The sequence below is a fragment of the Aquirufa rosea genome, assembly GCF_004118285.1.
GTDB classification, from domain to species: domain Bacteria; phylum Bacteroidota; class Bacteroidia; order Cytophagales; family Spirosomataceae; genus Aquirufa; species Aquirufa rosea.
In genome coordinates, this window is the sequence record NZ_SDHY01000007.1 from 57,672 (window position 1) to 115,342 (window position 57,671).

Consider the following 57,671-nt stretch of genomic DNA (forward strand, 5'->3'; position numbering starts at 1 on the left):
GCCCAAGGCAATAATCGTCCTTTATTAGATAAAAGTCAAAGCGAAGAAGCGGTGATTGCCACCATCAAAAAGACTTTTGAGGAAAGATTACCTTTTTACAAACAAGCCGATATTCAGGTGGATGGTGAAATAAGTGTCAACCAATTATTATGGTTGATTGAATCGTATGTTCCAGTTCAATAATTAGAATAAAATTCCCGCTCCTAACATTAGCTGCAGGTTATTTTTCGTCAACATGGCAGAAGAATAATCTGCAGCATTTTTTAAGCTATATGGGGTATATCCATCCTTAGCGCTACGTTGAACCACCGTCAAATCCAAATAGAAAGACGAACTACGGTACCCAATTCCTCCCGAAAGTTGTAAACTATTTCGATCCATGCTATCGTAGGTAGTGGAATAACCTCCTCCAAATTGAGCCACTCCAGCACGTACACTCCAATTTGTCGTTACACGCACCTCAGTACCTATCTTCACATTCAAGGCTGAATCAAAATCTCTCTTAATCTGTCCATTATGTTTATCCTGAAATTGGCGATTGGCTGAGGAAGATAATTCAGCTGATGAAACTCTCATTCCAGGATAATTAATATAGGCCACATCCATGCTCAAAAATGCCCTCTTTCCAAAGAAATAAGCCAAGCCGCCAGATAAGGTCATTGGGCTTGTCATTTGGTAGGTAAATTCATTGGGAGTTACATACACCGGTCTTACTCGGGTAATGATGATTGGAGTTCCATTGGAATCAAAAGATGGAATACCGTTCACATTGGGACTAATGCGTGCATCATAACGCTCATTCATTTGATCAAAATATGTAGGACTTTGGAAATTCAAGGCTACCCTAAGGTTGCTATTCCATTTATAAATCATACCCAATGACAAGGAAATACCCGAACCATTAGTTACTAATGTTTCTCGGTAATTCATACCAGCTACATATTTCCCTCCAATATATTCCTCGGTCCAATTGCTAGTAGTAGATGAAGAAATTTTAGAAAACTGCAAACCCGCTCCAATATACAATTTATCCAAGTAGGAGGCCCCGTAGCCAAAATTCCAACTGCTCATGGCTCCTGAATTGACCACCTCACCTACTTGTGAGGTAGGTAAATTAGACTCATACCTAGTAAATGGCACTCCACCAGTGCTGGGATTGGGATCAATTAAATAAGCTTGGTAAGCAGCTGCCTCAGGACTATCTGCATAATTACTGGCTGGACTGTATTCTTCATCCAAACTTGCTCCCGTAGCTTTTTTATCGTTGGCTTTTTCAATGAATGAATCTAACAAGGAACTCCGATTATTAACCCCAGAAACATAAACGGGTTGAGTAAAAACCACATGACGAACAAAACTAATGCCAAAGGCTCCATGCCATTTACTGCGAATATTAGGATCACCAGCCAGCACTAAACCTAGCGTAGGCAAATGAAATAATGCATCCGTTTGCTTGGCGTTTGAACCTAAGTAATTAGACGAGGTAGAAGAATTTTGTTGAGCCATACTCAAATGCACCTCCGAGCGATTGTAAAATCCTAGTCCCGCAGGATTAGAAGCTATGGAAGTGACATCCGCACCGAGGACACTGTAATTTCCTCCTAAGGCTTGCATACGAGCTGTTCCTGAGGAATAAGTGCTCGAAAAGTATTTAGCCAAATTGGAATAACTATAAATTTGCCCAAAGACAAAGCTAGGTAAGCACAATCCTACCGCGATTGTTAAAAAATACTTTTTCATACATTCAGATATTACCTAGGACCACGGGAACTTCCACCGCCACCACCGCCGCTGCTTCCACCACCACCGTAGGAACCTCCTCCACCTCCAGAATTATAAGATGGTCTTGAGAAAGATTCATATTGACGAGAAGAAGATGGCTCTGCATAACGATATTCTACGTTAGAATTTCTTCTTGGAGCAGCTGAACGCTCATAGCTTTGCGTGCCAACGGAACGGTTCGAATAATTACTTGGCTGATTAGATCCTTGATTATTGTAATAATTGTTTCCACTTCTTGGCGTATTGGAGAAAGAATCTCCGTATGCCGCACGATTCGAAGTACCTGTCTCCCTTGGACCATAATAAACTTTACGAGGTGGATCCACCGTCGTGTTATTGTAATTATAGCCATTAGAACCTAAAGAATTATAATAGTTGTAATTATTGTAGACTACCCCACCAAAATTGCGATAAGGGTTGTAGAAGGACCATGGATTATAAAAAGGATCATAATAACGATATGAATTAAACCCATATACAGAACCGAAACCAAAGGAGGATCCATAATAAAAAGGATCATACATCATACCATATGCAGAATAAAAAGGGTTCATCATCAAATTATAGGAACTCAATGGAGAGTACCAGCGAGATCCAAATCCATAACCAAAGGTGATAAATGGATTTACGTACCAATTGTTCCAGGTAGAAGCAGAACTAAAGCCATCCACATAACCGTTGCTGTAAGCTCGATTATATGTATTTGGGTTGACACTATTGTTATAATTGTATACACTGCGAGAATTTAAATATGTTGACTGCTGCGCTATCCCTTCCTCTTCCTCGATAACCACAGTATTATCATCAAAATTCAAATAATCTGATCTTACCTTTTTAGTAGATGCCACGGCACGCTGAGGTGTATCATACAAATCATCAGAAGCAAATTGACGCTTGGCAAGCTCACTGGATGGGCTCACCTGAATGGTTACACAGGCTTGAAAAAAAGCCGCTATACCCACTAAAGACAAGACAATAAGTTGATTTTTCATGGTCTTAGGTATAATTTATAAGCTTAACTAAGGACAATAACGTATCTTTGTCGCTAAATGTTCGTTGACTTAACAATTTAACACAAATAAAACGAATAAATATCTAATTAATTACGCGACAAGCTATTTTTATGAGTAAATCCTTACCCAGCAGAGCAGAAAATTATTCCGAGTGGTACAATGAGCTAGTTAAGCGGGCAGACCTAGCTGAAAACTCAGCCGTGAGAGGCTGTATGATTATCAAACCTTATGGATATTCCATTTGGGAAAAAATGCAAAGAGCCTTGGATGATATGTTCAAAGAAACAGGCCATGTCAATGCTTATTTCCCCCTATTAATACCCAAATCATTCCTTTCCAAAGAAGCTTCCCATGTGGAAGGATTTGCGAAAGAATGTGCGGTGGTTACACACTACCGACTAAAAAACGATCCGAATGGACATGGAGTCATCGTAGATCCAGAGGCTAAATTGGAGGAGGAATTAATCATTCGCCCTACTTCAGAAACGGTCATTTGGTCCACCTATAAAAACTGGGTCCAGTCCTATCGCGACCTACCCATATTAATGAATCAATGGGCCAACGTGATGCGTTGGGAAATGCGTACCCGTTTGTTTTTACGCACCGCGGAGTTTCTTTGGCAAGAGGGTCATACAGCTCATGCGACAAAAGAGGAAGCCGTAGAGGAAACGGAACAAATGTTGAACATTTATGCCGAATTTGCTGAGTCTTACATGGCTATGCCTGTGATCAAGGGCCGAAAAACTGCCAACGAGCGTTTTGCTGGGGCTGAAGATACGTATTGCATTGAGGCAATGATGCAGGACGGAAAAGCCTTGCAAGCAGGCACCTCGCACTTTTTAGGACAAAATTTTGCTAAGGCTTTTGATGTGAAATTTTTGAATAAGGCTAACCAACAAGAATACGTTTGGGGAACCTCTTGGGGTGTTTCTACCCGTTTGATGGGGGCGCTGATTATGGCACATTCGGATGACCAAGGTTTGGTATTGCCACCTAAATTAGCTCCTATTCAGGTGGTTATTGTTCCGATTTACAAGGGAGAAGAACAATTAGGCAATATAAAGGCAAAGATCGATCCTTTAGTTGCAAATTTGAAGAAGAGAGGTATCTCCGTTAAATTTGATTCTTCCGATAATCAAAGTCCGGGCTTCAAATTTGCTGAATATGAATTAAAAGGTGTGCCGGTTCGTCTAGCTATGGGAAATCGTGATATTGAAAACGGAACGATCGAATTGGCCCGTAGAGATACCCGAGTAAAAACCAGTTTGCCGTTTGAAGGCATTGAGCAGGTTATTGTAGACACCTTGGATGACATCCAACAAAACATCTACCAAAAGGCTTTAGCATTTAGAGCAGATAACACCTTTGAAGTTAATACTTGGGATGAATTTTTAGTGAAAATAGAAGAAGGTGGATTCCTTTCGGCTCATTGGGATGGAAGTCCAGAAACAGAAGAAAAAATCAAGGAATTAACCAAAGCCACCATTCGCTGCATTCCGTTGGATTCCCCAGAAGAAGCAGGAAAGTGCATTCTTACAGGGAATCCATCGAAACAACGTGTTATTTTTGCCCGCGCTTACTAAGCCGCAGGAATTAACTTCTTTAATACTTCCAATACCCGATCGATCTCCGATTGGGTATTGTTTTTTGAGAATGAAAAACGAATAGCCGCACCCGTAGCTTGTGGATTTAAGGCTGACAATACATGGGAACCTACTGAAGTACCACTAGAACAAGCACTGCCACCTGAGGCTGAAATTTTCTCAATATCCAATTGAAACAATAACATATCGCCATCAGCCACCTGAGGGAATCGAACATTTAATACGGTATAAAGGCTATTTTCCACATCTCCAGACTTCCCATTAAACTCTACGTTGGGAAAAGCCTTTTTTAATCCTTCAATAAAATAGGATTTCAAACCTTTGATATAGGCTTCATGTGCATCCATTTCCTCATAGGCAATGGATAAGGCCTTGGCTATACCAACAGCTCCATAAACATTTTCCGTTCCACCCCGCTGATTACGCTCCTGAGCACCTCCATGCAATAAAGGATGAAACCTAGAACCTGATTTGGCATATAAAAAACCAATACCTTTGGGTCCATGAAATTTATGGGCGGCTCCTACAATGAAATGTACGGGTAGTTTCGACATGTCATGGCGATAATGTCCCATAGTTTGAACCGTATCTGAGTGAAAAACAGCCCCATACTTTTCGCATAAAGCACCCGCAGCCTCTAAATCCAACAAATTACCAATTTCATTATTACCATGCATTAAGCTCACTAGCGCAGAAGGATTCTCCTGTAAGAGTCGCTCCAGATCGGCTAAATCAATACTTCCATCGGGAAGAATTTGCACTAATTTCAAATCTACCAACCCTAGTTTATGCCAAGCCTCCGCTGTATGAAGAACCGCATGGTGCTCCAAAGGAGACGTGATAATCGTTTTCACACCGTCATGTAAAACAGCCGATTGAATCACCGTATTATCTGCCTCAGTTCCACCAGAAGTAAAAAAAATCTCTGAAGGTGATGCATTCAACAAGGTAGCAATGGTTTTTCTGGCTTTTTCAATCGCTACTTTGGCCTGTCGACCATGAGAGTGAATGGAGGAAGGATTGGCCGTAAAATTCTCAAAATAGGGCTGCATTTCTTGCCATACCACAGGATCAATAGGCGTAGTTGCCGCATTATCCAAATAGATGGGCGTCACTGAATTAGACATAAGTTTTAAGACTGCGCGATTTTCTCAATCGCATTGATAATTTGTTGAGCAAAAGTGTTGGCTTGTTCTTCCGAGGAAGCTTCCGCATATATCCGAATAATAGGTTCAGTATTAGATTTCCGCAAATGCACCCATCCTTCAGGAAAATCAATTTTAACCCCATCTATCGTGTTAACCTGAAATTCCTGATAGTCCTTGGCAATGGTTTCAAGAATTAAATCCACATTTAAATTAGCCGAAAGCTCTATCTTATTTTTTGAAATGGTATAAGCGGGATAAGAGGCCCTTAATTCAGAAATCTTTTTGCCTGAGTTAGCTAAATGCGTCAAAAACAAACCGATACCCACTAAGGCATCACGACCATAGTGTGACTCCGGGAAAATCACGCCTCCGTTACCCTCTCCCCCAATAATGGCATTTTGTGCCTTCATTTGGTTCACTACATTGACTTCACCCACAGCTGCTGCAAAATACTTTCCACCTTTGGACTCCGTCACATCACGTAAAGCGCGTGTAGATGACAAATTGGAAACGGTATTACCCACTTGCTTAGACAAGACATAATCTGCCACCGCTACTAAGGTATATTCTTCTCCAAAAGGAGTTCCATCTTCATTGATAAAACATAATCGGTCCACATCCGGATCCACTACGATACCCAAATCATATTTTCCCGACTTCATTTGACCTATCATTTCTGTCAGATTTTCTGGAAGTGGTTCAGGGTTGTGGGCAAAATGGCCTGTTGGTTCACCAAAAATTACATCCACATGGGCAGCTCCCAAAGCTTTTAATAATTGAGGTACTACGATTCCTCCTGTGGAATTAACCGCATCCACCAAGATTCGAAATTTAGAAGAAACAATCGCATTAACATCTACCCAAGGTAGATCTAGCACATGTTGAATATGTTGGTCCAAAAAGGAATCATCCTGAGTAATTTTACCCAGTTTTCCTACTTCCGCAAAAAGAAAGTCTTGTTGATCTGCAATCTGCAACAACGCTTTTCCATCTGCATCTGATATAAATTCACCATCTGAGTTCAACAGTTTGAGTGCGTTCCATTGGGCTGGATTATGACTGGCCGTGATGATGATTCCTCCCGCTGCCTTTTTCCAAGGCACCGCTAGTTCGACAGTCGGGGTGGTCGATAAACCTATATCCAATACATCCCAACCTAAACCTACTAAAGTATTAGCCACCAAAGACGAAACCATCTCACCAGAAATACGAGCATCTCGTCCTAAAACAATGGAATTGGAAGGGTGATTTTTCATGCGAAGCCAAGCACCATAGGCTGCCGCAAAGGTCACTATATCGATTGGACTAAGCCCCTCTCCAGGTTTTCCGCCAATTGTACCACGAATTCCAGAGATAGATTTAATTAATGCCAAAATGCAAATATTTTAAAGGTGAATTGGATTTGTGAAATTACAAATTTGCTAGCAGAAAAGAAACCTGAAATTGGTCAGCAGTTCGTATATTGGACAGCACATTTTAATTTCATAAGCTCATGTCCATTTTCGCCAATAACCCAGATGAGTACCAAAATCAATTAAGCCCAGAGCGTCAAATTGTGATAGCTAAACTTCGTCAATGCCTATTGGAAAATATACCCAAAGGATTTGAGGAAACCATGAGCTATGGAATGATAGCTTACGTAGTTCCATTATCCATTTATCCTTCGGGTTACCATTGCAAGAAAAATGAACCACTCCCCTTTTTGAGTATTGCTTCTCAGAAAAACTTCATTGCTATTTACCACATGGGTCTTTATTCCGATGAAAGCTTACTCCAATGGTTTCAACATGAATATCCCAAATACACAAATACAAGATTAGATATGGGAAAAAGCTGCATTCGTTTTAAGAAATTAGATGATATCCCTTACCCATTAATTGAAGAACTTGTTCGTAAAATCAGTGTGGAGGATTGGATTCAATGTTATGAATCCCAAATGAAAAAATAATTAGTATTGAACAATTATCTTTAGTTCAACATACTCTTGCATAAGTAGGTCGAAAAGCGATCAAATATAAAGACCTGGACGTCCCTCTCAAGCAGTCTATCACAATTTAGCATTTAATCCCTCCGCTCTTTTCACTATTTTTATTTAGCTTTACAGGATATTAAACCTATTGATTCAATCTATACCCATTACGCATGTCCCCCGATATATTAAGGCACATCCTGACGCGCATTCAATCCTTGAAAATTGCCGTTATTGGTGATTTTGCTATTGATTTTTACTTTCAAAAGAAAGAACAAACTGGCGACTTCTCGGTGGAAACAAACAAAGAAGTTCATTGGGCCCAAGCGCCTCAAACTAGTCTAGGTGGCGCAGGAAATGTGGCTAAAAATTTAGCCACCCTAGGAGTTCCCACTTGCGCCTACGGGTTAATCGGTTCCGATATCTTTGGCAGAGACATGGATTATCACTGTCAAAACCTTGCCATCCAAGCAGAAAACCTTCGGAAAACGCCAGGCATGGACACTCCTACCTACTCCAAACCCATGGCTGGGCTAGTTGAACTTAATCGGATCGACTTTGGTACACAAGAAAAAGATATCGTTCAAGCCAGTCAAGATTTAGTTGAAACTCTCATCCAGCAACTAAGCACTTACGATTGGGTCATCATCAATGAGCAATTTCGTTATCCTCTATTGAATCAAAACCTCTTGGAAAAGCTTCAAAAAGCCATGGAGGAAAAACAAAAAACAGGATTAGCCGACCTAAGAAGCCTTGGTAAATGGGCCAACAATGTATTACTGAAAGTCAATGAGTCCGAATTGGCCCACGTACTAAATATCGATCCAAAGCTATTGGAAAAGAATGAACTCGTTCCGGGCATTGTACAAAACTGGGTCAATGAGCGTCAGCAAGGAGCCTTGGTAACACTAGGCGACAGAGGATTGATTTATGCAGATAAAACGCAATTCCATTGGCAGCCAGGTATCCCTGTTCGTGGGCCTATCGACACAGTAGGTGCCGGAGATATGGTAGTGGCAGGATTCTCTGCTGCTAGAGCTGCTGGCGCAAGTATAGAGGAAGCCTGTGAATTTGCTACCCTTTGTGCCCATATTTCCATCCATAAACTCGGCGAAACAGGTGCCGCCACTCCACAAGAAATTTTAGATCTAAACCAAAAATAACCATGAATGTTCAAGAAATTGAAGCCCTAAGAAAAGAAATCAAAGACTATACCGAAACGCATTTATTGCCTTTTTGGTCCAAAAGAACTGTCGATAAAGAATATGGAGGGTATTTAACCCATTTTGATGAATTTGGAAATGATTCAGGTACCGACGAAAAGTCACTAATTGCCCAAACTCGTTCCGTTTTTACTTATTCACAAGCCTATCGCCATGGTTTTGGAGGCCCTATCATGAAAGAAATGGCTGAACATGGAGTAAAATACCTCCTTGAGAAAATGTGGGATAAGAAAAATGGAGGCTTTTATTGGATGATGGACCGCCAAGGCAATCCTACCAATAAGCAAAAAATTGGATACGGACACAGTTTTGTGATTTATAGTTTAAGCGAATACACCTTAGCCACGGGTGACCCAATTGGATTGGAATACGCAGAAAAGACCTTTGACCTATTGCAGAAATATGCCGTAGATACCAATTTAGGTGGTTACTGGGAATTTTTCTCAGAGGAGTGGGAATTAATGGGACCTGGCTCACCGGGTGGAGACCGTAAAACCCTAGATGTGCACATGCACTTGATGGAGGCATTTACTACTTTATATGAAGCTAGCGGTAAAGAAGTTCACCGCAGAAAATTAAAAGAGTCCATCGATATTTTAATTCAAAAAATCATGCACCCGATTTACGGAACAGGCGTTCCACAATTCTGGGCAGATTGGACGGTAGCTCCGCAGATCAAATTTGACATAGTTTGGGGATGGGATCGCTTTGCTGAAGGTGGACAAAAAGCCTCAGCGGTGGATAACACTTCCTATGGGCACAATTCAGAATTCGGCTGGCTACTCATGCATGCCTTGAAAGTGGGTGGATTCCCTGTAGCTGATTACATGGAAAACTTGAAGAAAGCTTTTTATCACTCCATGGAGCATGGCATCGACTGGGAATTTGGTGGAGTATTTGTGGAAGGATCTCACGATGGACAGGTTTACGATAAGGAAAAGGAATTTTGGCAACAGGCTGAAATGCTGATTGGTATGGCTGATGCCTACCTCTTAACCAAAGATCAAGATTTCTTAAAAGCTTATCGCCAAGTACATCGTTTTGTTTTCGATAAAATGATTAATTTTAGTACGGGTGAGTGGTGGCCGTTGATGACCAGAGAAGGCGAACCTATCTGGAGACATATGTCCCACTCATGGAAAATTAACTACCATAACGTAAGATCGATGATTTTGTCCTATGAAAAATTAGGCGAAGCAGCTAAGGTCTTAGCTAACTCTAATTAAAGCCATGAAATACCTATTCTTATCTCTATTTGTTTTTGCGAGTGTTTCCATGTCAGGCCAAACAGCCTCTTCTCCTCAAGAAATTATTCAGATTTTAAATAGGTATTTCAGCAAAACGACCTCTTCCAGTGCTTTGAATGGTAAAAGTCAAGCACTGGAGGCTAGTCGAACATTTAGTATACGAAGAGATAGTTTGTTCGTGTTTTTATATGATCCGATGGACGTATTCACCAAAGGTCCATTTTATGACACGACCGTCATTCCTATCCAACAAATTCAGCAAATTAAAATTCAGAAATCCAGAAACAATGCTGGTCAACTAGGCATTGGCATTGAATTTATTCAAAAAAGTTTCACTGGCATACCTAGCAAAGAAAAATCCAAAGATAATGGTGCTCCTGCAGTCATCTCTGATAAAAATTTGGCCAATGTCAATGCAGCAAGTGTCAATCAAAAATTGATTGGTCAAGTGGCTGGAGTTACCGTTGGCAATGATAATTCACCTGGGGGAGCAACCATGGTTCGCATTCGTGGATACGGCTCCATCAACTCCAATAGTCCTTTATATGTAGTGGATGATGTTCCCGTAACAGGTAATTTAAATAGCATCAATCCTAACGACATAGAATCAGTTCAGGTACTAAAAGACCCATCTCTTACTGCTATTTATGGTGTAAGAGGAGCCAATGGGGTTGTTTTGATCAAAACCAAGAAAGGTGGGGTCAGCTCAGGTATCACAACTGATCTTCCTAGAGATTTGGAATTATCATATACCCTTTGGACTTGGGGGAAAGCAGCTGGTGATTTCAATAAGTCGGAGGATAAAATCAAACTCAAGAAATTCTTAGAGCGAGATTTTAATTAATGACTCACCAAGATATTGTTCACATAGACAATCTGATCACTGGTTTTCACCCAAATTTTATACAAACCTTCGGCTAGATGCTGTACGTTCAGTTGTCCGGCTCCATCCTGTGGAATTAAAGAGTCCATCACTAAGCGACCATCCATGGTGTATATTTTCACCATGGCTCCTGCCAAGGTGGTTCTAGCTTGTAAGTATAAAGTATTCACTACTGGATTAGGAAAAACGACTACCCCCAATTCACTAGGTAACGAATAGTTATAGGTAGTTTTAGAGGAGAAACAGGTTGGCCCTGGCGTGTATTTTTTGCTCACATACAAAGAATAAATTCCCGAATCCTTTACCTGAAGGATGGTACCTTTTTCACTTAAAGGACTTTGATTGTACTCCCAAAATAAATTCGTATCGGAGGCTTTTAGCACCGATGTTTTCAAGAAATAAGGGCTTTCTTGACTGATCGTAGGTGCCACGGGATTATCAAATACTTGAGTGCTAATGGGCATAGAATAGACACTACTACAATTATAAGAGTCTGTACCCTTAACCTGATAAAAGCCCTTCTCCTTGACAGTAATGACAGAACTTTTAGCACCTGTGTTCCACACATAAGACAATTCAGGATTGGCCACCTGTAATTCCACCGAGCCACCTTGACAGAACAAGGTATCTCCTTTGACTAAAACAGTAGGAGCGCCTGGGCTTATTAATGTCTTAAATTGAAACGATGGTACGGAATATTCATTTCCTACTTCATCTTGTAAACGAACTGAATAATTAGCCGATTTTGCCTTATTTACATTCGGAGAAGTGCTCACTATTAAGGAATCATTCTCCAGCACCCGTATAGCATCTGAGGTGTTAATAGTCAAATTTGTAGCATTGGAATTATCGCAAATGACTGAAAAGCTTGGTAATGGCTTGGGGCTAATAGCCTTGGCATTTTTGGAAATGGCTTCGGAAATTTTAACCCACCACAAATAAGCAACCTCCTCATAGGCATCTGGAGAAAAATGTACGCATGCAGAAAAGATATCCATCTTTCTAGGGATTTCTACAATATCGGTATATGGCCCTGAATAAATCTCAGGAATACCACTTACCTCGGTTACCATATCACCCTGCTTCTTTAGTAATAAATCATCCACGTAAGAGACTGTACAGGCTCCGTCCACCAGACCCGCAGCGTAAGATACCTGAGAAACCAACCAAGGAACATTAATCCCCGTTTGAGTTCGCAAGTTTTTAATCATATCCTTAAAATTCTGCTGATAAATATCCGTTTTCAGATTTCTAAGTTCATAGGAGTCAAATCGATAACCAAAAGAATCCGTCTCTCCTTGATGCCAAAGAATGGCCCTCACTCCATTTTTCTTTCCAAATAGCTCAACAGCCCTTTTCAGATTTTTGAATGGAAATCCCGCATCGAAGAAAATCGTTGGGTCAAATGGGTTGGCGGATGGTTTCGCATCTGGTAGGGATGACTCATACCAATTTCGCATCACGGTGGCTAACCAGGCTGTATTGATAAAACAGATGGGAACATTGTAGGTTTCAGCCAATCGATCACCCAATCTTGCCCAATAATAATTGGAAATCCCCATCGGGCCAATCGTTGACAAAGAATCCAAATGTTTGAAATCCGTAAAGGTAAAATCCGTATTTAATCGTCCCAAATAGCGATAATTAGGAGAATTATTATAGTCTTTGAAGTAATTGTAAATATTGGCAACATTCACTCGATCATCCTTGGATGAACTCTCCACCTCCCTGCGTTTATTGCCTCCCTGTGCATTGGATTGACCTGAAATAATAAAATTTTCACCTACTCCTACTCGGTCCAATTGGGTAGAATCAACCAGCTTGGTGCCTTGATAAGTCCGAATTTTTAAAGTATACCACCCTCCCTTAGCCACGATTTTATCTTGAAAAAACCCCGAAACAGGCTTGAATGGCATATTAGTCCAATCAATCAAGGTACCTTGCCCTGCTTTTACAGGCTCTAATCTATACTTTACCAAACTTACATTTTGAGGACAATTGCCCAACACAGAAATAAGCGCTTGATTATTGGCATCTCGTTGGAAAACCTGTCTGTTGTGTGGATATACAAGGGATACTTGACCATTTACCAGTATAGATACAAACACTGAAAAACACAAAAGCAAGTATTTCATAGGTGGTGTTTTGACGGATGATAACTAAGAAATAAAATATTAAATTAATAAATTGGGTTGGCTCTGGGAAATAATTTAATTAAGACTTGAAGATTAGATCTTTAAAAAACTTAAAATAACCAATCAAGAGGCGATATACGTAACAAATGCATAAGTAAGGTGTAAGTTGGTGTCAAGAAGTTTGCTAAAAAAATTAAGCCCAGAAGGTAAACTGCCATAACTTGCTCTTTCGAATATTGGATAATTTGAAAAAACAAGAATACAAGTGGAAAGCAATATGTCAAACTTCTAGTTACATCATCCACTGCTGTAGCAACTAAAAAACAAGCCAAAAATATTCCGAAGTAATATAGAGCCACCGTCCACATCTTTTTCTTTACTAAATAAATCAAAGTAAGTAATAGCAATAAATTCGCCCATTTTAAAGCAGAAAAAAGAGCATAAGGAAGTTTGTAGCCGTGCAAAAATGCAAAGCCGATTTGAACTGCCGCTTGCTGACCAACTGGAGTTTCCAATTGAAATTGCTTGTACAAATAATATCGTATGATGATGTAAAGGGAATAACTCAATAGTAAAGAATGTGTAGACTTATTTTTCCATAAAAAGTCATTTAATATACTACGTACATTACCAGAATATAATTCAGATTTAAATAGGTATAATAATGGAAAAATTAATGCGGGAAATAGACTTCGTTCATCTACAAAAAATGCAAATACTAAGGGAATTATAGACCATTTACGGTCATAATACAAACAAGCAATCAATAAAAACACATATGCAAAAGAATCATAAAAGAGCGTATCATAAACAAATGAATGACCCACATAAGTGAATAATATACAGACTGTTGCCCAAAAGGCGAGAGGAGAATCTCCGTTAGATAATTTTTTAACCAAATTAAAAAACATAACTAAGAAAAATGGCAACAAAAATACTTGTAAATAAAAGAGTCGAATGGCATTTAGATGAAAAACTTTTCCTATCACATAGGGTGCAATCCTAACTTCTCTTTTAGCATAATGCTCTCGGGAATTTTGTATAATAATGGGTGTAAATGGGTGTTCAATTTTACGATTCACAAAATCAATCATAAAACGCTCATTATTAGTCCATGAGGTATGTATTTTCTTTTGAAATACCTGAGGAAAATACAATATGGAAAATCCAATAAACAGAGCAAAACAAACAACAATTACACCTTTTTGATTGTGCGTCAACCTAGCAATTAAATCATTCAACTGACGAATTAAATGAGGAATATTGGGAATCATATTTTTTAAAAGTGCCTAAAACTAAGAAATGTTAAACAGAATCTTTATCCAAGATCATTAAATTTTAAAGATAATTGTTTTAAAAAAAGAATATGGAAAATGACACTATTCAGAAACATGGAAGATTCCCAATGTGTCAAATTACTTAATATTATAGCAATATTTGGCTCGAATACTCCTCGCCGAGGTATCACCTGCAGCTACAGCTTCTTCCAAGTCAAGGCAGGCCTCTGTCAAATCGCCGATAGCAATAAAAGAGTTGGCACGATGCTTGTAAACCTCCACGTATTCAGGGGCTTTGCTAAGGCTAATGGAATAATCCTTGATAGCACTTTTGTGATAAGCTAATTGAGATTTGAAATAGGCTCGATAGAAATAATAATCCGCTCGAGTTTCATTCAAGTTGATGGCTTTATTCATATCAGCAATAGCCAAAGAATAATAACCTGCTAAACCCCGACTAGCTGCTCGAGCAAAATAGATTTCATCATTGCGCTTTTCCTTATTCAAAGCCTCGCTAAAATCTTCATTAGCGCCTATATAATCGTTTTTAGAAAATTTTGTAATACCACTTTGATAATGTACGTAACTCGAACAAGAACTAAACACCATCAAACAAAGCACCATGAAGCATTTCCAGAAATGGTGCATGTAGGTATATGTAATTAGGAAATAACTCATGACAAATTCTTTTTTTTCTTTCGTTTATTCCTTCACAAAAAAAATCCCCCACCGAAAAATCAGTGAGGGAAAAGGTGGTTGACCTACTAGGATTCGAACCTAGAACGACTGAACCAAAATCAGATGTGTTACCATTACACCATAGGTCAATTCCAAATCGAATGCAAAAATAAGTGCTCCCAAGCGAATTATCAAATGTGCTTCAAAAAAAATTGAATTATTTCATATGAAATCAGCTTGAATACTCTAGATCAAGCAATTAATTTGTACTTGACAAAGCTATTAGGCTAGTTCCATGGAGGCTACTTGTACATCCGCACTGATTTTCTTCACTAAACCTTGTAAAACCTTACCAGGACCGCACTCAATAAATTCGGTGGCTCCTGCAGCGACCATTGCCTCCACTGATTGCGTCCAACGAACCGCTCCTGTCAATTGAGCTATTAAATTTTGTTTAATCTCGGCAGGATCTTGCGAAGCTTTGGCTGTCACATTTTGAAATATCGGGCAAATTGGTCGCTCTATGGTCGTGGCTTCAATTGCTGCCGCCAACTCCACGCGAGCTGGCTCCATAAAAGGAGAATGAAAAGCTCCTCCTACAGGTAAGGTCAATACCCGTTTAGCACCAGCAGCTTTTAATAATTCCGCCACTTTTTCGATACCTGCTACACTTCCAGAAATAACCACTTGACCTGGACAATTATAGTTAGCAGCAACTACTTCACCGTTTGTTTCTCCACAAATTCTTTCTATATCAGCATCAGCTAAACCCAAAACAGCTGCCATGGTGCTAGGCACCAATTCACAGGCTTTTTGCATCGCTAAAGCCCTTTGATAAACTAGACGTAATCCATCTTGCCACGACAATGCCCCTGCCGCTACTAAGGCAGAAAATTCCCCGAGCGAATGACCTGCCACCATGTCGGGTGCAAAATCTTTTCCCAGCTTAGCCACCAGCACGGAATGTAAATAAATAGCCGGCTGAGTCACTTTGGTTTGCTTCAAATCCTCTTCGGTTCCTTCAAACATGACCTTGGACAAGCTAAAACCCAATATTTGATCCGCCTCATTTACGATTTCTTTCGCTGCTGTAAAGTTCTCATATAAATCTTTGGCCATACCTGGGAACTGAGATCCTTGACCGGGAAATACATATGCCTTCATTTTTTTTGTGTTTTATTATATTTTTGATGTAAGATTAACAATCTTTGACAAAGATAAATTAATCTTCTGGCTATCTGAAACCTTCAATATCTAATTAATATGTTATCTCGGTTCAATACTTTCCTCTGTATTATCGCAAGCCTAGCTGCTTTTTCGTCCTGTAAAACAGAAGAAGCCGTTCCCGCAGTGAGCTCCCAGGGTATAGTACAAATCGACGAGGCCAATAGCCGAACTTTTGTGCAGAGAGATTTAAGTAATCAGGGCAAAATAGTGCTGGTGGGAAAGAGCAGTCAAAACTTTAGTTCTGCCCAAGTGAAGTTTAAGAATGTGATGGGTGGGAAAGAGACCGATTGGCTCACCCTTAGCAAGGAGGGTTCTAACTTCAAAGGAGAGTTTATTTTACAAGGAGGAGGATATTATCCCGAGGTCAAATTATTACAAGACACGAAGGTTTTGACTGATACCGTTTTGAGTAAAACACCATTTAAAGTAGGAGAAGTATTTGCGGTTATTGGGCATTCATTGGCCGAGGGACAAGCCCCCTATGAATTGACAGATTATGACAAAGAGTGGTGCGAAATCGTCAAATACTCCGATAGTAATGTGGTAGGTTTCTGGGGAAGACTCGCCAATATGTTAAAGAATAGATATTTAGTTCCCATCAGAATTTACAGCACGGGAATCGGTGGGTCTACTTCAGAACAATGGGGTAAATCTGCCCTGGGATTAGAATTTACGAGTGGTTTATTTGATTGGAAAAAGAGATATCCTTATTCCTTCTTCGAAAATAGAATTTTGAATGATGTGCCTAAAAGTGGTTTAAGAGCCGTATTGGTACTTCATGGTGAAAACGATGTCACACTATCCATCGACAATATCGTCACTTATACAGATGCCTACATGAAGTTTACCCGTGAACTTCTCAAGAGTAAAGATTTGAGTTTTGTGGTTGCCAGAAGTAATAGAGGACTCAACAAAGTAGAGGATCAACACGTACAAGAGGCCCAAAACATCATCATTAAAATATTACCTTATGTCTATGAGGGAGCTAATTTGCAAACGGTGGTAGGGCCAGGATTTCGTTGGGATGGAACCCATTTTAACTATGCAGGCTTAGAGGAAGCAGCTAGAAAATGGGATATTATATTTGAACCCAAATTATTCACTCAAATGAATCCCGTATTGCGAAGTCGCTAAAGCTCACAGGCATCGACCGAACTCCCCCAAATCAATCGATTTTTAGCGACAAAATCATAGGCTCTGTCTAGGAAAGCATAGGGCAAAAAAAAGAATATACGCAAGCCTTGATAATACCAAGGTGCCAGGTGCACCAATATTTCAATGGCTCGGGATTTGATAAATACCTGATCATTCCAAAGCACTTTGATACTATCGACCACCCAATTTGCATGAGGATGTTTTTCTATACTATCCAGAAAATGTGGGGAACCTTGAAAATCAATCTGTATCTTTTCGCCACACATACCTGCTAAAATTTTGGCGCAAAAACGACAAAATCGGCAATTCCCATCAATAAAAACAGCTGTCTTCATTAGCGAACTAATTCAACCCAACCCTTTAAACTTTTAGTTTTCAAACTTGGATCATTCACATCGAAACTAACATCCACTGTATAAAAATAAGTTCCCACGGCCATGTCTTTTCCGGAAGCATCCTTGCCATTCCAGCCAAAATCTGCCCCTGTGCCATTATATTCATATACCAGTTGACCATAACGATCCACTATCTTACATACTACAGTTTTCACAAAGCGAGGGCATCGCAGCGGCAACCAAACATCATTCTTTAAATCCCCATTAGGACTGAACAGGTTGGGTAATTCAAAAGAAGGGCAATTGTCCTGGTTCAGCGTTTCGCTCTTCGGACTTTCTTTACCTAACTGACTAACTGCCGTGACATAATAGCTACCAATAAATGAATCCCTTTTTTGATGCATATACTTTAAATCATTCACCTCCGCAATTCGAGTAAATGGACCCGCGGGACTTGCCGCATAGTAAATTCGGTAAGAAGCAATACTCTGATCACAAGTTCCCGTTAAAGTGGGCTGCCAAGTTAATTGATTAGTGAAGCTGGTAAAATTACAGTTCAAAGAGCCATCCAAAGCCGCACAATCCGGTGCAGATAAAGTTAGTTTGGGTGCACAAGGATTCACATCCGATTGTGGTTTCAAGCAGACGATCTTAGACGCATTTATTAAGGTCATTGCTGGGAAACCCTCTCCGTAAGAGCCTAAGGTTTCAACATAATAACAATAGGTAGAATCTGGAGAAAGGGTGACATCAAACTTTCCATCTCTGGTGAAGAAATCGGTTCCTTGATCCGTAAAAGTATAGGTAGTAGGCCCACCTACAGAGACTTCTGAAATCTGGTTAAACTTACCCGATCCACGAGAAGTCTCTCGATACACCCGATGTACCTGAAAATCATTTAACCAAGGTACATCCGCTGACCAAGCCAAGCGGTTAGCCCTCACGGTAGGCTGCGCAAATAACTGTACTTGAGCGGCAGGACTAGGTGAATCCAACAACCTGAATTGACCATTTACGGTATAATAAAAATCAGTACGATAACGGTACACTTTTGAATCCGTTGCAATACCTTTATCTACATAAGATGTGTCATTTCTTGCAACTATTACAGAGGCAGGAATTGGATTTCCGACTGCCACAAAATTGGTGGAGCCATTCCCCTCTGCCCGCATTACTTGGTATTGATATGGCCCCTTATACAAACTCGTATCAAGATTCAATGGACGTGTCCAACGAACTAATATTTCGCCACCAACGGCATCTGTTTTTTGAATGGAGACATTAGTCATTAATGGGGCGGATGATGGAATGAAGGCACAACTAGAATTAGACATGGGACTGTAATCCGTTTGTCCGCTGGAGTTCGTGAACACCACCACCAAAACATAAATATAATTAGCATTCTTCATGAGACCCGCGCCTTTATTGGTATCCTCATACTGTACCTCACTGGCATTTAAACGAGCAATTTCCGTAAATCCAGGCAATTGCATACCCGTTTCACAAGATTTATTCACGACAGGTGCACAGGCTGCTTGTTTACGAAAAACGATGATTTTAGCCCCTGGCAATGAACAGGCATAAGGGCTCCAGGTCAATAAGGCGGAACCTTTGGTAGGCTGAATTCTGGCCACCAGATTTTTAATGGAAGGAGCAATGATTTTAATCTTCCATATTTTACTATCGACCAATTTCACCCCTCCTCCTACAGTGATCGGAGGATTGTCTTCTGCTTTAAAGAATATGTCGTAGGTTTCCTTTCGAATATGCTGACAGGCTGTTTGCCAAGTAAAGGTACCTGTGGCAGTGCCCGTTTGCCTTGGACTTGATATAAAAGTAGCAAAAGGCTGTTTAACCGCATATGTGGTATCTATTGGGTACACATTACCCAAACTGGTGATGGTTACAGGATCTAATCTACCCGTCTTGGAAGGCGCATCGGTGGCCGTGATCGTCTCCCGAATCAAGGCTCCGGCTTGCACGCATACGTCGGCTGGCACATTTATTTTAGGGCCTTTATTATCCAAATCCTTTACTTCAATTTGCATATCACGCACCGTCTCCGAAATCTTGACACCATTTCTCCATTCTTCTACAATAAAGGCACAATTGTACAGTCCCAATTCCTGCGGAGAATCCCAAATCAAATCTCCATTTAAGGAATTGATGGTGAAGGAAGATGCCGTGGTAGAAACCTCATTCGGTTGTCTAAAATTAGGTGCGGTAATTCCTCGACTATTGGGATTACAGGTTTCATAATCTCCGTAACGAGATACGGTTAAACGATAAGCCAAACTATCTCCTTCCGCATCTACGGCATTCGGATTGTGAATAAAAGGCTGCCCCACGACAGCCGTTAAATCTACCGCTGGATTCAACAATAAAGGGGTGGAATTTTGGCCTAAACCCGAGTTAATGGAAAAGATGGTTTCCACATAAAAAGGAACCTCTACGGAACGTGTAATATTTCTAACCCCATCATTTCTATTGGGAATAGCCACCGATACTTTGTAAAATAAAGCAGGGGCAGGATAGGTATATTCAATTTTATAGGTGTTTTTCAAGGTTCCATTACCCAAGTTGACAATAGGCAAAAGACGCTTGGCTTTAAAAATTCCTGAACCATCACCAAAACAAAAATTCACATCCGTCTGATCTTGATTAGCTCGATTGTCCTCAGTATAAGTGGTTAAGGTAAATTCATAGGTAAGACTGACATTGGAAATCCGCTTCACGGTAATTTCTCCCCCCTTTAAGTGGGTCGAATGAGCTTGAAAAACCACTCCTAAAAAACTAAGCAAAAAGGCAAGAAAGTATTTAGAATAATTTTTAGCGGACATAAAACATATTTGTAATATGGAAAGTTAATTAAGCAATTCGAAAAAAATAAAAAAAAAGGTTTTTTTAATCGAATATTTGAAAGACCCACGAATCAATTGTAGTTTTATGTCCTAAATTTTCACTTGTGGTTAAATATGAGCGACTATTTAATTAAATCAAAATAAATTTTATTTATGGCTTGGTTATCAAAATCACTAAATTCATCTCTGGGAAAAAAGCTCCTAATGGCTATTACCGGCCTATTTTTGGTCAGTTTCTTGGTAGTTCACTGCGGATTAAATGCAACGGTATTTTTCAATGACGGTGGCGAAACTTTTAACAAAGGAGCCGAGTTCATGGCTAAGAATCCCTTTATTCGTACCATGGAAATCGTTTTATTTGGAGGTTTATTGCTCCATATTTTAGACGGTTTACGTTTATGGATAGACAACAAAAAGAAACGCCCTGTAGCTTATGCTGTAGTAGATGGGGCTGCCAATAGTAAGTGGTATTCTCGTTCTATGGGACTCTTAGGAACTTTACTTTTATTATTTATCATCATACACCTGAAGCATTTTTGGTATTTCTCTCGTTTAACAGACAACTTAACAGAAGAGCATACTTTATTCCATGAAATGCAAGCCATTTTTGCAAGCCCTGTGGTAGTAGTCATTTACGTCTTAGGTTGTATCTCTTTAGCCTACCACTTATTACATGGATTTCAGAGTGCATTCCAAACCTTAGGTTGGAATCATCCTAAATATACCCCAACCATTAAGTGCATTGGTGCAGCCTACTCAATCATCATTTCGATTATTTTTGCCGCTATGCCCATTGCCTTCCATTTAAATTTGATTCATTAATACCTCAGCCGATACGATTGTTATGACAAAATTAGACGCAAAAATTCCAGAAGGTTCTTTAGCCGAAAAATGGACCAAATATCGTTCCAGTGTTTCCTTAGTAAATCCTGCCAACAAACGTAATTTGGAAGTAGTCATCGTAGGGTCAGGATTAGCAGGTGCTTCTGCAGCCGCCTCTTTGGCTGAGTTAGGATATAAAGTAAAAGTTTTCTGTTTTCAAGATTCCCCTCGTCGTGCGCACTCGATTGCAGCTCAAGGAGGTATTAATGCCGCGAAGAACTATCAAAATGATGGTGACTCTATTTTCCGCTTATTTTATGATACCATCAAAGGAGGTGACTACCGTGCTCGCGAGGCCAACGTTCACCGCTTAGCAGAGGTATCTGGTAATATCATTGACCAATGTGTAGCGCAAGGTGTACCATTCGCTCGTGAATACGGTGGATTACTTTCCAACCGTTCCTTTGGTGGAACGCAAGTACAGCGTACCTTTTATGCAGCCGGACAAACGGGACAACAATTATTATTAGGTGCTTATTCTGCTTTGCAACGTCAAGTGGGCATGGGAAATGTACAATTGTACGCTCGCCACGAAATGCTAGATGTGGTAGTAGTAGATGGAAAAGCCCGCGGTATCATTGCTCGTAACTTGGTTTCGGGTGAATTAGAGCGTCACTTCGGACATGCCGTGTTGTTATGTACAGGTGGTTACGGAAACGTATTCTACTTATCTACCAACGCCATGGGCTCTAACGTAACAGCGGCTTGGAAAGCACACAAAAAAGGAGCGTTTTTCGCTAATCCTTGTTACACACAAATTCACCCAACTTGTATCCCTGTTTCCGGTGATCACCAATCGAAATTAACCTTGATGTCGGAGTCCTTACGTAACGACGGACGTATTTGGGTTCCCAAAAAGAAAGATGATCCTCGCAAAGCGAATGAGATTCCAGAAGATGAGCGTGACTACTACTTAGAGCGTCGTTATCCTGCATTCGGCAACTTGGTTCCACGTGATATCGCTTCTCGTGCTGCCAAAGAGCGTTGCGATGCTGGATATGGAGTAGGTGCTTCAAAAATGGCTGTTTATTTAGATTTCGCTGCCGCTATTATTCGTTATGGTAAAGCCGAAGCCAATAAAAGAAATTTACACCAGGTAAGTGATGAAGAAATTCAAGCCTTGGGAAAAGAAGTTGTAAAAGAGAAGTATGGTAACCTATTTGATATGTATAAGCAAATCACTGGAGAAGATCCTTATGAGCAGCCTATGCGTATTTACCCTGCAGTCCACTATACCATGGGTGGACTTTGGGTGGATTACAACTTAATGACAACCGTTCCTGGCTTATATGCTTTAGGAGAGGCTAACTTCTCAGATCACGGAGCTAACCGTTTAGGTGCTTCTGCCTTGATGCAAGGCTTAGCAGATGGTTATTTTGTTATTCCTTACACGATCGGTGCTTACTTAGCTTCTGAAATCAGAACACCAGCTTTGTCTACTGACAGTGAGGCCTTTGTGAATGCAGAGAAAGCCGTACAAGAGCAGATTGACAAACTTATGAGCATAAAAGGAACGAAGTCTGTGGATTATTTCCACAAAAAACTAGGTCTAATTATGTGGAATAAATGCGGTATGGCTCGTAATGAGGAAGGCCTCAAAATGGCGATTGCTGAAATCCAAGAACTGCGTAAAGAGTTCTGGAGTGATGTTCGTATCCCAGGTGAAGCCAACAACTTAAATCCAGAATTAGAGAAGGCAGGTCGTGTGGCCGACTTCTTGGAATTAGGTGAATTGATGTGTAAAGACGCCTTGGAAAGAAATGAAAGTTGCGGAGGTCACTTCCGTGAAGAATACCAAACTGAGGACGGAGAAGCACTACGTGATGATGAAAATTTCGCATATGTAGCCGCTTGGGAATACCTTAGTGAATCAAAATTCGAATTACACAAAGAAGAGTTGAAATTCGAAAACATTAAAATTGCTCAAAGATCCTATAAATAATTCGATAACATGGAAGGAAATTTAAACCTGACGCTAAAAATCTGGAGACAAAAAAATGCTCAAACTGCGGGTAAGTTCGAAACATACCAAGTAAGCGGTATTTCGGAGGATATGTCCTTTTTGGAAATGATTGACGTGCTCAATAACCGTCTTATCGAAGAAGGGGATGATCCTGTAGCATTCGATCACGACTGCCGCGAAGGTATTTGTGGTATGTGCTCCATGTACATCAATGGTCGCCCGCATGGGCCTAATAAAGGAGTTACTACTTGTCAATTGCACATGCGTAGCTTCCAGGATGGTCAAACCATCACCATCGAGCCATGGAGAGCAGAAGCTTTCCCTGTTATCAAAGATTTAGTGGTCAATCGCTCGGCTTTTGATCGTATCATTGCTGCCGGTGGATTTATCTCCGTGAATACAGGAAATGCTCAAGATGCTAATAGCTTACCTATTCCGAAAGATCATGCTGATGATGCCTTTGCTGCTGCTGCATGTATTGGTTGTGGTGCCTGCGTAGCTGCCTGTAAAAATGCATCTGCCATGTTATTTACTTCGGCTAAAATCTCGCAATTGGCCTTATTACCTCAAGGACAAGCTGAACGTGCCAAACGTGCTGAAGCTATGGTAGCACAAATGGATGAAGAAGGATTTGGAGCTTGCTCCAATACGGGTGCTTGTGAAGCAGAATGTCCAAAAGGTATTTCTTTGGAGAATATTGCACGTATGAACCGGGAATATTTCTCTGCGGTATTTACGTCAAAATAATATTGAACTTAACCCAAGCCCCTTGAATTCAAGGGGCTTTTTTTCATGCCTTGTTTTTAGAGCCCAATCATTCGAAATCATCCCAAAACTCCAATCCCAGTGGTTGGGTGGAGGTGATTTGTGGCTCCATGTTTTCAGGCAAAACAGAAGAGCTCATTCGTCGACTTAAAAGAGCCAAAATCGCGCAGCTACAAGTAGAGATTTTCAAGCCCGCTGCTGATACCCGCTACCACGACGAGGATATTGTTTCTCATAACCACAATTCCATTCGTTCCACTCCCGTACATAGCTCCAGTGAAATTTTACTCTTGGCAGGAAGCTGCGATGTAGTCGGTCTAGATGAAACACAATTCTTTGATGAGCATATCGTGGAAGTTTGCAATACCCTAGCCAATCAAGGTAAAAGAGTGATTGTAGCAGGTTTAGATATGGATTTTAAAGGTATCCCATTTGGACCCATGCCAAGACTTATGGCCATCGCAGAATACATCACTAAAGTACATGCAGTTTGCGTAAAATGTGGAGGCGTGGCACATTATTCACATCGAATTGTTCAGCAACAAGAAACCGTGATGTTAGGTGAAGCAGATAGCTATGAAGCTCTTTGCAGAACCTGTTTTACCCACGTGTAAAGGAATGCCCAAAGACCCTAGTTTCAATAAATTATTCCAAAGGATTCGTGCCAAAAAACCGAAAGATTTGGATATGCAGTTTAGCAAGGCCCACGAGGAAGTTTTTAAACAAGTGGAATGCCTCAGCTGTGGAAATTGTTGTAAAACTACCAGTCCCATGTGGAACGAAACCGATATACAGCGGGTGGCCAAACACCTAAAAATGAAGGTGGCTGATTTTCTAGATGCTTATTTAGTAAAAGATGCGGATGGTGATTGGGTCTATCCTGCCAGCCCCTGCCCTTTCCTTTTAGAGGATAATGCTTGCGATATTTATGAGCAAAGACCTAAGGCCTGTAGAGAATACCCACATACAGACCGTAAAAACATGTTAGGCATCCTAAAATTAACCCAAACCAACACACTTATTTGTCCGGCCGTTTCCCAAATCATGGAAAAACTGGAAAGAATTTATCATTAGGAAATTTGCCTATTAGAATATTTGAAATTGCGCGTATTTTTAAAGAAATTCGCAACAAATTAAACCAAAAAACCGCATGGAAGCAGCAGAATATTTAGGAATTGATGTTGGAGGAACTGGAGTGAAAATGGGCATTGTCCATCCAGAAACAGGGCATATCAGTAATTTTCAAAGTTATGATACCGCCACCTGGAGAGAATCCAATCATTTCTTAGATCGTTTAGCTGATGCTATTGCCCTACAATTATTTCAGCACAAGCATGTGCACAAGGTGGGTATTGGTCTACCAGGTATTTTAACCAAAAATCGTAAAACATTGATTGAGATTACGGCGATACCTGAGATTGACGGAGCACATTTGATTTCCATGCTGGAAAAAAGATTTCCTGATCATCAGTTCTTCATGGAAAATGATGCGAATGCGGCCGCTTTAGGAGAGTTTTACTTCTCTCCTGAAAAAGAAAGTATGCCCGAAGATTTCATTTTCTTGACATTAGGAACAGGTATTGGAGGTGCGGCCATCATCGATCGTAAGATTTTCTTAGGTGGAGATGGAAATGCCATGGAACCAGGACACGTACCATCTAGAAACGGAAAGGTATTGGAAAGAAATATAGGAAAGAAGGAATTACTACAAATGGCTAATGCCATGCGTGCCAATTACAAAGGAAAAACGGTTTTAGCGGCAGATGGATCTATTTCTACCACTGCCCTAGTAGTTGCAGCAGAAGAAGGAGATGAACTAGCCTTAGCTATTTGGAATGAAGTTGGAGAAATGTTAGGAGACATGATTGTATCTTTAATACGTATCTTGGATATTAAGAACATTTTTATCGGTGGTGGACTTTCTGCCTCTTTCGACTTCATTTTACCTAGCATGGAGAAACAGTTGAACTATTGGTTGACTCCAGCTTATTTGAAAAAACTAAGTATCAAAAAGGCACTTCTAGGAAATGATGCAGGTCTATTAGGTGCAGCATCCCTGTGTTTTTAAGGCATTGATGTAAATCAAATGTGAGAATTTTACACAATTCAAAAAAAAGAATTATTTTTATCTAATTAATTATTTTAATAGTGCAATTAGGCTTAAAATTTGTTTGATAATCTAAGTTTTAATTCTAATCTTTGCATCGTTTTTGAACCCCAAAATATTTTAGAAATGGCAGATATTGCAGAAAAAGTAAAAAGCATCATCGTTGAGAAATTAGGAGTAGAAGCATCTGAGGTTACTCCAGAGGCATCTTTTACAAACGATTTAGGAGCTGATTCCTTAGACACAGTTGAGTTGATCATGGAATTTGAAAAAGAATTTAACGTATCTATTCCAGATGATCAAGCAGAGAATATCCAAACGGTAGGACAAGCCATCACCTACTTGGAAGAGAACGCAAAGTAATTGTAACGAAATAATAATGATGTCAATTGGTAATTGGTAATGAATCAAGAACTTAGTTTCTTGAAAAATCACCCTTACGAATTGACATTTTTTATTTTTCAAACCTAAAATTAGAGGATACATATGGAGTTAAAACGAGTTGTTGTAACGGGCTTAGGTGCCCTTACCCCTATTGGAAATACAGTAAGTGAATATTGGGAAGGTTTATCCACCGGTAAAAGTGGATGTGGCCCTATCACCAAGTTCGATGCTGAAAAATTCAGAACTCGTTTTGCTTGTGAGATAAAAAACTTCAACGTAGAAGATTTTATTCCGCGTCAAGAGGCTCGCAAAATGGATCCATTCACCCAATATGCTATTGTGGCTTCAGATGAAGCCATCAAAGATGCGGGATTTGATATGGATGCCATCAATAAAAACAAAGTGGGAGTTATCTGGGGATCAGGTATCGGTGGACTTAAAACTTTTGAAGACGAAATGATTTATTTCGGAAAAGGTGATGGTACTCCCAAAATCAATCCCTTCTTCATCCCAAAAATGATTGCTGACTCTAGTTCGGGACAAATCTCCATCAGAAATGGTTTCCGTGGTCCAAACTACGTAACCGTATCGGCTTGTTCTTCTGCTAATAATGCCATCATAGATGCCTTTAATTACATTCGAACTGGACGTATCAACATTTGTGTAACGGGTGGTTCAGAAGCCCCTGTCACCATTGCTTCTGTTGGAGGTTTTACTGCCATGAGAGCCATGTCAGAAAGAAACGATGATCCTGCAACGGCTTCGAGACCTTATGATGTAAACCGTGACGGTTTTGTGGTGGGTGAGGGTGCAGGTGCCTTAGTTTTAGAAGAATACGAACATGCAAAAGCCAGAGGGGCTAAAATCTATGCCGAATTGATTGGTGGTGGATTCTCCTCAGATGCTTATCATATTACGGCCCCACATCCAGAGGGATATGGTGCCTTATTATCTATGTTGGATGCTTTGGAAGATGCGCAAATCAAGCCTGAAGAGGTTGATTACATCAATACCCACGGTACCTCCACACCAATCGGTGACCCTCAAGAATTAAAGGCGATCCTGGATTGTTTTGGTGAGCATGCTTATAAAATGAGCATTTCTTCTACCAAATCCATGACTGGCCACTTGTTGGGTGGTGCTGGAGCTGTAGAAGCGGTGGCTTCCATATTGGCTATCCAACATCAATTTGTTCCTCCTACCATCAATTGCCAGGATTTAGACCCAGCGATTGACCAAAATCTAGACTTGACCTTGAACAAAGGAAAAGCAAGAAAAATAGACGTTGCCTTAAGCAATGGATTTGGTTTTGGTGGACACAACGCTACCGTCATTTTCCGAAAAGTATAGGCTTATGAAAATTCTCTCGGTGTTAAACTGGTTGAATCCTATCCGTCTAAATGAAAGAGAGAAATTTCTAAAGAAATCTGTAACCCATCTCATTGGAGAAAGCCCCTCCAATCTTTCCTTGTATCGACTGGCTTTTTTGCATGCCTCTGCCTCCAAGGACAGTATCGCAAAATCATTTAAAGAATCCAATGAACGTTTGGAATTTCTAGGTGATTCAGTATTAGGCATGATTACCGCTACCTATTTATTTCAAAAATTCCCCTTTAAAGATGAAGGCTTTCTCACTGAAATTCGCTCCCGAATGGTGAGTAGAGAATCCTTGAACGTGCTTGGAAGAAAATTAGGTTTGGATGAGGTCATTGAATATGAGAATCAAAAGAAAACCATACTTTCCAGGTCTAGCATGTACGGGGATGCTTTAGAAGCATTCATCGGTGCCATTTACTTGGACAAAGGTTTTGCCTTCACACAGAAATTTATCACAAAAAAGATTTTAACGCAGTATTTCGATTTAGAAACTGTGGTACAAAATAATCCTAACTTTAAGTCCATCCTGATAGAATGGGCCCAAAAAGAAGGGAAAAAAGTGGTTTTCGCCCTAGATGAAGAAGGCCAACACCACAATAAAGAATTTACAGCTATCGTTTTGGTAGATAATCTAAAAATAGCCGAAGGAAAGGGCTATTCAAAGAAAAAAGCCGAACAAACAGCTGCTATGAAAGCTTGTGAAGAATTGGATATAAATAATTAAAGATGTCGACGCCCAATATTTTGCTTCATTACTGGACTGAAAAAGGTCAAAACAGTACCTTTCAAGATATTTTACAGCAAGAACTCCCCTCCCAAGTCTTGGAAGTCATTCAGGCTGAATTAATGAATCAGTTACAGAGCCAAACCGTCCAACAGCACTTACCATGCTTCGATTGGGATAACACTCGTTTCCAAGAAAAATGGGATAATATCGTTCGTTCCTTATTATTGCAAGTAAGTCTACCCAATTTCATTTGGGAGCAATGGATACAGGAAATTCAAGAGAATAGTTCGGCAAAGGATTACTTATTTCAAGTATTAGGATCTGAAAATCAAGAAATTACGCCAGAAAATATCCTAACGGCAGAAGTATATTTTGAAACTAACAATACCCTAGAGGACTTACCAGAAGAAAGCCCAATTGAACCTGAGCCAGAGAAAATCGTGGTGGAGGAAATAATCATTCCTACTCCTGAAGTAAAAGCAACTGTTATTGAAGAAAAAATCATTCCTGAGCCAATAACAGAGGCTAAGAAAGAGCCTGAAGCCAATCTAAACCATATTCAACCAGCGGCGGGTATTGTGATTGAAAATGTTCAAACTTCGATCAAAACCCCATCAGCAGACAACTTTTTCCAAGAAGAAAATACTGAGGCTAAGGTTAGTCCTAAGAAAATTATTGAAGTCATTGCAGATTCTTCCTCAGAAAAAGTTTATGAAAAGCTACAAGGAACTGATAGTTCATTGAAGTCCTTGGTGGAAACTAAAATGACGGAGACATTGGCTAATAGCATCAGCTTAAATCAAAAAATTAAATTTATACAGTCCATTTTTGATGGAGAAGGACATCATTTAAACCAATTGATTGAATATATCGACCAAGAAGCAAGTGGTGCTTCCTGGCAGGCAACCATTGAACAGCGCTATTCCCATTTCCAACGAGCAGATAATGAAGAGGCTTGGGAGGAATTATTGGAAATGATTCGCAGAAAATTCAATTAATTGATTTTCAATATCAATTAACTTATCAGAAGGTTAGATGTGCCTCCCTAATTTCACTTAAAAAAAGTGAAATATTGGACCATCATACTCTTTTTCAGTTTCCCCTTACATGCGCAAGAAAAGCATTCTCCTAGCTGGGAAGAATGGGAAGCCGGTCAAAATACCTATCAACATTTCCTCCAGAATCCACTGGACATCAATCAGGCCACAGCAGCTGATTGGCATCAATTGGGTTTACTCAGCAAGGGCCAAATTGACTCATTCCTTGAATTCAAAACATTAACAGGCTCCTTTTACAGTATATGGGAATTACAAGCCATCCCTCTTTGGGACATTTCTACTTTGCGCAAAATCCAACCATTTATCACCTGTCAAGTACCTTTCCAAAAATGGGGTTTAGAATCAACTCATCATCTTTGGATCCATCGAATTGAATTTACATTGGAAGAAAAAAAAGGCTTTAGTCCACCCGATAATCGTAGTAAAGTACGCTACCAAAATAGCCCCTATGCCGAGCTACACCGTTACAAGGGACAAATCAGTCCTAGCTTAAGTATGGGTTTTCTACTCCAAAAGGATGCGGGAGAAAGTGAAATCAACGATTTCAGCAGTGCCTACCTCCAATGGATTAAACCCCAAAATTTTCTTTATAAGGTAATCATAGGTGATTTTGTCCAACAATGGGGTCAAGGATTAGTACAGGCTGGTGGATTTAGTCTAGGTAAAAGTTATGAAAGTATTATATCCACCCAAAAATTCCACTTAGGCGCAATACCCTACAGTTCCAGTGTGGAATCTGGTTTTTATCGAGGAATCTCGCTGGGATTACAAAAAAATGCTTGGCGAATGGAAAGCTTTTATTCTCATCGGTATTGGGATGCTACTATTCAAAAGGATAGTATCAGCCAAAGCTATTACACTTCACTCATAAATACCGGATTACACAGGACTTCCACGGAAATAAGCAAAATAAATCAAGTTCAGGAATGGAGCTGGGGAAATTCGCTTAATTGGCAATCCCCTCAACATGCCATCGGTGTGCAAGCCAATATGACATGGAGCCGATGGTCGCTTCCCAAAAAAAATGGAAATAAGAATTATCAAATGGATGATTGGCAAGGAAATAATTTACTGAATACATCCATTTCAAGCCATTTTTCTTGGAAGAGGGCTCTATGGATGGCAGAATTTGCATTCTCTAATTCTCATGCTTTTGCCCTCATGCAAGGTGCAGCTTGGGCCAAATCTAAAGCCATTGATTTCTCCTATGTCATTCGGTATCACTCTGCAGGCTATTTCAGTCCTCAAGCGCAAGCACTAGGTGAAAGTTCCGAGGTCAACAATGAATTGGGGCTCTTTCTGGGTAACCAGTATCATTGGTCAAAAAGAAAAAGATTATCCTCATATTTGGATTTCTTCCTATTTCCTGCGCCCAAATTCCAAGTGAATCAATCAAATTCCTGGGGCTGGGAAGCATTAAGCAGATACCAATTAGAGAAAAAATCGCAATTTCAATTATTCCTTCAAGCTAAATGGACATCCAAGCAGGAAGATAATACCTTTCTAAAAGAGCAGTTAATCCGAAAACATCAATGGCAACTGAGTGCCGACTTCAAAAAATCAATGAATCGTTATTGGGATTGGCATGTCCGATTAATGGGCACTTATATCCTTTCTCCTGTACAAAAAGATTGGGGATGACTACTGATCAACGATTGTAATATTTCGTGGCGCAAATGGGCATTAAAAACTAGAATCGCTTATATACATAGCAGTGATTATGAAAGTCGATTATATGCTTATGAACCTAGCATGTCTTATAGCTTTTCCCTACCCGCTTATTATGGACAAGGAATTAGGTCCTGCTTAGTTATGACATTCCAAGCATGGCAACACGTGAGCATATCGGGTAAAATGGGTAGAATGAATTATTTTGATCGAGAGGAAATAGGCAGTGGACTAGATCTAATTAGTACATCTCATAAAACAGATATCAGCTTACAGATTGTTTGGAACAATTTATAAAATAGCCTCTCTAATTTTTACTAATTTCTCCAATAGCCCTTCCAATTGATTTAGTGGCAGCATATTGGCACCGTCTGACTTAGCTACACTTGGATTTGGATGTGTCTCAATGAACAAGCCATCCGTTCCTACTGCTATGGCTGCTTTGGCAATCGTTTCAATTAAAGCAGGTTGCCCACCAGTCACACCGGAGCCTTGGTTAGGCCGCTGTAAGGAATGGGTACAGTCCATGATCACGGGCACTTGAAAAGCAGCCATTTCAGGAATATTTCTAAAATCCACCACTAAATCCCCATATCCAAATGAATTTCCCCGATCCGTCAAATACACCAAAGCATCCGGATTTTCATGCTTCACCTTTTCCACTGCAAATTTCATGGAGGCGCCCGACATAAACTGGCCCTTCTTGATATTTACTGCTTTACCTGTTTGAGCAGCTGCGGCCAATAAATCAGTTTGGCGACATAAAAATGCCGGAATTTGCAGGACATCCACATAAGGAGCTGCCATGGCTGCCTCCCCACTTTCATGTATGTCTGTCACTGTTGGTACCTGAAAATGCTGCCCCACTTCATGAAGTATTTCCAAAGCTACTATGTCCCCGATACCGGTAAAAGAGTCAATCTTCGTACGATTGGCCTTACGATAAGACCCTTTAAAAATGAATGGAATACCCAATGTATCCGTGATAGTTTTGATACGCTCCGCAATTTCAAAAGCTAAATCTCTATTCTCAATGGCACAACTACCTGCCATGAGAAAAAATGGCGCCTTATCTTGATGGGTCGTGTAGGGTAATTTCATCATTATAAAATATTTACTTCTGTCTCTAACGATATTCCGAACTTCGTCAATATGGAGGACTTAATCTTTTCTGATAAACGTAGAATTTCTTGGCCTGTTGCCTTTCCATAATTCACCAATACCAAGGCTTGCTTGGCATGTACACCGGCATCTCCATCCCTAAATCCTTTCCAGCCAGCTTGTTCAATCAACCAGCCTGCAGGAAATTTAATATCGGTACTTCCGGCCACAGGATAATGAGGGATTTGAGGGTATGCTTTCATTAAAACTTCAGCCTGATTTTGTGGCAAAGTTGGGTTTTTAAAAAAGCTACCCGAGTTTCCTATTTCCTTTGGATCTGGCAATTTGCTTTGTCTAATTTCAATCACCGCTTGAGAAACATCCTGGATGCTAGGCTCAAGAATGTTTTTAGCTTGTAAAACATCCTTGATGGCTCCGTATGATGTTTGAATTTGCGCCTCTTTGCTTAGCTTAAAACATACATAAGCAATTAGGTATTGACCCTTTCCATCATGCTTAAAAAAACTTTCACGATAGCCAAACTCACAAGTAGCTGCATCAAAGGTTTGAAGGACATGTGTATGAAGATGAAAAGCCAGCAAATGATCAAAGCTATCTTTTATTTCTACCCCATAAGCGCCAATATTCTGCATTGGTGCTGCTCCAACAGTACCAGGAATTAAAGATAAATTTTCAATGCCCGACCAATGGTGAGCCACAGTATATAGTACAAAATCATGCCAAACTACGCCTGCTCCTGCCCTAACCCACACGTATTGATCATCTTCTTTGATGACTTCAATGCCATAGATAGCAATTTTAACAACCAAAGCATCCAAATCTTGGGTCAAAAGCACATTACTACCTCCACCCCAAAAAACATGTGGTACATGCGCATACAGACCCGAATTTAATAGGCTAAGGTATTGCTCAATCGATTGAATTTCTACGAAATACCTTGCCTTCACATCAATACCAAAAGTATTCAGTGCTTGAAGAGAATAATTTTCAAATACCCTGGGAAGGGCAATAGGTGAAGGCATACTAATGCAATTTAGTAGATAAAAATTCTTGCAAAGAAGGCTCATCCGTACTCATGAGTGTCTTGTTACTTCCTTCCCAAAGTTTTTTACCGTTTTTAAGGAACATAACATATTCTCCCATCCTTAGGACTGAATTCATATCATGTGAAATAACCACCGTGGTGATATCAAATTCTTTGGTGATTTCTTGAATTAATAAATCAATTTTTACTGCAGTCAAGGGATCTAAACCTGAATTAGGTTCATCACAGAATAAGTACTTAGGATTCATCACAATGGCTCGAGCTATCCCCACACGCTTTTTCATACCTCCCGAAATATCCGAAGGCATCTGACTAGCTGCCGCTTCCAAACCGACTCGCTGCAAACACTTAAAGGCTCTCTCATTTTTTTCCTCCATACTTTGGTGTGTCAAAATATCCAAAGGAAATCGAACATTCTCCAATACCGTTTTAGAGTCAAACAAAGCTCCTCCCTGAAATAAGACACCCATTTCCCGACGAATCGATTTAATAGTATCATTGGGAGCAGTAACAAAATCCCTTCCATCATATAACACTTGACCTGCCTCTGGTTTCAATATCCCAATCATACACTTCAACAACACACTTTTCCCTGTTCCACTTCCCCCAATCACCATATTGATTTTGCCTTTCTGGAAGCAGCCATCTACCCCATCCAGCACGACCTTTCCATCAAACTCTTTGTGTATGTTTTTGATTTCAATCATAACCAAAATTAGCTATATTTTGCCAATAATGAAGAAAGAACAGTGCTTTAACCTGCAATATTTTTTAGCTAATTACTAATCTAAATTGCCTGCCATTTGATCCATAGAAATAAAAAAAAGCACCTATCATTTAGGCGCTTTCTCATTATTTTCGAAGAATAGAATGACCCATTTTATCTCGTTTCGTTAGTAAATACTGTTTATTGTGCGGATTAGGATTTATCTCAATGGGAATACATTCCACAATTTCTAATCCATAGCCTAACAAACCTGCTCTCTTTTTAGGATTGTTGGAGATCAATCGCAATTTCTTTACTCCTAAATTCCTCAAAATCTGAGCTCCTACCCCATAATCTCGTTCATCCATCGCAAAACCTAATTCCAAATTAGCCTCCACGGTATCCCTACCCATTTCTTGCAATTTGTAGGCTTTCAGCTTATTCAATAATCCGATACCTCTACCCTCTTGAAACATATACAAGACTACACCTTTTCCTTCTTTTTCTACCATCTCCATGGCCTTGTGTAATTGAGGGCCACAATCGCAGCGACAAGAACCAAAAATATCACCTGTGACACAAGAGCTATGAACACGCACCATTACCTCCTCATCTTTCTCCCATGTTCCTTTTACTAAAGCCAAATGTGTATCTCCGGTATTTTTTTGCTTAAATGCAATTAAATCAAAATTCCCCCATTGGGTAGGCATATCCACACCAATCTCTCTTTGAATTAAAGACTCCTTATCCAAACGATATTCGATCAAATCTTTGATGGTCACTAATTTTAAATCAAATTTATCTGCGATCCGACGAAGATCAGGCAATCGTGCCATACTACCATCCTCATTCAATACTTCAATCAAAACACCCGATGGCTGGAATCCTGCTAATCGAGCAAAATCCATGGAGGCTTCTGTATGCCCTGTTCTGCGCAATACCCCTTCCGACTTACTTTTCAACGGAAAAATATGCCCAGGTCTTCCTAAATCACTAGGTTTAGTCATAGGATCTACCAATGCCTGAATGGTTTTCGCCCTATCTGAGGCTGAAATTCCAGTCGTGCAACCGTTGCCCAATAAATCCACAGATACGGTAAAAGGGGTTTCATGTGAGGTGGTATTATTATCCACCATCATTTCAAGACCTAAAGCACTACAACGGTCGTCTGTTAAAGATACGCACATCAAACCTCGTCCTTCTTTAATCATGAAGTTGACCAATTCAGGAGTAATAGCTTCCGAAGCGCATATCATATCACCCTCATTTTCCCGGTCCTCATCATCAGCGACAATGATAATCTTACCTTGTCGAATGTCTTCTATCGCATCTTCAATACGATCCAAGCGAATGGAATCTTCCTGCATGTGTGTTAGCTTTATGAACCAAAACACAAAGGTAAACAGATTTAGTTCCCATTTTACTACCTTTGTCAGATAATCTATCCCGCATCAGGCATGTCGATTGAAGTTGTTTCACTTTCTAAAATCTATGGCAATCAAATTGCTGTAAATTCTGTTTCATTTCAAGCATCTGAAGGTCAAATCATTGGTTTTTTAGGACCCAATGGTGCCGGAAAATCCAGTACCCTTAAAATGCTAGTAGGTCTTATTAAACCTAGCTCAGGCCATGCCAAAATACTAGGATTATCCATCGCAGAACATTCCTTAGAATTAGCCAGCAAAATAGGTTATTTAGCAGAAAACAATCCGCTATACCCAGATATGTATGTGCAGGAGTTTTTAGACTTCATTGGTAAAATTCATGGATTTCCCGCTGATAAAAGAAAGAAAAGAATCGAAGAGGTCATTGAATTAGTGGGCTTGAGACAAGAAAGAAAAAAGAAAATTGGGGAGTTGTCCAAGGGATACCAACAACGTGTGGGAATAGCTCAATCCATTTTTCATGATCCTTCAGTGCTGATTTTAGACGAGCCAACCAGTGGTCTTGATCCTAATCAAATGGCAGAAATCAGAACATTAATTCAATCCTTAAGCCCTGGAAAGATCATCTTATTTTCCAGTCACCTGCTGACTGAAGTAGAATCCATTTGCCACAGAATCTTATTGATAAGTCAAGGAAATTTAGTGGCTGATTGTACCTTAAGTGAGGCAAAAAACTATCCGGGAGGGTTGGCCGCCTTCTTTAAAGATAAAACAGCTTAATGCAGACTAAATGAATCGGCATCCAAATACGCCGGGAACTTTTCTCTGAAATCCAACAAGTCAGATTTAGAAATACTTAGTGTGTGAATAGCTGCTTGATCTGGCAAATGGGCTATTTCCTCACCTTTGAATGAAACCAAAGATGAATCTCCTTGATAAATCAAGTCATTACCATCTTTCCCTACTCGATTAACTCCCATTACATATGCCAAATTTTCTATAGCTCTCGCTTTCAATAAGGTTGACCAAGCGTGCGCTCTAGCTGCAGGCCAATTAGCCACATAAATAGCCAAATCATAAGCCATTCCTACATTTCTAGACCAAACAGGGAAACGCAAATCATAGCAAACATATAAAGCAATGTTCCAAGATTTATAGGAAATAATAACTTGCTTTTCACCTGAGGTATAAAACTTATGCTCATTTCCCATTCGGAACAAATGGCGCTTGTTGTAGGTCTGAATTTTTCCATCAGGAAAAACGGCCAGCAAACGATTATAGAAGTGATTATTTTCTTTGATTTTAAGACTTCCGATCAATAGGACATCGAGCCGATTAGCCATCATTTGCATCCATTGCACCTGAACACCTTTGGGAAAATCGGCGCCTTCTGGACTCATACTAAATCCAGTAAGAAACATTTCAGGTAAAACTACCACATCTGTCCTACCTTGTAATGCTTGTAATCGCTCTTCCAATATGGCACAATTAGCTACAGGCTTATCCCAAATGATAGGAACCTGCGCCATACTCACCCTCAAATCTAGATTCGGGGAAACCATGATCAAGCAATTTTATTTGGCTACGTAAGTGTAATACACTTTTAGTTTAATCTTACTGGCATCCAATGGCACATAACGAACATTCTCGCCGATGATTCGACTAAACCCTGAGGAATTAGTTGTAAGTGGACTTGTTACCAAAATAGCAAAATTCTTACGGTTATTCGAAATAATATTCTGAATAGCTGTCGTAATATTGAAGCTATAGGTTTTGTTCGAAAAATTAAAAGTAGAGGTCTGAGCGCCTGTTCCTCCTTCGGTCAACAAATATCGTAAACCATATGAATTTCTTAAGGTCCTATTCGAAGCATCCGTCTCAACCAAAGATAAAGATCCAAGCACTTTATCTAATTCATAACTATCGGCGGCAGGAATAACTAATTCTGCTTTGTTGATAGCTACATTTCCTTTGCCTTTTAAGTTTAGCAAATAGGGTATTTCAATTTTAGTAGCTAATCCAGTTCCTGACTGAACATAAGTGAGCATATTAGTCTGGGTAGCAGGTACTCGATCTCCCGGTTTTTTCAGATTAGCCAAAGCACCTGCACGGGTAATATTTATTTGATTAAATCTTCCATGGACTTCAGACACTAAGGCAGTAGATAAGCTAAAATAATAATTCACCGCATACTTCAAGGTATCATTTGGGTTATGGTAATGTAAAGTCATTACCGAATAAATAGGATTAATTCCTATTAAAGCTGCTCGGGCATCTGAAGTGGTCCGAAAATGCATGCCCTTGAAAAACTCCCTAAAACCTGGTCCACCCGCTGCAATGGTTTTATCTGTGTATTTACTCAATAATTCACGCCCAAAAGCGGGATTCATTTTAAATCTTAAAGTATCAAATTTTAAAGAGTCACCATTGGCTGTTTTAGCTTTTACGGGACGCGGATAAAATGAATGTGTTCCAATCGGTGTAGGGTCATATCCTACACTAGAATGATTAAAATAATCTACAAATCGGCTCACACTATCTTTCAGGCGATAAACAGAAATAGTCTGCATTTTCGTGGTATCACCAACATAAGAAGCATATACCAACTGCATCTTCAAAGAATCCAAAATAGATGTTTCCTTACTCTTCAGGGTATCCACATTGGCTATTTGAGTAAATGCCGATGCCGAAACTGTTCCTAAAATAGGATTTTGATATGACCCAATTTGGAAAGTATTTGTTTGATTCGTATAAATAGAATCGATTAAGACCGTCGAAGACTGAATACTCAATGAATCTGTGTAATTCAGACCTACCTCCACACTAAATAAATCAGACCCAATTTCTTTGGGTAAATCACATGAAGAAAGGAAAAGGGAAAGAATCCCTACCCATTTAATTGCCGGCCAATTCCAAATACAATTTTTCGAAGAAATCGAGATCATTTTCGGCAATATTTTGATAGGTTTTTGATTTAAATTCATCAATGATGGATTGAATACGGTTATTTTCCGCATTTTCTAATGATACTACTTTATCGGCATATTCAGCCCCTATTTTAATGAAGGCAGAATAATCTGAATTTGCTAAACTGCTTAAATTATCGTCTTCAATTTCCCCTAATTTAACTTTCTCTAATAAATCTTCGTTAGAAAACGTAAAATCAAATTCAGAATTGTGAGGAGAGAAAATAGTTTTTGAGTCCTTAAAAATCGGATGATTTTTGTAATGCGTGGAAATATACAAGGGTACTAAACTAGACATCCAATCATTGCAATGTACTACATCTGGTGACCATCCTAATTTAACCACGGTTTCTAGAGCACCTTTGCAAAAGAATGCTGCGCGCTCATGATTGTCCTCATAAAAATCGCCCTCTTTATCCGTTAAAACGAATTTACGCTGGAAATAATCTTCATTATCAATAAAATACACCTGCAATTTCGCTGCTGGAATACTAGCCACTTTGATGGTTAAAGGCTTTTCCTCTTCACCCATGGGAATAGTAATACCAGATAAACGAACGACTTCATGTAATCTGTTTTTGCGCTCATTGATAGAACCAAATCTTGGTACCAAGATTCGAATCTCCATTCCCCTCTCTTGCATGGCAGTAGGAAGGTTACGAACGAAGTCTGCAATTCTGGAGGTGTTAAGGAAAGGATCAACCTCACTCGAAACGTAAAGAATACGTAATTTGGACATTCTAAATTGATTTAGGGGAAAATTATCCCAAAAAAACTTTGCAAAAATATAAAAAAATAATCGGAATCCCGCTATATAATTTAGGCAAAGCTCTTTATTTTGCCTTTTGATTCCCTAAATCTATCCATAAAGCATGTTAAAATCCGTTCTTAAGTATTTATTTTCCACTCTACTTGCTGCATCGCTATTATACTGGGCTTTTGCCGCAAGTCATTTGGAGTGGGAGGATATTTACCGGACTTTCTTGCAGGCAAATTACCGATGGGTATCTGTGGCCATCATCATTTCCCTCCTTTCTCATTGGCTAAGAGCTCTTCGCTGGGAACAACTTCTTGAAAGTTTATCGTATCAGCCGGGGCAATTGAGAACTTTATCAGCAGTCTTGATAGGCTATTTTGCCAACTTTATTGTTCCCCGCATGGGAGAAGTTTCCCGCTGTGGTTCTCTACAGAAAACGGCTGATATCCCATTTGAAAAGTCTTTTGGAACAGTCATTACCGAACGAATTATTGATTTATTGGGCCTCGTAGGAATAGTCGGAATCACCTTTCTGGTTGAATGGAAGCCCATTCAAGCCTTTCTATTCCCGCACACAGAAACACCGCCCTTGAGCCTCATAGCGGGGCTCATTGTGATAGCTTTGATCGGACTCATTACCTTATGGTTTACCAAAGATTTTATCTTGGCTAAATGGGAAGTTCTTTCAAAAAGTTCTAAAGTTGGCCAAATACTTTCTGGTTGGATTGACGGGATCATCAGCATCAAGGGTGTAAAGAAACCTGGACTTTTCCTCCTATACACAGCAGCCATCTGGTTAGCTTATTTTTTAAATGCCTACACCTTGCTTTTAGCTTTTAACAGTACGGAAAACTTAGGCTTGGCAGCAGGCCTCAGTATTTTGGTCATGGGGACTTTCGGTATGGCTACACCTACCCAAGGTGGGATTGGAGCCTATCACAGCTTAGTGGCTTCTACCTTAGTATTGTACCAAATCGACATCAAAGAAGCGACCGCCCTAGCTACATTTTTTCATGGAACTCAAATGGCAACCATCTTGTTATTTGGGGGTATTAGCTTTATTTTAACTCTTTTCTTACCTAAAAAAATTAATCGTGTCAATTCTTAGTGAACATAAAATACATAACCTAAGTGAAGCGTTAGAGATTAGACAAAAATGGAAAAATGATCATCAAAAGGTTGTTTTCACCAATGGCTGTTTTGACATCTTACATTTGGGACATGTGGATTACCTGGAAAAATCTAGCCAAGCAGGTGATAAAATGATTGTAGCCGTGAATTCTGACCGATCTGTTAGAGAACTGAAAGGTCCGGAAAGACCGGTGAACTCAGAATATGCACGTGCCCGATTGATTGCCGCTTTAGGATTTGTATCCATGGTGATTATTTTTGACGAAGAAACACCGCTTGAATTGATCAAAACGCTTTTGCCCGATGTTTTAATCAAAGGAAATGATTATACGATTGATACCATCGTGGGTTCAAAAGAAGTTCTGGCAGCCGGTGGTGAAGTGAGCACCATTGATTTAGTACCCAATTATTCAACCACAGGAATTATAAACAAACTTAAAAAATAAACCAATGACAGGAATATATGTATTAACACTCCTATTTGGGGTTATCGGAATGATGATTTCTTGGAGATTAAAATCTAAATTCAAACAATATTCAGAAGTTCCATTACAGAGTAATCATTCCGGCCAAGAAATTGCCGAAAAAATGCTTCGTGATCACGGAATATATGATGTAAAAGTAATATCGGTGGACGGTCAATTGACTGACCATTATAACCCAACTGATAAAACAGTAAACCTTAGTGCGGATGTCTTCCACGGAAGAAATGCCGCAGCTGCAGCTGTTGCTGCTCACGAATGCGGTCACGCAGTACAGCATGCTCAGGCCTATGCATTTTTGCAGTTTAGAAGTGCTATGGTTCCCCTGTTAAATATCGCTAATGGCTTCATGCCTATTTTATTAATGATAGGTATGATGATTTTGTATTCGACAGGAAACCCTACTTTGCTCAGCATTGGTGTAGCCTTATTTGCCTTGGCTACCCTATTCAGCTTTGTCACCTTACCCGTGGAATTCGACGCTTCCAACCGTGCCTTAGCCTGGATAAAGAATAATCAAATTGTTACCCCCAAAGAATATGAAATGTCAAAAGATGCACTTTGGTGGGCAGCTATGACTTATGTAGTAGCAGCATTGGCCATGTTGGCTCAATTACTTTACTATATAAACTTACTGGGAGGTCGAAGAAGTAACGACTAAAAAAAAGGGGCCAATTAAATTGGCCCCTTTTTTATGCTTGAAGTTTGCTCTTCCGATAGCTGTAACTAAAGTAAATTATAAATCCAGCAATACACCAATACATGAATCTCTCCCAATTAGTGGCACCCATTTGCGTCATCAAATACAAATTGACTAATAAGCCTAAAACAGGTATCAAGGACAAACGCTTGGTGATACTAAAATATGCGATAAACAACCAAATGAGGAAAAATGCGGACATCAAAAAATGATCAGCTCTAGCCCCACCTGACCAATGTGCGTTCCAATAACTTAACCAAGCTGCTGAGGATGGCAAATACAAGTATAAAGAAAAAATCAAGGCTAGTCCTACCCAATAACTCGAATTAATATAAGGAATTTTAAATTTGGATTTCTGTTGATTTTCTGGATCTAAATCAAGAATAAGTACCCCTCCACATACCAAAACAAAGGCAAATAATGTTCCTATACTACTTAAATTGATTACTTCTTCCAGATTGGCAAACAAGGCAGGTATTCCTACCAATACTCCTGTCATGATGGTGGAGAATGAAGGTGTTCGATAACGTGGATGAATTCTGGAAAAGGCTTTAGGCAATAATCCATCCCTTGACATCGTCATCCAAATGCGTGGCTGGCCCAATTGATATACTAACAATGCACTAGTCAAAGCAATGACAGCACTGGCGGCAACTACTCCCGCTACGCCATGTAAACCTACTTCAGTAAACATATAGGCCAATGGATCCTCGATACCCGCCAAGGAGGCAGAGGGTACTATTCCAGTTAGGACCAGTGTTACCAAGACATATAAAACCGTGCAAATTATTAAGGCCCACATCATGGCCTTGGGAATATCTCTTTGAGGATTTTTACATTCTTCAGCCGTGGTGGAAATGGAATCAAAACCAATGTAAGCAAAACAAACAGCTGCCACACTCTTCAGCACACCGCTAATGCCATTAGGTGCAAATGGAGACCAATTCTCCACTTGTACATAAAATGCGCCTACACCTACTACGATTAAAATTACTAATAGTTTTAGTACAACCAGGATATTATTCATATTCTTGGTTTCACGAATTCCAATATACACCAAATAGGTGATAGCCGCTGTAATGATTAAAGCTGGAATATTTGCTACGAAATGCCACCCTAAAATAACTGGAGCCGTATCATAAGCCGTAAAACCTTCACGAACATTAACCGATAAGGTTTTAAAATCAATTCCCTGAGCAAAAGCCGTTTGGGCCTCTTGATAAGCTCTCTTGGCCGACAAAAAATCCATGGTCAAATAATCAGGAATATGGTATCCTAAACCCTCCACCAAATCGACAAAATACTTTGACCAAGAAATGGCTACCGCTACATTAGAAATGGCGTATTCCAATAAAAGATTCCAGCCCAAAATCCAAGCTACAATTTCACCAAGGCTGGTATAAGCATAAGTATAAGCGCTTCCACTGATGGGCACTGTAGCCGCAAAACGCGCATAGCAGAAGGCCGTAAACATACAGGCAACTGCAGTAAATACAAATAATAAGGAAACTGCAGGTCCACCATTTGCGGATGCTTGACCTATGGCAGAAAAAATACTGGCACCGATGATGGCCGCCACCCCTAAAAAAGTCAGATCTCGAACACCTAAATTTCGAACCATGGACCCACCTTCCAGCTTTTCGATCTCAATTTGATCAGCAACTATTTTATCTATGGATTTTTTTCTAAAAAAGGAGGAATTCATGGATTTAATGAGGTTGATGTGTCGTAAAGTTTAGCAAAAATACATCTTTCCCAAACAAATTCTAATTTGATGCTTTTACTTACCTTTGCAGGAAAGTAATCCTATGTCAGTCGCCATTGTCATTCTAAATTTTAACGGGAAGCATTTTTTAGAAAAATTCTTACCGACGGTTCTAGCTCATAGTCCGTCTGACAGTGTGTATGTGGCAGACAATGGCTCAACAGACGATTCGCTGGAATATGTTCAACAACATTTCCCCTCTGTTAAACTTATCATTGGTAAAGACAACTTGGGATATGCTGGCGGCTACAATCGAGCATTGAAGTCCATTGAGGCAGACTACTATGTTTTAATGAATTCCGACATTGAGCCAAATGAGAATTGGCTGAATCCCCTGCTGAATTATATGAATAACCATCCTCAGGTAGCAGCCGTTCAGCCATTTATTTTGGACTATAAAAACCCAGCCTATTTTGAATATGCGGGAGCAGCAGGAGGTTATTGGGATAATTTGGGCTTTCCTTTTTGTCGGGGAAGACTATTTGATTCCATTGAAAAAAATGAAAATCAATATGAGACGGCGCTGGTCAATTGGGCTACGGGAGCTTGCTTGATGGTGAGAGCTGATGTTTATTGGAAGGTAGGAGGACTTGATGAGTATTTCTTCGCACATATGGAAGAAATTGATTTATGCTGGAGAATACAAAGAGCTGGTTTTCAAGTAGCTGCTGTTGCTGAAAGTCAGGTAAAACATGTGGGTGGAGGAACACTTGAGCAAGGAAATCCTTTCAAGACCTTTCTCAATTTTAGGAACAATCTCATCCTATTGTATAAAAATCTAACAGGTTGGCAGAAATTTTTTGTTATACTTTTCCGCATGATAGCTGACGGATTAGCTGGTATAAAATTTCTTCTGGCGGGAGATATAGCTTTGACTATCGCTATTTTAAAAGCACATTTTGCTTTTTATTATTATCTAATTGGACATCATCCGAAGCAAAACTTATCAAAAAATTTAATTAATCATTCATCCATCAAAAGTTATCCCCAATCCATAGTTTGGCAATACTTCGTAGGTAAAAAGAAAAAATACAGTGAACTGAGTAACTAAAACTCCCAAACAGTGGGATTATTTCTTTGACGCAAATACCTACGAATATTCATCCAAAAGGCTAAGATCAAATAAATAATAATGGGCGACCCCATCGTGATAAAAGAAGTGTAAATAAAATACAATCGGATGCTGGAAGTAGATATTTTAAACTTCTCGCCTAATCTAGTACAAACGCCAAAAGCCTGATTTTCAACAAAATACTTTACTTTTTCCATGTAGCTAAATTTAACACCTACAAAAATATTAATTTATCCTCTTATTTCCGGAATAAAATACGAATAGTTCAAATATTTATACAAATATTGCAAAATATATTTAAAATAAATGATAATTTTTAATATTTAATTGGAAAAAGCTTGCATGCAATTGAATTTTATATACATTTGAGTACTTAAAAGTTTTATTTCGCAAAATTCCCGACTTCATCTCTCTCCTAGTATCTTCTCGGTATTTCCACCTTCTTCGATTCTATAAGTTTGTCCAGTCTAAAAATTCATGCGTCTAAAATTCTTAAGACTTAATTTTTTAACATTTATTTTTTATGCAAACTGGTAAAGTAAAATTTTTCAACGAGACGAAAGGTTTCGGATTCATCGTTGACGATCAAACAGGTGAAGACATTTTTGTACACGTAACTGGCTTAGCTGGAATTACGATCCGCGAAAATGACAGCGTTTCCTACGAAGTAACTGACGGAAAGCGTGGTGCCAATGCCATCAATGTAAAGAAAATCTAATTTTCTTACATGTCCTTGATTAGAGCCAATCAGTATTTCCCAATATATATTAGGTTATCCTATTAAAATTGCAACATTGATCTCTAATAAAGAGAAAACAAAAAGCCATCCTTTGGGATGGCTTTTTTGATATATGGTTTCTAAGGATTCTTAGGACTCAATCCAGGAAATAACCTCTTCTTTACTTGGCATGGCTGCTTCTATTTTCAGCTTTTTACGCATACCTCCTAAATCATTAAACACTTTGTTGGGATTGGCTGACTTCAGGTTTTCAAGGGTTAATATCCCCATTTTTTGAAGGGCAGGAATCCAATGTTCCGCCACACCTGCTTGTACAAAATCAGCATCGGATGACACTTCTTTGACAATCTCAGGACGCATTTGAGGGAAAAACAATACTTCTTGAATAGAAGATTGATTGGTCATCAACATCGTCAAACGGTCAATACCAATTCCAATTCCTGAGGTAGGAGGCATGGCATATTCCAAAGAGCGAATAAAATCATAATCCATGGCCATCGCCTCATCATCACCCTTCTCCGCCAATCGAAGCTGATCCTCAAATCGTTCTTTTTGGTCAATCGGGTCATTTAATTCCGAATAAGCATTCGCAATTTCTTTACCATTTACAAACAATTCAAATCTTTCCACAAGCCCATCCTTACTACGATGTTTTTTTGTCAATGGAGACATTTCGACAGGATAATCGATGATAAAAGTAGGTTGAATCAAATTCGCCTCCACTTTTTCACCAAATAGCTCATCGATCAATTTACCTTTACCCATTTGCTCATCTACCTCCATTCCAAAATCCAGGCACTTAGCTCTTAACTCATCTTCAGACAAGGCATCTACATCCACACCAGAATACTTTAAAATAGCTTCCGAAATAGATAATTTAGGATATGGCCCTGCAAATTCAATGGTATGTTCACCTACTTGCACTTGAGACTTTTGATGTAAAGTAGTCGCCACAGTTTCAAAAATCTTTTCAGTAAGATCCATCATCCAGTGGTAATCTTTGTAGGCTACATAAAATTCCAAGGAAGTGAATTCTGGATTATGCGTGCGGTCCATGCCCTCATTGCGGAACATTTTACCAAACTCATATACTCCGTCAAATCCTCCAACTATCAATCTTTTTAAATACAACTCATTAGCAATGCGCAAATAAAGCGGCATGTCCAAAGTATTGTGATGCGTTTTGAAAGGACGAGCAGAGGCTCCCCCATGAATAGCTTGCAAAACAGGTGTTTCCACTTCCAACCATCCGCGTTCATCAAACATGGCTCGCATGGTAGAAATGATTTTGGCACGTTTGATAAAAATATCCTTCACTGAAGGATTAACTATCAAATCCACATAACGCTGGCGATACCTTAATTCAGGGTCTGAAAAAGCATCAAAAGTTTGTCCCTCTGCCTCCTTGACTACCGGCAAAGGGCGTAAGGCTTTGGACAATAAGGTGAATTCACGAACATGTACTGATATTTCTCCCATTTGAGTGGTAAAAACATAACCCTTTACACCAATGATATCACCGATATCCAAAAGTTTTTTAAATACGGTATTGTATAAAGTTTTGTCATCCTCTGGGCATAAATCATCCCGACGAAAGTATAATTGAATACGACCAGAAGCGTCTTGCAACTCGGCGAAGGAAGCATTTCCCATGATTCGGAATCCCATCAAACGACCAGCCAATACCACATCTTGGTAATTGGCAGATTCAGTTGAATAATTAGACAAAATTTCCTTGGCATAAACATTCACTGGATAGGCTGCCGCAGGATACGGATCAATGCCCATCGCCATTAAATCCAATCTTTTTTGTCTTCTTAATTGTTCTTGCTCACTTAAAACCATGGAATATTTGCTTATTTCTAAAAATGAATTGCAAAAATAATTAATTATGAGCCGATTAAAAAATGGAATATTCAACCTCAGGAGTATTAATTTCAACCCATTGAAGTCGGAAATCAAATATATAAACGAGGTTTTTATCAAGTGCGCAAGCGAATGACAAGATAAAAACTGACAGTATACCCACTGATAAACACCGTATAGATTCCTGAAAATCTGACACAAATGCAACATAATCTGCCAATTCTTAAATCTTGTTAATAAATATTGACAGTCAAAACAATGGCACAGATTTTGCGTTAAATTCGCATATCAAAATCAAAAGCATTTTTAACATTATGGAAATCAAAAACCACCTTAAAACGTATGTGATTATCGCCTTACTTTCGAGCGGAATCACCCTTGGCGCCTACTCATTATTGAACATGGGCTCCACACACACCATAGGTGATGCACCTTCTGCATTTACAAGTTCTGTTTCCAACATTCAAAATGTACCAGGCAATCCTGGTGAATTCACTTTTGCAGCCGAAAAAACAACACCGGCAGTTGTACATATTAAAACCAAAATGACCGCTCGACCAAGTCGCCAGTCCTCACCATTTGATGATTTCTTTGGATTTGGTGATCCATTTGGCGGACGTCGTCAGCAAGCACCACAAACTCAAGAAGCATCTGGTTCTGGTGTGATCATCAGTTCTGATGGCTACATCGTGACAAACAATCACGTGGTACAAGAGGCTCAGGAGGTAAGTGTAATCTTGAATGACAAGCGTGAATTCAAAGCCAAAGTCATTTCTACTGACCCATCATCTGATTTGGCGGTTATTCAAATCAAGGCTGAAAATCTACCTTTCTTAACCTTTGGAGATTCAGATGCTTTACGTGTAGGCGAATGGGTCTTAGCCGTGGGTAATCCATTTAATTTAGAATCAACCGTAACAGCGGGTATTGTTTCAGCCAAGGGGCGTCAAAATATCATCGACCGAGATGGAGATACCAATCCATTGGAATCATTCATACAAACAGATGCCGCGGTAAACCCAGGAAACTCAGGTGGCGCCTTGGTTAATTTAAAGGGAGAATTGGTGGGTATTAATACTGCTATTTATTCCAGAACGGGTCAATTCGCAGGTTATTCATTCGCAGTTCCAGTGAGTATTGTGAAAAAAGTGTCCTCTGATTTAATCAAGTATGGTAACGTACAAAGAGGTTTTTTGGGAGTTAGCATCATGGAGGTAAATGCCAAATTGGCAGAAGAAAAAGACCTAAAATCGAAAGATGGTGTCTATGTAGGTGGATTCTCTGAGAATTCTGCAGCTAAAGATGCTGGTATCAAAATTAATGATGTCATCACAAAAATTGATGGTTCGGATACCAAGTCTACTGCCAAATTAATGGAGATTGTAGGAAGAAAACGTCCAGGTGAAAGTATCTTGGTGACAGTTAATCGAGATGGTCAAACCAAAGAATTCAAGGTGACCTTGAAAAATAAAGATGGAAATACGTCCATTGTCAAAGGAGATGTAGGAGAATCAAGCAAATCAGAATTCTTAGGAGCAAAATTTGGTAGCCTAAGTAGTTCAGATAAAGAGAAATTCAAAGTGAGCAGTGGAGTGAAAATCATTGAAGTTTTAGCCGATGGCCGCTTAGAAATGTATGGTTTATCTAAAGGATCCATCATTACCAAAATAAATGACAAAGTAGTCAATGATCCCAAAGAAGCTGTAGAGTTATTAGAAGCAAGAAAAGGGCGAATTAAACTTGAAGGAATAGATGTAGATGGCTCTCGATTTATTTACGTCTTATAGAAGATTCCAATAAGTAATGTATTGACCATTTTAAAATCCCTCGGAGTTCGAGGGATTTTTGTTTTTGAACGCTTTTTCCAAACGCTGTTAAGGTTTAAAACCTTGACAGCGTTGAGCGTTCATAACGATTTTGAAAATATAATAATTGTCCAAAATATTGATTTTAAATCTAATTGCTTGACACAAAAAAAGAGCCAAGGTTCTCCTTGGCTCTTTCATATCATTGGGTGATATACTTATTTCTTGTAAGTAACAGTTTTAACAGCTTGAACTGTACGTTCCACACTTGGTAAAATCTCTTCAATCAAGGTTGGAGCATACGGTAGCGGTAAATCACGTGAATTCACTCGAACTACTGGAGCATCTAAATAATCAAATGCCCAGCGTTGTAAGTGATAGGTTATTTCAGAGGAAATAGCCGCTAATGGATTAGCCTCTTCCACCACCACACAACGATTGGTTTTCTTAACTGATTCTACCACTGTTAAATAATCAATTGGACGTACACTACGTAAGTCCACCACCTCTGCATCAATACCTAATTTAGCCAATTCTTCCACCGCTGGCATCACCACACGTGAAAGCATTTTTCCAAAAGTAACGATGGTCACATCCTTACCTGACTTCACTACATTGGCTTTACCTATCGGAATTAAATATTCTCCATCTGGCACTAGTCCTTTATCACCATACATCAATTCCGACTCCATGAAAATAACAGGATCATTATCACGAATGGAAGCTTTTAATAATCCCTTGGCATCTGCTGGATTGGAAGGAACCACCACTTTTAAACCTGGAGTATTGGCATACCAATTTTCAAAATTAGATGAATGTTGGGAAGACAATTGTCCAGCATTTCCCGTAGGTCCACGGAACACGATAGGACAAGAATATTGACCACCCGACATGGACATCATTTTAGAAGCCGAATTGATGACTTGATCAATGGCAACCAATGAAAAGTTGAAGGTCATAAACTCCACGATAGGACGTAATCCATTAGCAGCAGCTCCTACTCCAATACCCCCAAATCCTAACTCAGCAATAGGCGTATCAATCACTCTATCTGGCCCAAACTCATCCAACATCCCTTGGGAAACCTTGTAGGCACCATTGTACTCAGCTACCTCCTCACCCATTAAAAAAACGGATGCATCACGTCGCATCTCTTCTTGCATTGCCTCACGCAGGGCTTCTCTGAATTGAATCTCTCTCATATGATTTTAAGGTGTATGAAAAAACATAACCGCGCAAAATTAGGCAAGAAAAAGCATACCGCAAAACCAAAATTAGGTTCTCAAATTGCCCGATTTGATAAATTCATGGTATTTTTAAACTTTCATTCGAATTTATTAAGCCATGTCTGTTCAAATTGCTCCGATTTCCACTTCCTTACCTACATTTCTTAGCTCTAAAAACTACTCGAAAGTGCTGGTTTTGGTAGATGAACAGACCAACAAATATTGCCTACCTAAGATACAAAGCCTATTACCTAGCCAATTTGTGAAGGTGCTCATCAAATCAGGAGAGTCACAAAAAAACCTGGATACTTGCATTAAAATCTGGGATGTCATGACTCGCCATAACCTAGACCGACATGCGCTGATGATTAATTTAGGAGGAGGGGTCATCGGTGATATGGGTGGATTTTGTGCTTCTACCTATAAAAGGGGAATAGATTTTATTCAAGTTCCCACTACCCTCTTGGCTCAGGTGGATGCTAGCGTTGGAGGAAAATTGGGCATAGATTTCCAAGGCTTGAAAAACCATTTAGGTGTATTTCAATTACCCAAAGCCGTTTTAATTGATCCAGCTTTCATAGATACACTTTCAGAAAAGGAAAAGAGATCAGGCTTTGCCGAAGTCATCAAGCACTGCATGATTCGAGATGTGGAAAAATGGAATGAAGTCCGTCTAATTGACTGGCAAGACAATAATTTTTCTTCATTAGTGGCACATTCTGTAGCAATTAAACAGGCGGTAGTAGAAGAGGATCCTAAAGAAGCAGGAATCAGAAAAATATTAAATTGGGGACATACCTTAGGTCATGCCGTAGAAACTTTTTTGTTAAATCAAGGTAAAAGGAAAATTTTACATGGTGAGGCCGTAGCCGTGGGAATGATTACCGAGGCCTTCATTGCACATCAAAGGGACTTAATCAGCCTAGAAGAATTGGAGGAAATTGAGGTTTATTTATTTGCCACTTACGGTAAGGTTCATATAGATGAAAGCGAGATTGGGGAAATCATCGCATTAACCTTGCAGGATAAAAAGAATTTAGGAGGAGAGGTTCGGTTTTCTCTATTGACAGGAATTGGAGATTGCGGATACGATATTCCAGTGAGTAAAGCGGAAATGAAAAAAGCTCTTCAATATTACATTGGGTAATTACTCAATAACTTGGGGAACTTTAAAATAACTATCATTGGTCTCTGGTCCCAAGGCCAAGGCCCTTTCACGCTCCAACATACCTTTGGCCTGATCTTCCCTAAAATGATTCAAGGCAGGAGTCATGTGAACCAAAGGTTCAACAGCAGAGGTATCCACAGCATTTAAAGCTTCCATCCAATCCAATACCTTGTTGATGGAATCTTGCATTTCCTGAATTTTTTCTTCCTTTAACTCCAAACGAGCCAAATGAGCGATTTTGATCACATCCTCCTTATTTACTTTCATCGTTCTTGGGATTTAATTTCTTATCATCGGGCATCTCTTTATCCAAAAATGCATTGATAGTATCTCTATTCAAAGTAGAGGTAATTTGTCCAAATGAATCTATGTTCATTTCGAATCCAGCTAAATCTGGATGAACTTTAGGCGACTTTTCTTTCGTCTTTTTAGCTTTCTCTTTCATTAAGATAAGGTTGGGAATTTGTCTAATGCCTGTCTCAATCTTGCTAACACCTGATCTTTACCCCATAGTTCCAAGGAAATCATCAAATCGGGGCCAGCTCCCTTACCACTCAATGCGACACGGAAAAGCTGCATCACTTTACCCATTTTGATTCCTGCTGTTTCCAAGCGTTGCTGAATGGTTTGTTTGATATCATCTGCATGCCATGAGGTGCAAGAAGGTAAAATTTCCAATAAAAGCTCCAATGCTCTCTTGGTTTCCGAGTTCCATTTAGAAGCTAATACATCTGCATCATAGCTATCTGGTATAGCTAAGAAATCTTCTACCATACTAAGTAAATCTTGAGGAAATGTAATACGGTCTAAAAACAAATGGACATAGGCTTCCCCTTTTTCTGCTTCCAAACTAGGCAAATACGTCGCCGCTAATTCTTTGGCGCCATGCTGTTTAAGATATTGCTGATTAAACCATTGAGCTTTCTTTACATCAAACTTTGCTCCAGCCTTGTTGATTCTTTCCAGTGAAAAAGCCTCTATCAAATCTTTCAAAGAAAAGAGTTCTTGCTCTGTCCCTGGATTCCAACCCAGAAATGCCAAAAAATTTACGGTGGCCTCTGGCAAATACCCCTCTTGCTTAAATCCTTTGGAGATGGCACCTGTTTGGGGATCTTTCCATTCCAAAGGGAAAACGGGAAATCCTCCTAAATCAGCATCTCTTTTGGATAATTTACCATTTCCTTCTGGTTTCAACAAAAGTGGTAAATGAGCAAATTGCGGTGGAGTCCATCCGAAAGCTTGGTACAACAAAATATGCAAAGGGGCAGAAGGCAACCATTCCTCCCCACGAATCACATGGCTAATTTGCATGATATGATCGTCTACCACATTAGCTAAATGGTAAGTAGGCATACCATCTGACTTCATCAATACTTTATCATCAATACTCGAAGTATGTACATGCACCCAATCACGAATCACATCTTGAAATCGAATTTCACCTTTGGCAGGAACTTTCAAGCGAATCACATATGGAGTATTATTGGCTAATAATTGCTCCACCTCCTTCTTAGGTAAGGCAAGAGAATTTCTCAATTTAACGCGAGTAACGGCATTGTATTGAAAAGCAGAACCTTTACTTTCAAATAATGCTCGCATAGCATCTAATTCTTCTGAAGTATCAAATGCATAATAAGCTTTACCCGATTCAATCAATTTCTGGGCATATGATTTATAAATTTCTTTTCTTTCGCTTTGACGATAGGGTTCATGTGGCCCTCCTATCCCAATTCCTTCATCTGGTGATATGCCCAACCAAGCTAAACTTTCCAATATATAGTCTTCAGCACCTGGCACAAATCGTGCTTGGTCGGTGTCTTCAATTCGTAAAATAAAAGTACCTCCTAATTTACGAGCCAACAGAAAATTATATAAGGCTGTTCGCACGCCTCCTATGTGCAAGGGACCGGTGGGACTAGGGGCAAAACGAACACGTACTGAATTAGGCATATGATATTATTTATGAGCGATACAAGAAATTTCGACACGTACATCTTTGGGTAATCGAGCTACCTCTACCGTTTCTCTGGCTGGCGGATTTACAGAAAAATATTGAGCGTAAACTTGATTAATTTCGGCAAAATGATTCATGTCTTTGACAAAAATGGAACATTTTACCACATCAGCATAGTCATAACCAGCTTCTTGTAATATGTAGCCAATATTTTTCAATACTTGATGGGTCTCTGCTTCAATATCTCCTCCGGCCTCTAAAACAGAAATAGCAATCTGACCAGACACATATAATGCACCGTTAATGGCAACCGCCTGAGAATAGGGGCCAATCGCTGCAGGAGCTGATTCTGATAAAATTATTTTTTTTGTCATACCTTTGAAAAAAGAAACGCAAGTTACCAAAAAAAAGGATTATCTGAATCTCCAACTTGCTTTCTACTTAAATTATGCTGCCTAGAGTTCAAACATTCATTCACAAAAACAAAGGAATTGGCTTCATGCTTTTATCCTCTTTATGCTTTGCGCTGATGTCTGCTGTGGCACAAATAATGAGTCGAAGATTCCCCTCTGTTGAATTGGTATTATTTCGTAATGCGGTAGGACTTCCCTTTTTAATGTTGAGTCTTTGGCAAAAGCCTGCCGTTCAAAAAGGAGGTAAATTGGGCTTCCTGATTTTTCGTGGTCTTTTAGGAGCATTTACATTGTATTGCTTGTTTTTCGCCTTGGAACATCTGGGTTTATCCCTGACTAATACCTATGGTCAAGCCTTTCCATTATTCATCGCCATTTTCACCTTCCTTTGGATTCCCAATGAAAGTTTAAATAGCAAGCAAGTGTTGTTTCTACTGATAGGTTTCATGGGTATTTTGCTCATATTCCAGCCATCTGCTGACAAAAATTGGGCCAATCATAGTGTTGGGCTATTGTATGCTATAGGTACGGCTTTAGGCTACATGGCCATCAAAGAAGCTCAAAAATATTATGATTCCCGTTGGGTAATTTTTTCATTTATGGCAGCCGGATTTAGCGCCTCTTGCATCTCTTTGTTAATAGGTACTTGGGGAAATTACCCCAATAGTTTTTGGTCAGGTCAATGGGTGCAACCCGAAGGTAAGGAATACATTGAAATACTCATCTTGGGGCTGTTGGCCTTAGGCGTTCAAAGTTTTACTACCCAAGCCCTCCGTTTTGAAAAAACCAGTGTGGTAGGAGCCGTGGGTAATAGCGCTGTGTTATTCTCTATCATGATTGAGATCATCCTTGGACATGGACTGCCCAATTTCGTGGTATTAATAGGAATGGCCCTAGTACTGATAGGAAGTTATCAAATATCCAAAAAATAAGCCCCTCTCCTAAACCTTGACAGCGTTTTTAACGCTGTCAAGGTTAACGAAAAGAGGCTAGCTAATGATATCATTAGCTAGCCTCTTAAGCTATTTAATCAAGATATTGATTGATTAAGCTGTCGCTGAATTCATGACTTCCGTTTGCTTACGGATAGATTCTAAGTGAATCAACTTGAATAATTCTTCTACAAACTCAGGGTACAATCCTAAACCTTTGGCTTGATTAGCACGGTCACCGTGTAATTGCTTCCAACGATCTAATTGCAATACGGCAACATTGTTATCACGCTTGTATTCCCCTAACTTCTCTACAACAGACATACGAGCCGTCAAAACTTCTAATAATTCACGGTCAATATTGTCAATCTTTTCACGCAAAGCAGCCAACTCATCAGAGAAATCTGCACCATAGCTAGCTTTTCTTACTTCTAATTCACGCAACATCTCTCCCAACTTCTCTGGAGTAACTTGCTGAGAAGCATCAGACCAAGCAGCATCTGGATCACGGTGAGTTTCAATGATCATACCATCGTAGTTCAAGTCTAAGATGCGTTGTGATAATTCCATCAACAAAGCACGCTTACCTGCCATGTGTGATGGATCTCCAATGATTGGCATTTGAGGAAATAAACGCTTCAATTCAACGGCCATAGCCCACATGGGAGAATTGCGATATTTAGTTTCTTGAGCATTAGAGAAACCTCGGTGGATAGCACCTAATTTCTTAATACCTGAACCCTGTAAACGCTCAAATGCTCCTACCCAAAGTGCAAGATCTGGGTTCACCGGGTTTTTCACTAATACTGGTACATCTACACCCTTCAAGGCGTCTGCTAAATCTTGTACATTAAAAGGATTTACGGTGGTACGAGCACCAATCCACAATACATCTACACCATATTTCAGCGCTAATTCAATATGCTCTGGTGTGGCAACTTCAATAGCTAATGGTAATCCCGTCTCTTTCTTTGCCTCAACCAACCATTTCAACGCTGGTTCTCCCATGCCTTCAAAGCTTCCTGGACGTGTACGAGGTTTCCAAACACCAGCACGCATGATATGCGCATAACCTTCCGCCTTGATGCGACGGGCTGTTTCTAATACTTGTTCCTCCGTTTCAGCAGAACATGGTCCCGCAATAATAAGCGGTTTGCCATCTGTCTGAATCCATTCCTGCATCGGCACTACTTCTAAATTGGCATTCATAAATTAAATTGATTAAAGAGCCAAAGCTCAAAACTGTTTTAGTATTATATTAATATTATTGTGTTACAGATTCCGTTAAATTTTATTCCCTTATATTTGCAGGCAATTTAAAAAAAATGACCCACCAAATATCTTCGAAAAACTTGAAAAAGCTATCTTTTGAGGACACCCAAATCGCCTTTGCTTCTAAAAGCGACTTCCAACTCCGCAAGTCCTACTGGATATTTGCGATAATGAACCAAAATTGGCTGGTAAAGTTAGGGACTTTTTTCATCAAATTGTTCCTTTTCTTGCATTTACCTGTTAAAAAAATAATAAAAACTACTCTTTTCGGTCAATTTTGCGGAGGAGAAACTATTCAAGAGTGCCAAAGTACTATTGATCAACTCGACAAAGCTCACATTGGGACAATCCTCGATTATTCGGTAGAGGGGGAAGAAAACGACAAATCTTTCCAAATCACTAAAAATGAAATCCTTAAAACTATAGCCGAGTCGCATGATAGCCCAGCTATTCCCTATGCTGTTTTCAAAATGACTGGGATTTTCAATTCAGAGTTATTAGAAAAATACCAAACCGAAAAGGGGCTAGATGAGGAAGAGGAAGTTAACTTCTTGAAAAGCAAGGATTATCTCATTGAAATTTGTGAGGAAGCTTACAAGCAGCAGGTTAGATTATTTATAGATGCGGAGGAAAGTTGGATTCAAAATAGTATCGATGAACTTTGCTATGAAATGATGTCAAAATACAATAAAGATACTGCCATCATTTTTAATACCTTCCAAATGTATCGAGTAGATATGTTGGCCAACCTTCAACAGGCCATCCAAGTGGCTAAAGATAAACGTTATTTTTTAGGTGTTAAATTAGTTCGTGGTGCATACTTAGAAAAAGAACGTCTTCGTGCACACGAAGAGGAGTATTCCGAACCATTGCACAAGGAGAAAGAAGCCACCGACCGAGACTTCAATTTTGGTATTCAGGCATGCTTAGAAAATCTAGACCACGTGCATTTTTGTGTGGGTACACATAATGAGCAAAGTTGTCAACTTCTTTGTCAATGGATGGAGGAAAAAAGTATCCCACAAGATCATCCCAACATCTATTTTGCACAATTATTGGGCATGTCAGACAATATATCGTACAACTTAGCGTCATCAGGTTATAATGTGGCCAAATATGTACCCTATGGTCCCGTGTCTGCTGTGATGCCATATTTATTCCGCCGAGCTGAGGAAAATAGCTCCATCGCAGGACAAACTTCTCGTGAGTTTGCCTTATTACAAAAAGAAGTGAGCCGAAGAAAAAATCTATGAATTTGAAAAATTACCGCTATTTTTTGGTCAGCCTTGCTATCATTCTTATTGACCAAGCTATCAAATTATCTGTCCATTTCTTTATGGAACCGGGTTATTTTGGTCAAATAGAAATCATTGGTAGTTATTTCAAATTACATTATACCTTAAATCCAGGTATGGCCTTTGGTATACAATTAGGCACCATATATGGTAAATTGATGCTCACGACTTTCCGTATAATAGCCATGTTTGGCATCGGGTATTATCTGTTTAGCTTTACTAAAAAGCAAATGCATGCGGGCCTTTTAACTTGTATGGGATTAATTTTAGGAGGTGCAATTGGTAATTTAATTGATTCCATATTTTATGGAGTGTGGTTCAACAACGCCCCTCCTAATGCTCCAATGACCTGGTTTCATGGTCAGGTGATTGATATGTTCTTCTTTGATATTTGGGAAGGAA

56 protein-coding genes and 1 tRNA gene (2 of these 57 cut by a window edge) are annotated in these 57,671 nt (G+C 39.6%); 30 read left to right on the forward strand and 27 right to left on the reverse strand.

From position 1 onward, the window contains the following. Positions 1-183, forward strand: partial view of a shikimate kinase gene (locus ESB04_RS10970; protein ID WP_129027796.1) — the final stretch only. The gene continues 339 nt to the left of window position 1, outside the view; only the last 183 of its 522 coding nucleotides appear in the window; its start codon lies beyond the left edge, outside the window; it ends in the stop codon at positions 181-183. On the opposite strand, the gene ESB04_RS10975 is transcribed toward ESB04_RS10970, so the two are convergent. Further along, positions 184-1,740 (reverse strand): hypothetical protein, encoded by a 1,557-nt coding sequence (locus tag ESB04_RS10975; protein WP_129027797.1) that lies wholly within the window; start codon positions 1,738-1,740, stop codon positions 184-186. It abuts the gene before it with no gap. Between the two features lie 11 nt (positions 1,741-1,751). Continuing rightward, a complete protein-coding gene (locus ESB04_RS10980; protein WP_129027798.1) occupies positions 1,752-2,774 on the reverse strand; it encodes a hypothetical protein in 1,023 nt (340 codons plus the stop codon). Between the two features lie 131 nt (positions 2,775-2,905). Between ESB04_RS10980 and proS the strand changes: the two genes are divergently transcribed. Then, positions 2,906-4,378: a proline--tRNA ligase gene (gene proS / locus ESB04_RS10985; protein WP_129027799.1), complete on the forward strand. Its 1,473-nt coding sequence runs from the start codon at positions 2,906-2,908 to the stop codon at positions 4,376-4,378. Here the strand turns inward: proS and ESB04_RS10990 are convergent. Beyond that, the gene (locus tag ESB04_RS10990; RefSeq protein WP_129027800.1) at positions 4,375-5,526 is read right to left on the reverse strand and encodes a cysteine desulfurase family protein; all 1,152 of its coding nucleotides are present in this window, start codon (positions 5,524-5,526) and stop codon (positions 4,375-4,377) included. The genes proS and ESB04_RS10990 overlap by 4 nt on opposite strands. A 5-nt stretch (positions 5,527-5,531) precedes the next feature. Then, positions 5,532-6,920, reverse strand: a complete 1,389-nt coding sequence (gene glmM / locus ESB04_RS10995; protein WP_129027801.1) for a phosphoglucosamine mutase — start codon at positions 6,918-6,920, stop codon at positions 5,532-5,534. 119 nt (positions 6,921-7,039) lie between these two features. On the opposite strand from glmM, the gene ESB04_RS11000 reads away from it, so the two are divergent. The 4 genes from ESB04_RS11000 (at position 7,040) to ESB04_RS12665 (ending at position 10,830) form a co-directional block, all read left to right on the forward strand. After that, positions 7,040-7,495: a DUF1801 domain-containing protein gene (locus tag ESB04_RS11000; protein WP_129027802.1), complete on the forward strand. Its 456-nt coding sequence runs from the start codon at positions 7,040-7,042 to the stop codon at positions 7,493-7,495. A 194-nt stretch (positions 7,496-7,689) separates the two neighbouring features. Next, positions 7,690-8,679: a bifunctional heptose 7-phosphate kinase/heptose 1-phosphate adenyltransferase gene (locus ESB04_RS11005; RefSeq protein WP_129027803.1), complete on the forward strand. Its 990-nt coding sequence runs from the start codon at positions 7,690-7,692 to the stop codon at positions 8,677-8,679. Between the two features lie 2 nt (positions 8,680-8,681). Continuing rightward, a complete protein-coding gene (locus ESB04_RS11010; RefSeq protein WP_129027804.1) occupies positions 8,682-9,965 on the forward strand; it encodes an AGE family epimerase/isomerase in 1,284 nt (427 codons plus the stop codon). Positions 9,966-9,969: 4 nt separating this feature from the next. After that, the gene (locus tag ESB04_RS12665) at positions 9,970-10,830 is read left to right on the forward strand and encodes a TonB-dependent receptor plug domain-containing protein (RefSeq protein WP_394343744.1); all 861 of its coding nucleotides are present in this window, start codon (positions 9,970-9,972) and stop codon (positions 10,828-10,830) included. Here ESB04_RS12665 and ESB04_RS11020 read toward each other — a convergent pair. The 5 genes from ESB04_RS11020 to fabD all read right to left on the reverse strand — a co-directional run bounded on the left by ESB04_RS11020 (position 10,827) and on the right by fabD (position 16,123). After that, a complete protein-coding gene (locus tag ESB04_RS11020) occupies positions 10,827-13,004 on the reverse strand; it encodes a sialate O-acetylesterase (protein ID WP_129027805.1) in 2,178 nt (725 codons plus the stop codon). The genes ESB04_RS12665 and ESB04_RS11020 overlap by 4 nt on opposite strands. Before the next feature lie 110 nt (positions 13,005-13,114). Then, positions 13,115-14,278 (reverse strand): hypothetical protein, encoded by a 1,164-nt coding sequence (locus ESB04_RS11025; protein WP_129027806.1) that lies wholly within the window; start codon positions 14,276-14,278, stop codon positions 13,115-13,117. 141 nt (positions 14,279-14,419) lie between these two features. Further along, the gene (locus ESB04_RS11030; protein WP_129027807.1) at positions 14,420-14,959 is read right to left on the reverse strand and encodes a tetratricopeptide repeat protein; all 540 of its coding nucleotides are present in this window, start codon (positions 14,957-14,959) and stop codon (positions 14,420-14,422) included. A 75-nt stretch (positions 14,960-15,034) separates the two neighbouring features. Further along, positions 15,035-15,108: transfer RNA gene (locus tag ESB04_RS11035), tRNA-Gln, on the reverse strand. Positions 15,109-15,241: 133 nt separating this feature from the next. Continuing rightward, positions 15,242-16,123 carry an ACP S-malonyltransferase gene (gene fabD, locus ESB04_RS11040; protein ID WP_129027808.1) on the reverse strand — a complete coding sequence of 294 codons (882 nt, stop codon included), beginning with the start codon at positions 16,121-16,123 and terminating at the stop codon, positions 15,242-15,244. 99 nt (positions 16,124-16,222) lie between these two features. On the opposite strand from fabD, the gene ESB04_RS11045 reads away from it, so the two are divergent. Next, the gene (locus tag ESB04_RS11045; protein ID WP_129027809.1) at positions 16,223-17,320 is read left to right on the forward strand and encodes an SGNH/GDSL hydrolase family protein; all 1,098 of its coding nucleotides are present in this window, start codon (positions 16,223-16,225) and stop codon (positions 17,318-17,320) included. Here ESB04_RS11045 and ESB04_RS11050 read toward each other — a convergent pair. Beyond that, positions 17,317-17,676, reverse strand: coding sequence for a thiol-disulfide oxidoreductase DCC family protein (locus tag ESB04_RS11050; protein ID WP_129027810.1), 360 nt, complete (start codon positions 17,674-17,676; stop codon positions 17,317-17,319). The genes ESB04_RS11045 and ESB04_RS11050 overlap by 4 nt on opposite strands. After that, positions 17,676-20,516 carry a T9SS type B sorting domain-containing protein gene (locus ESB04_RS11055; protein ID WP_129027811.1) on the reverse strand — a complete coding sequence of 947 codons (2,841 nt, stop codon included), beginning with the start codon at positions 20,514-20,516 and terminating at the stop codon, positions 17,676-17,678. Before ESB04_RS11055 ends, ESB04_RS11050 begins: the two co-directional genes overlap by 1 nt. Positions 20,517-20,690: 174 nt before the next feature. Between ESB04_RS11055 and ESB04_RS11060 the strand changes: the two genes are divergently transcribed. The 12 genes from ESB04_RS11060 to ESB04_RS11115 all read left to right on the forward strand — a co-directional run bounded on the left by ESB04_RS11060 (position 20,691) and on the right by ESB04_RS11115 (position 31,765). Beyond that, complete coding sequence (locus tag ESB04_RS11060; RefSeq protein WP_129027812.1) at positions 20,691-21,359, forward strand: succinate dehydrogenase cytochrome b subunit; 669 nt, start codon at positions 20,691-20,693, stop codon at positions 21,357-21,359. A 22-nt stretch (positions 21,360-21,381) separates the two neighbouring features. After that, positions 21,382-23,361, forward strand: coding sequence for a fumarate reductase/succinate dehydrogenase flavoprotein subunit (locus ESB04_RS11065; RefSeq protein ID WP_129027813.1), 1,980 nt, complete (start codon positions 21,382-21,384; stop codon positions 23,359-23,361). 9 nt (positions 23,362-23,370) lie between these two features. After that, positions 23,371-24,129, forward strand: coding sequence for a succinate dehydrogenase/fumarate reductase iron-sulfur subunit (locus ESB04_RS11070; RefSeq protein ID WP_129027814.1), 759 nt, complete (start codon positions 23,371-23,373; stop codon positions 24,127-24,129). Positions 24,130-24,179: 50 nt separating this feature from the next. Next, positions 24,180-24,761, forward strand: a complete 582-nt coding sequence (locus tag ESB04_RS11075) for a thymidine kinase (RefSeq protein WP_129027815.1) — start codon at positions 24,180-24,182, stop codon at positions 24,759-24,761. 4 nt (positions 24,762-24,765) lie between these two features. Next, the gene (locus ESB04_RS11080) at positions 24,766-25,221 is read left to right on the forward strand and encodes a YkgJ family cysteine cluster protein (protein ID WP_129027879.1); all 456 of its coding nucleotides are present in this window, start codon (positions 24,766-24,768) and stop codon (positions 25,219-25,221) included. A gap of 76 nt (positions 25,222-25,297) precedes the next feature. Beyond that, complete coding sequence (locus tag ESB04_RS11085) at positions 25,298-26,215, forward strand: ROK family protein (RefSeq protein ID WP_129027816.1); 918 nt, start codon at positions 25,298-25,300, stop codon at positions 26,213-26,215. 165 nt (positions 26,216-26,380) lie between these two features. Continuing rightward, entirely contained in the window at positions 26,381-26,617 is a 237-nt protein-coding gene (locus ESB04_RS11090; protein WP_092019417.1) for an acyl carrier protein, read from the forward strand. A 123-nt stretch (positions 26,618-26,740) separates the two neighbouring features. Continuing rightward, the gene (fabF, locus tag ESB04_RS11095; RefSeq protein ID WP_129027817.1) at positions 26,741-27,988 is read left to right on the forward strand and encodes a beta-ketoacyl-ACP synthase II; all 1,248 of its coding nucleotides are present in this window, start codon (positions 26,741-26,743) and stop codon (positions 27,986-27,988) included. A 4-nt stretch (positions 27,989-27,992) separates the two neighbouring features. Further along, a complete protein-coding gene (rnc, locus tag ESB04_RS11100) occupies positions 27,993-28,739 on the forward strand; it encodes a ribonuclease III (protein ID WP_129027818.1) in 747 nt (248 codons plus the stop codon). 2 nt (positions 28,740-28,741) lie between these two features. Next, complete coding sequence (locus tag ESB04_RS11105; protein WP_129027819.1) at positions 28,742-29,740, forward strand: hypothetical protein; 999 nt, start codon at positions 28,742-28,744, stop codon at positions 29,738-29,740. 66 nt (positions 29,741-29,806) lie between these two features. Then, positions 29,807-31,441 (forward strand): hypothetical protein, encoded by a 1,635-nt coding sequence (locus ESB04_RS11110; protein WP_129027820.1) that lies wholly within the window; start codon positions 29,807-29,809, stop codon positions 31,439-31,441. A gap of 111 nt (positions 31,442-31,552) precedes the next feature. Beyond that, positions 31,553-31,765, forward strand: coding sequence for a hypothetical protein (locus ESB04_RS11115; protein WP_129027821.1), 213 nt, complete (start codon positions 31,553-31,555; stop codon positions 31,763-31,765). Here the strand turns inward: ESB04_RS11115 and kdsA are convergent. From kdsA to ESB04_RS11135, 4 genes are all read right to left on the reverse strand, one after another. Continuing rightward, the gene (kdsA, locus tag ESB04_RS11120) at positions 31,760-32,569 is read right to left on the reverse strand and encodes a 3-deoxy-8-phosphooctulonate synthase (RefSeq protein WP_205749507.1); all 810 of its coding nucleotides are present in this window, start codon (positions 32,567-32,569) and stop codon (positions 31,760-31,762) included. The two genes, ESB04_RS11115 and kdsA, sit on opposite strands and share 6 nt — an antisense overlap. Before the next feature lie 2 nt (positions 32,570-32,571). Next, positions 32,572-33,612, reverse strand: a complete 1,041-nt coding sequence (gene murB / locus ESB04_RS11125; RefSeq protein WP_129027823.1) for a UDP-N-acetylmuramate dehydrogenase — start codon at positions 33,610-33,612, stop codon at positions 32,572-32,574. 1 nt (position 33,613) lies between these two features. After that, positions 33,614-34,342, reverse strand: a complete 729-nt coding sequence (locus tag ESB04_RS11130) for an ABC transporter ATP-binding protein (protein WP_129027824.1) — start codon at positions 34,340-34,342, stop codon at positions 33,614-33,616. Positions 34,343-34,487: 145 nt separating this feature from the next. Continuing rightward, the gene (locus tag ESB04_RS11135) at positions 34,488-35,708 is read right to left on the reverse strand and encodes a bifunctional 3,4-dihydroxy-2-butanone-4-phosphate synthase/GTP cyclohydrolase II (protein ID WP_129027825.1); all 1,221 of its coding nucleotides are present in this window, start codon (positions 35,706-35,708) and stop codon (positions 34,488-34,490) included. 90 nt (positions 35,709-35,798) lie between these two features. Here ESB04_RS11135 and ESB04_RS11140 point away from each other — a divergent pair, with 90 nt between their 5' ends. Next, a complete protein-coding gene (locus ESB04_RS11140) occupies positions 35,799-36,506 on the forward strand; it encodes an ABC transporter ATP-binding protein (protein WP_129027826.1) in 708 nt (235 codons plus the stop codon). On the opposite strand, the gene ESB04_RS11145 is transcribed toward ESB04_RS11140, so the two are convergent. Genes ESB04_RS11145 through ESB04_RS11155 form a run of 3 tightly spaced genes read right to left on the reverse strand, consistent with a single transcriptional unit; the run spans position 36,503 to position 39,431 of the window. Then, positions 36,503-37,288: an amidohydrolase gene (locus ESB04_RS11145; protein WP_129027827.1), complete on the reverse strand. Its 786-nt coding sequence runs from the start codon at positions 37,286-37,288 to the stop codon at positions 36,503-36,505. The genes ESB04_RS11140 and ESB04_RS11145 overlap by 4 nt on opposite strands. 12 nt (positions 37,289-37,300) lie before the next feature. Continuing rightward, positions 37,301-38,671 (reverse strand): DUF4270 family protein, encoded by a 1,371-nt coding sequence (locus ESB04_RS11150; protein WP_164969650.1) that lies wholly within the window; start codon positions 38,669-38,671, stop codon positions 37,301-37,303. Beyond that, positions 38,622-39,431 (reverse strand): glycogen/starch synthase, encoded by an 810-nt coding sequence (locus ESB04_RS11155; RefSeq protein WP_129027829.1) that lies wholly within the window; start codon positions 39,429-39,431, stop codon positions 38,622-38,624. Before ESB04_RS11155 ends, ESB04_RS11150 begins: the two co-directional genes overlap by 50 nt. A 133-nt stretch (positions 39,432-39,564) precedes the next feature. On the opposite strand from ESB04_RS11155, the gene ESB04_RS11160 reads away from it, so the two are divergent. Genes ESB04_RS11160 through ESB04_RS11170 form a run of 3 tightly spaced genes read left to right on the forward strand, consistent with a single transcriptional unit; the run spans position 39,565 to position 41,723 of the window. After that, entirely contained in the window at positions 39,565-40,557 is a 993-nt protein-coding gene (locus ESB04_RS11160) for a lysylphosphatidylglycerol synthase transmembrane domain-containing protein (RefSeq protein ID WP_129027830.1), read from the forward strand. After that, on the forward strand, positions 40,550-41,026 hold the full coding sequence (rfaE2, locus tag ESB04_RS11165) for a D-glycero-beta-D-manno-heptose 1-phosphate adenylyltransferase (protein ID WP_129027880.1): 477 nt from the start codon (positions 40,550-40,552) through the stop codon (positions 41,024-41,026). Before ESB04_RS11160 ends, rfaE2 begins: the two co-directional genes overlap by 8 nt. A 4-nt stretch (positions 41,027-41,030) precedes the next feature. After that, a complete protein-coding gene (locus ESB04_RS11170) occupies positions 41,031-41,723 on the forward strand; it encodes a zinc metallopeptidase (RefSeq protein WP_129027831.1) in 693 nt (230 codons plus the stop codon). Between the two features lie 31 nt (positions 41,724-41,754). On the opposite strand, the gene ESB04_RS11175 is transcribed toward ESB04_RS11170, so the two are convergent. Continuing rightward, positions 41,755-43,467 carry an amino acid permease gene (locus tag ESB04_RS11175; RefSeq protein WP_129027832.1) on the reverse strand — a complete coding sequence of 571 codons (1,713 nt, stop codon included), beginning with the start codon at positions 43,465-43,467 and terminating at the stop codon, positions 41,755-41,757. Between the two features lie 103 nt (positions 43,468-43,570). On the opposite strand from ESB04_RS11175, the gene ESB04_RS11180 reads away from it, so the two are divergent. Then, on the forward strand, positions 43,571-44,578 hold the full coding sequence (locus tag ESB04_RS11180) for a glycosyltransferase family 2 protein (RefSeq protein WP_129027833.1): 1,008 nt from the start codon (positions 43,571-43,573) through the stop codon (positions 44,576-44,578). Here the strand turns inward: ESB04_RS11180 and ESB04_RS11185 are convergent. Further along, positions 44,575-44,796, reverse strand: a complete 222-nt coding sequence (locus tag ESB04_RS11185) for a PspC domain-containing protein (protein ID WP_109322469.1) — start codon at positions 44,794-44,796, stop codon at positions 44,575-44,577. The two genes, ESB04_RS11180 and ESB04_RS11185, sit on opposite strands and share 4 nt — an antisense overlap. A 326-nt stretch (positions 44,797-45,122) precedes the next feature. Between ESB04_RS11185 and ESB04_RS11190 the strand changes: the two genes are divergently transcribed. Further along, entirely contained in the window at positions 45,123-45,317 is a 195-nt protein-coding gene (locus ESB04_RS11190; RefSeq protein WP_129027834.1) for a cold-shock protein, read from the forward strand. Between the two features lie 150 nt (positions 45,318-45,467). On the opposite strand, the gene lysS is transcribed toward ESB04_RS11190, so the two are convergent. Further along, positions 45,468-47,183 carry a lysine--tRNA ligase gene (gene lysS, locus ESB04_RS11195; protein WP_129027835.1) on the reverse strand — a complete coding sequence of 572 codons (1,716 nt, stop codon included), beginning with the start codon at positions 47,181-47,183 and terminating at the stop codon, positions 45,468-45,470. Between the two features lie 335 nt (positions 47,184-47,518). On the opposite strand from lysS, the gene ESB04_RS11200 reads away from it, so the two are divergent. Next, positions 47,519-48,991, forward strand: a complete 1,473-nt coding sequence (locus tag ESB04_RS11200) for a Do family serine endopeptidase (protein WP_235832233.1) — start codon at positions 47,519-47,521, stop codon at positions 48,989-48,991. 236 nt (positions 48,992-49,227) lie between these two features. Here ESB04_RS11200 and ESB04_RS11205 read toward each other — a convergent pair whose 3' ends face one another. Then, a complete protein-coding gene (locus ESB04_RS11205) occupies positions 49,228-50,211 on the reverse strand; it encodes a pyruvate dehydrogenase complex E1 component subunit beta (protein WP_129027836.1) in 984 nt (327 codons plus the stop codon). A gap of 142 nt (positions 50,212-50,353) precedes the next feature. On the opposite strand from ESB04_RS11205, the gene aroB reads away from it, so the two are divergent. Continuing rightward, positions 50,354-51,382 (forward strand): 3-dehydroquinate synthase, encoded by a 1,029-nt coding sequence (gene aroB, locus ESB04_RS11210; RefSeq protein ID WP_129027837.1) that lies wholly within the window; start codon positions 50,354-50,356, stop codon positions 51,380-51,382. Here the strand turns inward: aroB and gatC are convergent, their stop codons facing one another. The 4 genes from gatC to ESB04_RS11230 are packed head-to-tail and all read right to left on the reverse strand — an operon-like array spanning position 51,383 to position 53,731. Further along, the gene (gatC, locus tag ESB04_RS11215; RefSeq protein ID WP_129027838.1) at positions 51,383-51,670 is read right to left on the reverse strand and encodes an Asp-tRNA(Asn)/Glu-tRNA(Gln) amidotransferase subunit GatC; all 288 of its coding nucleotides are present in this window, start codon (positions 51,668-51,670) and stop codon (positions 51,383-51,385) included. Next, positions 51,657-51,848: a hypothetical protein gene (locus ESB04_RS11220; RefSeq protein WP_129027839.1), complete on the reverse strand. Its 192-nt coding sequence runs from the start codon at positions 51,846-51,848 to the stop codon at positions 51,657-51,659. The genes gatC and ESB04_RS11220 overlap by 14 nt, the downstream gene beginning before the upstream one ends. Then, a complete protein-coding gene (gene gltX, locus ESB04_RS11225) occupies positions 51,848-53,353 on the reverse strand; it encodes a glutamate--tRNA ligase (RefSeq protein ID WP_129027840.1) in 1,506 nt (501 codons plus the stop codon). The genes ESB04_RS11220 and gltX overlap by 1 nt, the downstream gene beginning before the upstream one ends. 6 nt (positions 53,354-53,359) lie before the next feature. Continuing rightward, the gene (locus tag ESB04_RS11230) at positions 53,360-53,731 is read right to left on the reverse strand and encodes a Rid family detoxifying hydrolase (protein WP_129027841.1); all 372 of its coding nucleotides are present in this window, start codon (positions 53,729-53,731) and stop codon (positions 53,360-53,362) included. Positions 53,732-53,805: 74 nt separating this feature from the next. Here ESB04_RS11230 and ESB04_RS11235 point away from each other — a divergent pair, with 74 nt between their 5' ends. Continuing rightward, positions 53,806-54,702, forward strand: coding sequence for a DMT family transporter (locus ESB04_RS11235; RefSeq protein ID WP_129027842.1), 897 nt, complete (start codon positions 53,806-53,808; stop codon positions 54,700-54,702). Positions 54,703-54,816: 114 nt separating this feature from the next. On the opposite strand, the gene ESB04_RS11240 is transcribed toward ESB04_RS11235, so the two are convergent. Then, positions 54,817-55,911, reverse strand: coding sequence for a chorismate mutase (locus ESB04_RS11240; protein WP_129027843.1), 1,095 nt, complete (start codon positions 55,909-55,911; stop codon positions 54,817-54,819). A 143-nt stretch (positions 55,912-56,054) separates the two neighbouring features. On the opposite strand from ESB04_RS11240, the gene ESB04_RS11245 reads away from it, so the two are divergent. Together ESB04_RS11245 and ESB04_RS11250 are read left to right on the forward strand one after the other, a co-directional pair. After that, the gene (locus tag ESB04_RS11245; RefSeq protein ID WP_317127036.1) at positions 56,055-57,227 is read left to right on the forward strand and encodes a proline dehydrogenase family protein; all 1,173 of its coding nucleotides are present in this window, start codon (positions 56,055-56,057) and stop codon (positions 57,225-57,227) included. Positions 57,228-57,229: 2 nt separating this feature from the next. Next, positions 57,230-57,671 carry the 5' portion of a lipoprotein signal peptidase gene (locus tag ESB04_RS11250; protein WP_129027882.1) on the forward strand. Its footprint extends 203 nt past the window's final position, so 442 of the gene's 645 nt are visible here — the first part of the coding sequence; it begins with the start codon at positions 57,230-57,232; its stop codon lies off the right edge, out of view.

Excerpts from the sequence above, each read along its gene's own strand:
- ESB04_RS10975 (WP_129027797.1), bottom strand. The coding sequence starts at position 1,740 with ATGAAAAAGTATTTTTTAACAATCGCGGTAGGATTGTGCTTACCTAGC.
- ESB04_RS10980 (WP_129027798.1), bottom strand. The coding sequence starts at position 2,774 with ATGAAAAATCAACTTATTGTCTTGTCTTTAGTGGGTATAGCGGCTTTT.
- proS (WP_129027799.1), top strand. The coding sequence starts at position 2,906 with ATGAGTAAATCCTTACCCAGCAGAGCAGAAAATTATTCCGAGTGGTAC.
- ESB04_RS10990 (WP_129027800.1), bottom strand. The coding sequence starts at position 5,526 with ATGTCTAATTCAGTGACGCCCATCTATTTGGATAATGCGGCAACTACG.
- ESB04_RS11000 (WP_129027802.1), top strand. The coding sequence starts at position 7,040 with ATGTCCATTTTCGCCAATAACCCAGATGAGTACCAAAATCAATTAAGC.
- ESB04_RS11005 (WP_129027803.1), top strand. The coding sequence starts at position 7,690 with ATGTCCCCCGATATATTAAGGCACATCCTGACGCGCATTCAATCCTTG.
- ESB04_RS11010 (WP_129027804.1), top strand. The coding sequence starts at position 8,682 with ATGAATGTTCAAGAAATTGAAGCCCTAAGAAAAGAAATCAAAGACTAT.
- ESB04_RS12665 (WP_394343744.1), top strand. The coding sequence starts at position 9,970 with ATGAAATACCTATTCTTATCTCTATTTGTTTTTGCGAGTGTTTCCATG.
- ESB04_RS11020 (WP_129027805.1), bottom strand. The coding sequence starts at position 13,004 with ATGAAATACTTGCTTTTGTGTTTTTCAGTGTTTGTATCTATACTGGTA.
- ESB04_RS11025 (WP_129027806.1), bottom strand. The coding sequence starts at position 14,278 with ATGATTCCCAATATTCCTCATTTAATTCGTCAGTTGAATGATTTAATT.
- ESB04_RS11030 (WP_129027807.1), bottom strand. The coding sequence starts at position 14,959 with ATGAGTTATTTCCTAATTACATATACCTACATGCACCATTTCTGGAAA.
- fabD (WP_129027808.1), bottom strand. The coding sequence starts at position 16,123 with ATGAAGGCATATGTATTTCCCGGTCAAGGATCTCAGTTCCCAGGTATG.
- ESB04_RS11045 (WP_129027809.1), top strand. The coding sequence starts at position 16,223 with ATGTTATCTCGGTTCAATACTTTCCTCTGTATTATCGCAAGCCTAGCT.
- ESB04_RS11050 (WP_129027810.1), bottom strand. The coding sequence starts at position 17,676 with ATGAAGACAGCTGTTTTTATTGATGGGAATTGCCGATTTTGTCGTTTT.
- ESB04_RS11055 (WP_129027811.1), bottom strand. The coding sequence starts at position 20,516 with ATGTCCGCTAAAAATTATTCTAAATACTTTCTTGCCTTTTTGCTTAGT.
- ESB04_RS11060 (WP_129027812.1), top strand. The coding sequence starts at position 20,691 with ATGGCTTGGTTATCAAAATCACTAAATTCATCTCTGGGAAAAAAGCTC.
- ESB04_RS11065 (WP_129027813.1), top strand. The coding sequence starts at position 21,382 with ATGACAAAATTAGACGCAAAAATTCCAGAAGGTTCTTTAGCCGAAAAA.
- ESB04_RS11070 (WP_129027814.1), top strand. The coding sequence starts at position 23,371 with ATGGAAGGAAATTTAAACCTGACGCTAAAAATCTGGAGACAAAAAAAT.
- ESB04_RS11080 (WP_129027879.1), top strand. The coding sequence starts at position 24,766 with ATGCCCAAAGACCCTAGTTTCAATAAATTATTCCAAAGGATTCGTGCC.
- ESB04_RS11085 (WP_129027816.1), top strand. The coding sequence starts at position 25,298 with ATGGAAGCAGCAGAATATTTAGGAATTGATGTTGGAGGAACTGGAGTG.
- ESB04_RS11090 (WP_092019417.1), top strand. The coding sequence starts at position 26,381 with ATGGCAGATATTGCAGAAAAAGTAAAAAGCATCATCGTTGAGAAATTA.
- fabF (WP_129027817.1), top strand. The coding sequence starts at position 26,741 with ATGGAGTTAAAACGAGTTGTTGTAACGGGCTTAGGTGCCCTTACCCCT.
- rnc (WP_129027818.1), top strand. The coding sequence starts at position 27,993 with ATGAAAATTCTCTCGGTGTTAAACTGGTTGAATCCTATCCGTCTAAAT.
- ESB04_RS11105 (WP_129027819.1), top strand. The coding sequence starts at position 28,742 with ATGTCGACGCCCAATATTTTGCTTCATTACTGGACTGAAAAAGGTCAA.
- ESB04_RS11115 (WP_129027821.1), top strand. The coding sequence starts at position 31,553 with ATGTCTTATAGCTTTTCCCTACCCGCTTATTATGGACAAGGAATTAGG.
- kdsA (WP_205749507.1), bottom strand. The coding sequence starts at position 32,569 with ATGAAATTACCCTACACGACCCATCAAGATAAGGCGCCATTTTTTCTC.
- murB (WP_129027823.1), bottom strand. The coding sequence starts at position 33,612 with ATGCCTTCACCTATTGCCCTTCCCAGGGTATTTGAAAATTATTCTCTT.
- ESB04_RS11130 (WP_129027824.1), bottom strand. The coding sequence starts at position 34,342 with ATGATTGAAATCAAAAACATACACAAAGAGTTTGATGGAAAGGTCGTG.
- ESB04_RS11135 (WP_129027825.1), bottom strand. The coding sequence starts at position 35,708 with ATGCAGGAAGATTCCATTCGCTTGGATCGTATTGAAGATGCGATAGAA.
- ESB04_RS11140 (WP_129027826.1), top strand. The coding sequence starts at position 35,799 with ATGTCGATTGAAGTTGTTTCACTTTCTAAAATCTATGGCAATCAAATT.
- ESB04_RS11145 (WP_129027827.1), bottom strand. The coding sequence starts at position 37,288 with ATGGTTTCCCCGAATCTAGATTTGAGGGTGAGTATGGCGCAGGTTCCT.
- ESB04_RS11150 (WP_164969650.1), bottom strand. The coding sequence starts at position 38,671 with ATGATCTCGATTTCTTCGAAAAATTGTATTTGGAATTGGCCGGCAATT.
- ESB04_RS11155 (WP_129027829.1), bottom strand. The coding sequence starts at position 39,431 with ATGTCCAAATTACGTATTCTTTACGTTTCGAGTGAGGTTGATCCTTTC.
- ESB04_RS11160 (WP_129027830.1), top strand. The coding sequence starts at position 39,565 with ATGTTAAAATCCGTTCTTAAGTATTTATTTTCCACTCTACTTGCTGCA.
- ESB04_RS11170 (WP_129027831.1), top strand. The coding sequence starts at position 41,031 with ATGACAGGAATATATGTATTAACACTCCTATTTGGGGTTATCGGAATG.
- ESB04_RS11175 (WP_129027832.1), bottom strand. The coding sequence starts at position 43,467 with ATGAATTCCTCCTTTTTTAGAAAAAAATCCATAGATAAAATAGTTGCT.
- ESB04_RS11180 (WP_129027833.1), top strand. The coding sequence starts at position 43,571 with ATGTCAGTCGCCATTGTCATTCTAAATTTTAACGGGAAGCATTTTTTA.
- ESB04_RS11185 (WP_109322469.1), bottom strand. The coding sequence starts at position 44,796 with ATGGAAAAAGTAAAGTATTTTGTTGAAAATCAGGCTTTTGGCGTTTGT.
- ESB04_RS11190 (WP_129027834.1), top strand. The coding sequence starts at position 45,123 with ATGCAAACTGGTAAAGTAAAATTTTTCAACGAGACGAAAGGTTTCGGA.
- lysS (WP_129027835.1), bottom strand. The coding sequence starts at position 47,183 with ATGGTTTTAAGTGAGCAAGAACAATTAAGAAGACAAAAAAGATTGGAT.
- ESB04_RS11200 (WP_235832233.1), top strand. The coding sequence starts at position 47,519 with ATGGAAATCAAAAACCACCTTAAAACGTATGTGATTATCGCCTTACTT.
- ESB04_RS11205 (WP_129027836.1), bottom strand. The coding sequence starts at position 50,211 with ATGAGAGAGATTCAATTCAGAGAAGCCCTGCGTGAGGCAATGCAAGAA.
- aroB (WP_129027837.1), top strand. The coding sequence starts at position 50,354 with ATGTCTGTTCAAATTGCTCCGATTTCCACTTCCTTACCTACATTTCTT.
- gatC (WP_129027838.1), bottom strand. The coding sequence starts at position 51,670 with ATGAAAGTAAATAAGGAGGATGTGATCAAAATCGCTCATTTGGCTCGT.
- ESB04_RS11220 (WP_129027839.1), bottom strand. The coding sequence starts at position 51,848 with ATGAAAGAGAAAGCTAAAAAGACGAAAGAAAAGTCGCCTAAAGTTCAT.
- gltX (WP_129027840.1), bottom strand. The coding sequence starts at position 53,353 with ATGCCTAATTCAGTACGTGTTCGTTTTGCCCCTAGTCCCACCGGTCCC.
- ESB04_RS11230 (WP_129027841.1), bottom strand. The coding sequence starts at position 53,731 with ATGACAAAAAAAATAATTTTATCAGAATCAGCTCCTGCAGCGATTGGC.
- ESB04_RS11235 (WP_129027842.1), top strand. The coding sequence starts at position 53,806 with ATGCTGCCTAGAGTTCAAACATTCATTCACAAAAACAAAGGAATTGGC.
- ESB04_RS11240 (WP_129027843.1), bottom strand. The coding sequence starts at position 55,911 with ATGAATGCCAATTTAGAAGTAGTGCCGATGCAGGAATGGATTCAGACA.